Genomic DNA, 57,671 nt, shown 5'->3' on the forward strand with positions numbered 1-57,671 from the left:
GGGATAGAGTTTGCCCTTACAGAAGAGAGCTATACATCAAAGGCTGATTTTCTTGCAATGGATGAATTGCCTGTATATTGTAAAGGAGATGACAAACCATACTCTTTTTCCGGAAAGAGGATAAAGAGAGGCTTATACAGGCATTACGATGGTACTGTAACAAATGCAGATATAAACGGGGCTGCAAATATCTTAAGAAAAGTATTCCCAAAGGTAACCCAATGGGATAGGGGCATAGTGGACATGCCCTGTTCTGCATGCTGCGTAGAGCAGCCTGCAGGTTCATGCCGCGAAGCGGCGTAACAGAAACCCTTTCCGACGCAGAGTCGGTGAGGGTAGTTCATAGCCACGAAGATGAGAAGCGAATCATCTATTCTTTTGACGGATACGATGACAAAAGAATAATACATACCCCCGGAACGACTCCAAGGCTTCTCGTATACAGCGAGCAGGATGCAGTAATTAAAAGAATCATCCTTGGTCCAAAGTTCAAGAAGGTGGAAGATAATCTCCCCTATTTGCAGTATCGTTGTGAAGCCTTGGCCAAAAAACTGCATTTAAACCCTATTGAGATAATCAAATCACATATCGCATACATCTAAAATTTTAATACAGAGGAGCAATAAAAATGTGGGAAATGGACTACGAATCAGCAGCAAATCACTGGCTTGAGAAGGACAAAGACTCAGTTCATATGGAAGAGGCTGCGTTAAAGATACGAATTGAGAGCTTCATCGCCGGGCACAACACCTGTGCTCTGGCCACAGCTTCTGCAGATATGGTGAGGAATACACCAATTGAGTATAACTACGTTGACGGCAATTTCTACTTCTTTTCCGAAGGCGGTCTTAAGTTCAAGGGGCTTAAGGAGAACAAGAATGTTGGCCTTGCAATCTATGAGCCCTACGGCGGGTTCGTAAGTCTCAAGAGCCTTCAGGTACAGGGCGTCGCTGAGATAATTGAGCCTTTTTCCGAAGAGTATCTTAAGATCATGGAGCACAAGAAGATTCCTGTGGAGGCAATGAAGAAGCTTCCGCAGCCAATGAACCTTATCAAGGTTGTGGCCGTGAGCATGGACTATCTGGATTCGGATCTTAAGAAGGAAGGCTTTGCAAGTAGGCAGCATATAGAATTTCATTGAATACAATCAAACCTGTAAATAGTTGTATTCAAATTCAAAAGGTGTAAATAGTTGTATAGAGGTGTAAAGAGTTGTTCTTTATTAGATTGACGTTGCTAATAGTTCATAGTGATATGATAATTGATATAAAAGAATTACGGTAAATGCGAAAATATTTACGCATTAGAAGGAAAGTGGTGTCGTCAAATGGCAGAGATAGACAGATTAAAAGAAATAGTAGAAACCCTTAGAAGCGAGCACGGCTGCCCCTGGGACAGGGCCCAGACTCATGAGAGCCTCAAGGCTTCGGTCATTGAGGAAGCTGCGGAGGTGGTATGCGGGATAAATATCCTGGATGAGACGAGGGACTCGGAGAATCTCAAGGAGGAGCTGGGGGACCTTCTGCTGCAGATAATGTTTCATGCGGTGATGGCGGAGGAGGAAGGTCTTTTTACCTTTGATGACGTGGTTCGGGGCATATCGGATAAAATGGTTCGAAGGCACCCACATGTGTTCAGCGGTGTGACCTATGCTAACGAGGAAGAGATGCACGAAGCCTGGGCCAAGATCAAGAAGGAGGAAAAGGCCGGCAAGGAGTGGCATGGTGACTACCTTCCGGGGGCATTCGATGAGGCGCTTAAGCTGATAAAAAGGGCGAAAGAGAGGAAGGGCATAAGATGAAAAAATTCAAGATCACATTCAATTCTCCGGTTGTGCTGGGATTCATGTTCATAAGTTTCATAGTGCTGGTGGTTGGATTCATCACAGGAGGATTCACCAACAAGCTATTGTTCATGACGTATCATTCGGCGCTGACAGATCCGCTTACCTACCTAAGGTTCCTGACACATGTGCTGGGCCACAACGGATGGGCACATTATATCGGGAATGCAGCGTATATACTGCTGCTGGGGCCTATGCTGGAAGAAAAATATGGCTCTAAGAGGATAGTAGAGGTGATCCTTATCACGGCGGTGGTTACTGGACTTGTGAACTACCTATTGTTCAGGAATGTGGCGCTGTGCGGAGCAAGTGGTGTGGTGTTCGCGTTCATTCTTTTGACCTCCTTTACCAGTTTCAAGAATGGGGAAATCCCGCTGACCTTCATTCTGGTGGCAATCATCTTCATCGGGCAGCAGATCTACGACGGACTGTTCGTGCAGGACGATATATCCAATCTGTCCCATATCCTGGGCGGCATTGTGGGATCTGTTGTGGGGTACAGGCTTAACAAGAAATGATGTGATTAAATGCGTATGGGGTGCGTATGAGGGGACAGAAGCAGAGAAAAGCCAATATCAAACGTATTGTTCTGGGCAAAACAGATGGAGTGTGCGCCCGCTGCGGCAGAGGGATCACCTTGGAAAAAGCGACGATAGAACACTACGTACCAAAATACAGAGGCGGAGCAGACGATGAGAGGAATCTGCTTCCGCTGTGCAAAAACTGCAACAAGCAGAAGGGCTCTCGGATAGTGGCGGCTAAGGAGTACTATCCTTATCTTAAGGGCATGTTCTGCGCAAATGCTGATGAATACAGAGCAGAATGGGAGAGGGAAAAAGATGGAACTGTATAACGGAAGATCTGAGAATGCTGAGGGGAGGCTCCCCAGAGAAGTGAGGTTTTATGCCATTTCAAATTATCAGGAATGATATTACAAAGGTTAAAGCAGATGCCATAGTAAATACTGCGAATCCGAATGTAGCGATTGGTGCGGGTGTTGATACGGCTATTTACAAGGCAGCAGGCGAGGAGAAGCTTCTTGCGGAGAGGGCTAAGATCGGGCAACTTGAGCCGGGGAAAGTGGGGATAACACCTGCTTTTAATTTAAAGGCGAAGTATATTATCCATGCCAGCGGGCCCTGGTGGGAAGGCGGAGATTATGGCGAGGCGGATCTTTTGAGAGCCTGCTATGACAAGTCTTTGGCTCTGGCCTATGAGCATGGGTGTAAGTCGATTGCTTTTCCTCTATTGGCAACGGGGACCTATGGATTTCCGAAGCGGCTTGGAATCGAGATAGCCGTAAATTCTTTTACCGAATTTCTCACTGAACATGAGATGGAGATATTTCTGGTGGTGTTCGGGCAGAAGTCTGTCAGGATCTCCGGGGAACTGGGAGAAGAGGTTCGTAGCTTCATTGACGATGAGTATGTTGCTGCGACTCTTGATGAAGAGTACAGAGCAGAACGTCCATGGAATCGAGAATATGTTGAAGCCTCAATTGACGCCGCAGAATTTGAGGATGAAGAAACTGAAGATGAAGAAATCTATGATGAAGAAGCCTATGATGAGCCGGATAACAGACCTAAGGGTAGTATAATCCATGGCTCCAATATGCTGGCTTCTCTATGTTCGCCCGGTGCCAAGGAGGCTAATGAAGCTAAGGAACCTAAGCTCTTTGCTGCCGGCAAAGCGATGTCTCTCGATGATGCCTTAAAGAGCATGTACACTGATTCCTTCGAGAAGCACCTTCAGCAGCTGATCAACAAGAAAGGCCTCAAGAATTCTGAAGTCTATGCTGCGGCAAATATTTCCAAGCAGTATTTTTCCAAGCTGCTAAAAGGCCAGGTCAAGCCGTCCAAGGAAAAGGTTCTCGCCCTTGCGGTGGGGCTACAGCTCAACATGGATGAGGCGGTGGATTTCCTCAGGCTTGCGGGATATGCGCTGTCGCCGGTATCTCAGACGGATGTGATAGTTGAGTATTTCATAAGGCACAGGGAATATAGCGTTATGAAAATAGATATCGTGCTGTTCGATTACGGGCTGAGTCCATTATCCAACGGCTGATGTGATAGGTCGCCTTCGGGTTGACCTATTTCTTTTGCCCAAAATGTATTATTACCTTACAAACAAGGACAGCTCACTGTAGGGAGCTGATGATGAGATGATGGAGGTAATTAAGATGAGTAAAGGATATACAGAAATCGTTTATATTTTGGACAGGTCAGGTTCTATGGGCGGCCTTGAGTCAGACACCATCGGAGGCTTCAACTCCATGATGGAGAAGCAGAAGAAGACCGGGGAAAAAGCAGTTGTGTCAACAGTTCTTTTTGACGATGAGTGCGAAGTCATTCACGACAGAGTGCCGATTGAAAAGATCGAGAAGATGACCGACAAGCAGTACTACGTAAGAGGCTGCACAGCGCTTCTGGACGCAGTGGGCGGCGCTATCCATCACATTGGCAACGTTCACAAGTACGCCCGCAAGGAGGACAGACCTGAGAAGACCATCGTTGTCATTACCACAGATGGAATGGAGAATGCCAGCAGGAAGTACTCCCGCGAGAAGATCGAGAAGATGGTTAAGAAGCAGCAAAAGAAGTACGGCTGGGAGTTCATCTTTATCGGCGCCAATATCGATGCCTATGCTGAGGCGCAGAAGTACGGAATCCGCAAGGACAGGGCCGTTAATTATGTCAGCGATACGATCGGCACCGCCGGTGTGTATGCAGGAGTATCCAAGGCGGTTTGCTCGGTAATGATGGCGGAGAGCGCGGATGAAGCAGATGAGTGCCTCACAGGTAGTGGCTGGAACGAGGAGATCAATGAGGACTATATGAGAAGAGGCAAGAAGGTAAGGAGATGATTAAGTACCCATGTCGGTAAAAAATGAAAAATATGCCGATATGGGTATTCTTATGTCGGCGTATTTCCTGTAAGATGGATATGGACGTTTGCGAAGACTTAAGCGGAGATGCTATAAAATATGTGCGGAAGATACTTTTTTGACGGGGCAACTGCATATGAAATCGAGGAAGAGCTGCATCTTCCTAAGGGGATGCTTAGTACCCGCGCGGGCGATATCACTCCCGGAATGGTAACGCCGGGGATTATCCGCAGCAAGAGCGGGGACGCCAACATCGCCTTGTCAGAGCTGTTCTGGGGGATTGCATCCAAGGATAAAAAGCTCATAATTAATGCCAGAGCTGAGTCGGCGGCAGATAAATCAATGTTCGCTGACAGTATCCGAAACAGGAGATGTATTCTGCCTGCGGCGGGATTCTACGAGTGGGATCCCGGCAAGACGAAGTTCACGTTCAGAAGGTCTGACAAGAAGCCTATGTATCTTGCAGGTTTCTATGACCTTAGCGATAACAAGGACTCTTTTGTGATACTGACAACTGCGGCCAATGCGTCGATGCGGCCCGTTCACGACAGAATGCCTGTCATGATAGATAAGAGGAATGTCAGGGAGTATCTTAATGACTCTTTCGCAGCAATGGATATGATAAAAGAGCCGATGCCGGAGCTGGCACGGAGCAGTGACTACGAGCAGCTAAGCCTGTTCTGAGGAATGTTTCCATAACTACATGGGAAAATACAGTTGTGGAAAAATGCGGGGAGATTCATACGAAGCATAAGAAACTGAGGTAAATCTGATGAAAACAGTAAATGTAGTCGCAGCAGTTATTTGCGACAACTATGAACATAAGACAAAGGTATTCGCCACCCAGCGCGGCTACGGCGATTTCAAGGACGGCTGGGAGTTTCCCGGCGGTAAGATCGAAGAAGGAGAGACGCCGCAGCAGGCGCTTGTAAGGGAGATCAAAGAGGAGCTTGCCACGGACATCGAAGTCCATGACCTGATAGATGTCATCGATTATGATTATGAGGCTTTTCACCTTCACATGCACTGCTTCTGGGCAACAGTACAAAAGGGCCATCTGTCACTCTTGGAACATGAGGCAGCGAAGTGGGTGACGTGGGACGACATCGGTGATGTCAACTGGCTCCCCGCAGATGAAGGACTGATAAGTAAGATCACAGAATATCTTAAATAGATCCGGCACATACTAAGGAGGAAGATCATGCCATTTATTTCAACCAAAACCAACGTAACAGTATCCAAAGAAAAAGAGACACAGCTCAAGGAACGCCTTGGTAAGGCCATCTCAATCATTCCCGGTAAGAGCGAGAACTGGCTCATGCTGGCCATCGAGGGAGACATCCCCATGTACTTCAGAGGCGACGACTCTCAGCCCACAGCATTCATAGAAGTTAAGATCTACGGCGACGCATCTTCCGACGTATACGGCAAGATGACCAAAGAGCTGACAGGTATCTACGGGGACATCCTCGGAGTTGCTCCCGACCACATGTACATCCGCTACTTCGGCTCCGATGACTGGGGATGGAATGGAAATAATTTCTAAAATTTTGTTGTGTTTTATATGAACAATTTACAATTGACGCGACTATTTCGAAAGAATAGAATGTAGAAGGAAATAACAGGACAATAATCATGTGTGGAGATTGTTGTCAGATATATTGCTATTATTGCAGCAGATTAGGAAGAAAATGGAAACAATAGTTATAGGTTCAACTGAATTATGTGATGTTCATATGAATGCGACATAGCGGTGCGCAGCATAGAAATATGCAATATTTATTGGGCTATTAGGAGCGCGACTGAATGTTCGGCATTTAGTTTGCGCTCTTTTTATGCAAAAAAATAGAATCAGGAGGGAATGGTATGAGTAATGTGATCAGGGTTAACGGGCAGGCAAAAGGCGGAAGTAAGTTTCACAAAATCATAGTAGCTATCCTGAGTGCAATACTGATCGATTTTGTCGGAACTTTCGGGCTTCTGAGCCTTAGCACCAAGCTGAGGATGTTTAACTATGCATTCTTTGTGACAGTATTTTTCGAGATTTTTGTAGCTGTTATGGCGTATGCGTACTATTTCAAAATCCGTGAGGGAGGTTTTGACGGGAAGAAGGCTTCAGCAGGGTTTAATTTTAAAGACTTTGCTATGAACATTTTGGTCGGTGTAGTAGGAATTTTCTTTCTGTATGCTTCGCTCCATCAATTCGATAGGATGAATTCGATTAAGGCAAAAGAAGCGCACCTGGCATATAAGGCTCTCTCATACTTTAAGAGCTACGAAGAGAGGGCTCTTGATGCTCTTAATGAGACAATTTCCTATGACAGGGATAACACCAAGCTGATAAGAGAGCGCGCCGGATTCCAGGTTATTTATGGAGAGAAGCTTAAGGATGAAGATAATGAGGCGGCAAGCAGACTCTTTGATTTTGCCATTGAGGATTATCGCAGAGTGGCTTCTGCATATGCGGATGATCCGGAGTATTACTATGAGCGAGGCACTGCTTACAGACTGGCCGGAGCATCACGTACAGATGAGGCACTGGCGGATTTTCTTACCGCTATCGAGAAGTATAATGGCGAGGATGAGGAAATCGAGAATAAATATAGGTTTGGATATATCAGGACTTGCAAGGAACATGCTGTTGATGACAAAGATGTTTTGTACGCAAGCTATTGCATGTTCCATGAAATGGTTGACGGTGATGATAAGGAGGATATAAAGAAGGATATTACCAACTATGCCTGCGCTGAATGGTATAGTGATATGGCGGAAATTTGCCAGAAAATAGATAGTAGTGAAGCAGAGATACTGGATTTGTATGATAAGGCAATAATTGAAAATCCTTATGATGCAACACTTTATGTAGGACGTGCCGGATTCAGAGAACCAACTGACGACAATCTTCAGGCTATCGTTGATGACTATACCAAGGCTATTGAATGTACGCCCGACAATCTCGAATATTATTACCTTCGCGGATGGGCATACTATGAGGTCGGCGGTGATGCGAATTACGAAAAAGCTCTGGCAGATTTTAACGAGGTAATAAAACGAGATAGTAAGCACTATAGTTCACTGGCAGGAATGGCTTATGTTCATGCTAATATGAAAGACTATGATGAGGCAATAAGCTATATCAATAGGGCGATTAGTGTAAAAGGATACGCATCTTATTATGAAGCCAGGGGAAGAATGTATTACTATAAAGGAGACTATGATCAGGCAATAGCAGATTATGAAAAGTCTATTAGTTTGGATGGTAGAGCTGATTTATGCCGCAAACTGATCATTTCTGCTTATTACAGACGAGATGATAATTATGACAAAGTAAGAGAACTGGCCGAGAAAGAAATCGCTGAACGTCCTGATAATCCTTATCTTAGTAGTTTCTACTGTATTTATGGCCACACTTATTATGATGAAGGCCAGTATGATAAGGCATTGGAAAAGTACCGAGCTGCCTACAATGTGGGAAAAAGTAAAGATATCGGCGATGAATCATTAGCTTTTTATTTGGGTAATTGCGGTGATGTATATAGTGCTATAGAAAATTATGAACTAGCAGAAAAAGAATATACTTCTGCTCAGAATAAGCTTGATAAAACTAGCCTTGATTGGGGAAAATACGGCTATCAAAGAGCATGCGCTATGTTCTATCAGAAAAAATATGATAGTGTGATGTCATGTCTTGAAGAAATCACAAATAATACATCGGATTCAGCATTGCTGCAAGACTGCTATAAGCTTATCGGACATTCTTATTACAGCAAGGCTGAATACAATGACGCAATCAGGGAATATGAACTGTCTGAGAAGCAGACAACTGATCCGGTAGAGAAAGCAGATTGCTTCTACTGGATGGCTTACGCTTATCACAACATGGGAGAAAAGGATGCAGCTGCAGATTGCGCTTACAAAGCTGTTACCTTGGATCCCACAAATGAAGAGTACAAGAAATTTCTGGATGAAGTGAATCAGGCATGACGATATAATTACTCCTGCCTTTAATCTGACTAATGCCAAGGCGATAATTCATGCGGTAGGTCCTAATTTTGCTGTAACACCTACTGCGTTCAAGGCACTGCTTGATGTCTATTACAACTCGCTTGTTGTGCTGAAGGATAATGGCTATCACAGTATTTCTTTTCCCCTTATAAGTTCAGGGATATTTGGCGGCCGTCTTGATAACCCAACAGCTGAGTCCACCAAGCAGTGCTTTGAGGCCTACAGGCAGTTCGTCAGTGTTCATCCTGACTATGAGATCGATGTGAAACTCTGTGCCTATGGCCATGAACAGATGATGCTTGCAGAGGCAGTTTTTGACAATATCTGAAAATGAGAAACAAGAAACGTCAACTACCACGCACCTAAAGGTACGTGGCTTGCGACTCCCCTGTAGTTCGTTGCAATAACTCCTACATTTTGTCGGTGTAACTTCCGTGGGGTCGCATCATGGGACGGTTGACACCGCCCCTTACGACGAAGATTTACTCTGTCGTAACTGTATCAGGTACTTGACTATCTTCGAGATAGTTGATTCCCATGCGGTACAGATTCATAGCTCCAATGCGGTCATCGTTTGATTTATAGCCACAGTTCTTACAAGTAAACAGATGCAATTTCTTATCACGATTGGCTTTTTCAATGTGTCCACATACAGGACAGCACTGACTCGTATAACGAGGGTCAACCTTAATAACAGTAGACTGATTCTGTTTAGCTTTGTAGACAAGTTTCTGTTCAAGGTCATAGAAAGACCACGATACGGAAACGTAGCGGTCTTTGGTTCTGACACGCTCTGTAGCATTACGAACGCCTGACAAATCTTCAAGAACAAAGAGCGTATGCTTCGGGTTGGATTCAACGAGTGCCTTTGATACCTGGTGGTTAACATCCTGCATCCAACGGTTTTCTCGCTGACCGATAGCTTTTAATCTACGTCTTGAAGATGGTGTCTGACACATTTGGAGTTCTTTACGAAGCTTAGAATAGTGAGCTCGTTTCTGCTTGATGGCTTTACCGCTTACAAATCCAGACTTGTGCTTACTGTTATAAGTGGCAACAACAAAGTTAATACCTCTATCAATGCCTACAACATTGCAGATATCAGAGATATTACTTTCCTCGATATCATAAGAAACAGGGATATGCAAAAAATATTTTCCGTGCTTATTTACGAGCTTGGCAGTGCCAAACTTATATATATCGTGGTCGAAGTATTTAGACATCCCTTCAGCGAAATAAGGCAACTTAACACGACCATTCAGCGTGTTTACTGAAAAGCAGTTTTGCATAAGAGAATAATCTCTGTTCCATACAAGGTCATACTGTGGCTTCTTAAAAGATGGCTGAATCCACTCTTTCTGATTTTCGAGAATGGTTTTATATCTTGCGATAACAGTCTTAAATACAGACTGAGCCATTTGAGATTTAAGTCCAAACTCTTCTCGGAGTGTAGAATACAAAACCTTGTTAAGTGAGAACTGTTTTAGGTCGTGAGTACGGAACACATAGTCAGACACAAAATTACAGGCATCAGAATAAACAGACATGGTTTTATCAAGTAGAACCTTATTGTCTGCACTAACGGATATCTGAATTTTAGCCGTGACTGTCATCTGTTCCATAGTGTACCTCATTGTAACTTCACTAAACAAATGATATAACATATATTAGTGAAAGTCAATTATTTGTAGGAGATTTTATCATGGAAAACAAAGTTAAAGACATAATAATCCAAGCCCTGAAAGACGCAGGTTATGAAATCGAACTTGATAATGGAATACTCATAGTGGATGATTACGATACCAATAATGGAGTTTCCGTAAAAATCGAGACATTATCGTAAAACAGCCTATGGATAGCAGATATAATCGCCATAACAGACGCAAGTACAGTCTAAAAGTGCATATAGTTCTCGTCACTAAGTACCGCAAACAGATACTTAAAGGCTCTATTGCTGACGATGCTAAACAGCAAATATATGATATCTGTAATTCTAAAGATTACGACATTATAGCTATGGAAGCCGACAAAGACCATATACACTTCCTGATAAGCTACGATACTACAGATAGAGTATGCGACATAGTAAAGCTTATTAAGCAACAGACCACACACTATCTATGGCAGAAATATCCAAACTTTTTATCTAAGTGTTACTGGAAGCATAAGATATTTTGGTCAGATGGTTATTTTGCTTGCAGTATAGGCGAAGTATCCTCAGCAACTATACAAAAATATATCGAGAACCAAGGTTGATGGCTACGAATTTACAAGGCTCCTCCCACCGCCCAAGGGCAGTGGGTTTCCGCCTACGACAAGCGAAAGGATTTTATTTATGAAAGGAGACCGACAATATGGAAACCTGGTATTACGTAGTTGAGAGCATCGATGGCGACTATGCGAACCTTCGAAGAACCGATATTGAATCTGATGATCTTAAGCTTGTGGCGCGTGCTCTTTTGCCCGAAGACATCTCTGAGGGCACTCAGCTTAAGTATGAACTGATGCAACACACTCGTTTATAAACCTTTAATTTGTTAACGTAATAGCGTTTATATTAAAATAGAATAGGAATAGTTTGGGGAAGCAAGTTTCTTTGAGGGTATAGGAACATGAAACATTCGATAAGAAAAAAATTTGCTCTTCTTATATTTTTGACTACAGCGCTTCTTGGCGCATTCCTTATTGTTGTCAGCACAGTTGTTGTCAGAAGCCTTGCTGATGTTATGTTTAAGGAGAGTGCTGACAGTGCATCCTATGTTGCGGCCGCAAATGTCGACCCCGATGAGGTGAAGATCTTAAGGGATAAGGTGCTTGAGATCTACAGAGGCAGTACTAAGATCACAAGCTCTGAATGGGGATCTGAGGCATTTGAGGAGTATCAGGCCCTATATAAATCGCTATATGATACCAAAGAGTACAAGGATGTCCTGCACGATCTGAAGGTAGTGCAGGATGGCAGCAATGTGAGCTGCATCTATATCCTATATCCGGAACTCTCCGAAGACAGGAATGACTTCATTTATCTTGTGGATGCAGACAATGCGGATCCATGTCCAATAGGATGCATTGACAGCTATGAATGGGCTGATGAATGGGCAGCTATGCTGGCTGAGAATCCGGAAAACGGAATGGACCCGACTATTACCAAAACCGAGGAATATGGTTGGTTGGTCAGCAACATGCGGCCGATAAAAGATGAAAATAATGAGACAATAGCTTATACTGCGACGGACATCTCCATGAATGAAGTAAGGAGGATGCAGAACAGCCTTACGGTTGCGCTTATATTGGTGGCGATCGTAATCCATGTACTTAGCTATCTTATAAGTACGCTGATCCTAAACAGTACCATAGTAAAGCCGATAAAAGTGCTGTCTGAAACTGCTCAAAATTACTGGGCTGACGGCAAATCAGGCGTGCGTGATGACTTTGCCAAACTTACCATTAAGTCTTCAGATGAGATCGGTGTACTCACAGAATCGATGAAGAAGATGGAATCGGATATAAACAAATACTTTAGCGGCCTTGAGGCTACCAGGCAGGAGCTTGGAGCCGTCCGTGAAGAGTCGCGAGTAATCCGCGAAATGGCCAATAGTGATGCTCTTACCGGCGTAAGAAACAAGTATTCCTACAATAAAGAGATCGAAGGGGTTACAAGGGCTTACGCTAAAGGCAAGCTCAAATCCTATGGTATCGCCATGATAGATCTTAATTATCTCAAGGAAATCAACGATACCTATGGACATGATAAAGGAGATCTCGCCATTAAGACAGTATGCAATATAGCCTGTGAAGTATTTGAGCATTCACCGGTGTTCAGGATTGGCGGAGATGAATTTGTTATAGTCCTGGTTAATGGGGACCTTAAAAATATTGATGCACTTGTGGCGAAATTTAATAAGCTTTTGTCAGAGCACGAGGAGAATACAGCTCTTGAGCCCTGGCAGAGAGTTTCCGCAGCAATTGGCTACGCCGTATATGATCTGGGTATAGACAGAACTGCCCAAGACGTATTCGAGAGGGCGGATTCAAATATGTATGCGGATAAGGCATCCAAAAAAAGGAATCATAAGAATTAAATCGTCTACCATATATTGGCGGAGGTACAGTCTTATGTTGGAAATGATCGAGTACGGAAATGCTGCAGCGCAGACAGTTCTGGTGCAGATGGCCGATGAGCACAGTATGGACCTCATAGAGAGGGAAGTAGCAGGCATTAAGGAGCGGACAGATGCGGATTTCCTGATGCGTGTATTTAAGATTAAACGCTGGAATGATGAGCTGTCTCCCTGGAAGGCTCCCGCAGTTTTTGGCAAGGAGAACTTCGGAGAGGGGGCAAAAGATACCCTTGAAGAAGTTTTGGCAAATTGCCAGGAAGACGGCAGAGCCTACTATATAGGCGGTTATTCACTGGCGGGACTTTTTGCTCTGTGGAGCGCATATCAGACCGATGTTTTTAGTGCAGTGGCAGCAGCTTCTCCTTCCATGTGGTTTCCGGGATTTGTGGAATACATGGCGGAACATGAGATTAAGGCCGGGGCTGTGTACTTAAGTCTTGGAGATAAAGAGGCCAAGGCACGGAATCCTGTGATGGCAACCGTTGCCGACAGGATTAATGAGGCCCACGAACTACTACAGAGCCGTGGTATAAAGTGTACCCTTGAGTGGAATGAGGGCAATCATTTCAGGGACGTGGATTCAAGGATGATCAAGGCCTATTCCCAGCTTTTAAGATAACGTTTAAGTCAAAAAAATGTTATAGCTTTTCATCATTTTTTCCGATGTATTTATTTGTAATTTAATGAAATATCTATAGATTTTAGGCGCAGTTGCAAGTTTGTTAACTTTTACAGAATATAATATCCCTATCCCAAGTCGAGAGTGAAAAATTATTTTTTGAAACAGGAGACCGGAGATATGGGAAGAAGTACTTATCACGGCCGATACAATTTTATCCGGTATCTTAGGATATCAATTGGCATTCTTACAGCTGTCCTTATCGCCAATGCGCTGATTGTCAGCACCAATATCCAAACAGCGGATGCGGAAGCCGGCAAGATCCTGCCGGTGCGGATTAATGAGCAGCTTGAGGGACTGACGGGAAGGTGTCTGCTCTACGAGACTGCTGACGACGTTATTTCAAGGGAAGATATCTGGGTTATGTACAATGCGCTGTCGGATGAGGACAAGGCTGTCTACAATCTTTTCCTGGATCTGGCAGGGAGGCAGGACTCTACTTACGTCAGCGCCGTTGTTATCCCTGAGTACAAGCTGAAGATGCTGGGAGAGAAGCACCTATGGTATGTTTATTCCGCCATGAGACACGATCACCCGGAATATTTCTACCTTTCAGCTTCGCCGGATATTATCAATTGCATGAAAATAAGTCTTGATGACTATTGCATATTTTTCTTCAACATGGTGGAAAATGATTTCTCTGAGGAGATACAGGCCTTTGAAGATGCCACGGCAGCTTTCATGGAAGATATAGACCTTGGTCTTTCGGATCTTGAGATAGAGCAGCAGATCCATGACAAGCTCATAGACCTTGCCTGCTACGATGAATACAATGATATAGCCCCGGACGAGGACTGCTCAGATCTCAAATATACAGCCTACGGCGCTCTGGTTGCCAATTCCGAAGGAACTCCCAACTGTGCTCTGTGCAGAGGATATGCCCTTGCCTTCGAGCATCTGCTGCATCTGGCCGGCATTCCCTGCGGATATGTGTCGGGAGAGGTATTCAGAAATGATTCGGAGCAGGATGAGTCAAGGGTGCCCCACGCCTGGAACCTTGTCAGAATAGAGGATAAGTGGTACGAAGTCGACGCCACCTGGGATGACATCACCTACAATCCCGATAACGGTGAAGAGTATAATGAGCTGATGGAGCAGGAGACGATACCCTACTATAACTGGAGGCACCACTATTTCAACAGATCCACCTTCGAGATGAGAAATCTCAAGGTCTCAGACGATACACTTTTTGTGATCGAAGGATATTATCCTTACAATCCGGTTAAGGATACTTCCCACAGAAGGAGCAAAAAAGGCTCGGAAAATGCCACAGAAACCGATGTTTTCCTGAATTCCCTGCTCCCCTATGCAAGATAGAAGGATATAAAGCTACAGACTAATTTGGAAGAGTCGCTGTTAAGACCATGACGGCGACTCTTTTTGTAGCACAAGACCGGCAAGCGAATGGATGCTTTCAGCCTACTCGATCGTGCAAAATAAATAAAAATTTCAAGAATAAATTTACGAAATAATGCATTATTCTTTATCTTTATTTAAGACATTTTTTCCCGGTCTCATTGTAAGATAGATGTATAAGAGTGGCAGTATACCCGCTAGATAAAAAACTTATGCAATGGAGACCGTCATGAACCGTATATTTTGGAAGAGGACGTTGGTCTGCTTATTTACCATATCCGTTTTTACTGCAGCCTGCTATGGCTGTGATTCGCAGATCCCTGAGAATCCTATTCTGCAGCAGGAGACGTCTGCAGAGCCGGATGTATCGCATTTTCTGGTGGCCGTTGAGGATGAACCCGATACGGTTGATTTCCAGTGCACTTCAATTCACTACACTGTGGCTCAGAACGTGTTCAACCGCCTGGTGGAGATGGAGAATGATGCAAACGGTGAGATGGAAGTTTTGCCATCATTGGCAGAGTCCTGGGATATTTCCGAGGATGGACGTGATTATACCTTCCACTTAAGGAAGAATATCACCTTCAGTAACGGATCTCCCCTTACAGCCTCAGATGTTCAGTATACTTTTACAAGGCTTCTTACTCACCCTGATTCCTGCAATCAGGATATTGTTGATATAATTGCCGGCGCATCGGCACTGGAAAATGGTGAGACCGATACCCTTGAAGGCTTCAAGGTCATTGATGATCTGAATTTCGTTGTGACTTTGGAAGAGCCCTTCGAGGCATTCCTTGCCTGCCTGTCCATGCCTGCAGCTTCTATCCTTGATGAGGAGACGACGACAGAGGCAGGAGAGCGCTTTGGAACAGATCCGGAGTGGACCATAGGAACAGGCTCTTTTATCCTGTGGAAATGGGTGCCCGGAGACGGAATGCTCCTTATCGCCAACAAAAACTGCTGGTTGGGAGAACCCAAATGCGAAGGATTGGATCTTCGTTTTATGACTGATGCCGGCTATATCATCAAGCTCTTTGACGCCGGAGATATCGACGTTCTTGACCTGGACGAAGTCGGCAATACTGCTGAGTACTATCTCCACGGAGAAATATATAAGGACAGACTCTTCAAGGTACAGCGCATAGGAATAACCTATATTGCACTTAATGAGAGCATAGAGCCTCTGAACGATGTGAGGGTCCGCAAGGCAATGCAGCTGGCCCTTGATCGAGGCGCCCTTCTGGCGGCGGTCTACGGAGATAACGGCTATGTGGAAAACGGTATTTTCCCCCATGGTCTCTACGGCTATAATCCGGATCTTCCGGAGATCCCCTATGACCCTGAGGCTGCGGCAAAGCTTCTTAAGGAGGCAGGCTACGAGGATGGATTTGACTTAACTGTCAGCGTCAACTCTGCATCCACCAGGTGGGAGCTGGCTGTGCTCAGACTTGCGGCATCCATGTGGGAACAGATCGGAATCAGAGCAGGCATCGATGTCATGGATGAGAGCGAGTTCATGAAGCTGAGAAAAAGCGGGCAGATGGCCTGCTATACAGCTCAGTGGATGGCGGATTTCAATGACCCCGACAACTTCATCTATACTTTCTACGGAAATGAGAGCAACACCACCTTCAGGAGCCTCTGCTATCCAAGGGAAGATATCATGGAGCGCATACAGAAGGCCAGGACAATATCCGACAGGAATGAGCGTATTCACGAATACAATGAGCTTGAGCGTATCATTGTTCAGGAGGACGCCGCCTGGATTCCACTGTTTTCAAGACAGAGATATTACGTAACCTCCCAGAGACTTGAAGGAATTCAGGCCTCCTGGAATGGTTCCGTTAAGAATAAGTACCGCGAGATGACAATTTTGTATGAGAACCCGTAAACTTATACAGCGCAGGCTGTAAGAAGGAGATAACGGCAGATGCGTTCCATCCGCTCGACGATTACGCTTATCACTGTACTCGTAATTCTGGTAAGTATAGTGTCCGTCTCCGGCGCCAGTCATGTCATCATCTGGAATGAAACAATTAACAATTCAGTTGAGACCATGAACCTGATCAACACCGGAACGGAGAGACTTCTTGAGAACTATTTTGAGAGTGTCAAGGAGTCTGTTGACATTGTCTCGAACATTGCAATCGATGATCTGGACAGTGTTCTTTTGGTGGAAAAGGGAGTCGTAGGCCAAAAAGCAGCCAGGACCCCCAGGCAGATCAAGGAGCTGGATGATTATATTGTACGTTATTGCAACACAGTCCAGACTCTTTTTTCCGGTGTCGCAGACAATACCGAGGGCGTAATCTCATACTATTATTGCATTGATCCCGGGCTAAGCAATAGCGAGCACGGCTTTTTCTATATGAAGAAGGGTAAAACGGGACTTATCCGCCAGAATCCTCTTGATGCTTCCGCGTTGGAGGTTAATGAGGGGCTGGAGGCTTCCTGGTATGACACCGCAGTGGCCAAGGGAAGCCCCGGATGGATCGGACCCTACATCTATCAGGGAGAGTGGGTCTGTTCCTATATGGTTCCCATCTATAAGGCAGGCGTGCTGATCGGAGTTATGGGTGTTGACATATCCTGTGAAGCGCTGGCAGCCCAGGTCAAGGATTTCAGGTTGTACAAGACGGGATTTGTATGCCTTTTTGATAAGACCGGACGTATTATCTATCATCCCGAGGCAACTATGGGAAGTAGCTTTGACTGGCTACCTAAAGAGGTTCAGCTCCAGATCATACAGACCAACAACAATAATGATGATCTGATACGCTATACCAAAAACGGTCAAAAGAGGCAGCTCTCTTTTTCCACTCTTTCCAACGGCATGAAGCTGTGCTGTATCGTACCCGTTGAGGAGATAAATGCCAGCTGGAGAGCGCTTCTGTGGGGCACCTCGCTGATAACCATAATCATAATTATTATCTTTGTTATGCTGATCTTCTTTGTCATGGGAGCCATAACAAAGCCTCTCCAGCAGCTCACCGACGCTTCTAAGAAGCTGGCGGATTCCAACTACAACGTTGACCTGACCTATCAGAGTAAAAATGAGATCGGAGCCCTGACCGAGGCTTTCAGGAAGATGAGAGATCGCATCAGGCACAATATCGAAGATCTTAATCATCAGATTTACTATGACAGACTTACTGACCTGCCCAATATGAGAAAGTTCTTTAGTCTTGCGGCGCAGGAGAGAGACCGCCTAAAGGCTGAGGGCAAAGAAGCTGTCATGGTATATATCAATATGATCGGCATCAGGAACTATAACCGCCGCTACGGCTTCAAAAAGGGCGACATGCTGATAATCGATTTTGCAAGGATTCTGTCTAAGAATTTTGGAGAGAACAGAGTCTGCAGGTTCAGCGGAGACCGTTTTACGGCAGTCGCCGATGCAGCTGAGGTAGAAGGTATTCTGAGCGATATCCTTAAGGAATGCGAGACGATTATGAGCGGCTCAAGGCTCCCTATTCGTGTGGGAATCTACCCTGACAAGCTTGAAGATGTTGATACAGACGTTGCCTGTGACCGCGCCAAGTACGCCTGTGACAGGAAAAAAGGTGGGCTGGCCTCCACCATTACCTACTACGACGAGGATATGCTCAAAAGAAGTGAGATCGATCAGCATATCATCAACAGCCTTGACCGTGCGCTCAAAGAGGGGTGGGTTAAGGTATACTATCAGCCAATTGTAAGGGCAAGCACAGGCAAAGTCTGCGATGAAGAAGCCCTGGCTCGCTGGGTGGATCCTGAGCTTGGTTTCCTGTCACCGGAATATTTTATCCATGCCCTTGAACAGTCCAAGCTGATATACAAGCTGGATCTCTATGTGTTGGAAGAAGTTCTAAGGAAAATGAAGAGGCAGGTAGCAGACGGTTTTTACCCTGTTCCCCAGTCCGTCAATCTGTCACGAATGGACTTTGAGAGCTGCGACCTGGTTGAGGAGATCCGCCGCAGGGTCGATGATGCCGGCATCAAGCGTTCGATGATAACCATTGAGATCACAGAGAGCGTTATCGGCAGTAACTTTGAGTTTATGAAGCAGCAGATCGATAGGTTCAGAAGTCTTGGCTTCCCTGTATGGATGGACGACTTCGGAAGCGGATACTCATCCCTTGACGTTCTGCATCAGATTCACTTTGATCTGTTCAAATTTGATATGCGTTTCATGGAACGTTTCAATGAAGGTGATGCCAGCAGGATCATCCTGACTCAGATGGTAAATATGGCCAAGGGGCTTGGCATAGATACCCTCTGTGAAGGCGTTGAGGAGAAGGAGCAGGCGGAGTTCCTCAAGGAGATAGGCTGCACCAGAATTCAGGGATTCTACTACGGCAAGGCACGTCCTTATGAGGAGATTGTTGATATCTTTGAAAAAGGATCGTCCCTTCACTTCGAATCTCCCGAAGAAGCTTCTCGATGAAGGAGTCTTTTGAAGAAGGAGCCTGTTGATGACAAAAAATGAGAACAGGATAACGGTGGGCTGATGGCTCATCGTTATTTTTGCGGTTATAATACTATTTATGGAAAAGAAAACTAATGAGCTAATAAAAGAAACAGTAAATATGGCCTGGCCTGCGGTAATAGAGTCCTTTTTTACCGCCTTCGTGGGTCTTGTGGACTCCTACATGGTCAGCGGCCTTGGGAGCGACGCCGTGGCAGCGGTGGGTCTTACAACTCAGCCAAAGTTCATGGGGCTGTCCCTGTTTTTTGCCGTTAACGTGTCTCTGTCGGCGCTGGTGGCCAGAAGAAGGGGAGAGGGCAAAAGAGAGGACGCCAACAGGATACTGGTATCGGGCTTAATGTTTATCATACTGGCAGCAGTTATCATCGGCACAGTGCTGGTGGGCGCTGCGGACCCTATCATCAGATTCTGCGGCTCAGGCTCCGACACACATGACCTGGCGGTTTCATATTTCAGGATCGTCATGGGCTGGATGATCTTCAACTGCATTCAGATGGGCATCAATTCCGCCCAGAGAGGCGCAGGCAACACCAGGATCACGATGCGTACCAACTTAGCTTCCAATACCGTGAATGTGATCTTCAACTATTTGCTGATCGGCGGTCACCTTGGTTTTCCCGCCCTGGGGGTAAGGGGAGCTGCCCTTGCAACTGTCCTTGGAACTATAGTTGCCAGCATCATGAGTATCAGGTCATTATTCAAAAAAGACTGCTTCGTCAGCATTCCGTATATTGTCAAAAACAGGATTCTGCCCGGAATTACCGCTCTCAAGCAGCTCTCCAAAGTTGGTTATTCCATATTCTTTGAGCAGATCCTTATGAGAGTTGGATTCATGGCGACTTCAATTATGGCCGCCAAGATGGGAACTGCGGCTATGGCTGCCCATCAGGTGGGAATGAACATCATGGGCCTGTCCTTCTCCTTCGGAGACGGCTTGCAGGCAACTGCGGTGGCTCTGATCGGACGTAGCCTTGGAGAGGGAAATGAGAAGCTTGCCAAAGACTACGGCCGCACCTGCAGAATATTGGGACTTGGCATATCCATGGTTCTTGCCTGTCTCTATTTCTTCGGAGGTCATGCACTGATGTCTGCATTCTTCAAGGAGCCTGAGATTGTGAAGATCGGCGTTGATATCACCAGGATCATAATCGTTGTCGTAATCTTCCAGGTATCCCAGGTTATCTATATGGGATGTCTTAGAGGCGCCGGAGATACGGGCTACACAGCCATGGCATCCATCATCAGCGTTACGGTCATCAGAACAGCTTTTTCCTATATGTTCGGATATATGCTGGGCTTTGGAATTAACGGAGTGTGGATGGGAATCCTGGCGGATCAGGTGTCCAGGTTCATATTTGGCTCGGTGAGATTCAGGCAGGGGAAGTGGACGAAAATCAAGATATAAGGATTATAGGTAATGATTATTAGATAGAAAGAGGCCGCCCGGGTTAAACCCGAGCGGCCTTGGTTGTTATTTAGGATTATTCTGTTACCTGGATGGTAATAGTTCTCGATAAGCCTTCGCAGCTAAGAGTATAGGATACTGTTCCCTTCTTGTTAGCTGTGAATGAGAAGCTGTTGTTGCCTGACTGAATATTTGTAAGTACTTCATTTCCGTCAGGTGTTGCGCTTCTTGATACAGAGCCCTTGGTAGGAGTTCCTCCGCTGCTCATGATGGCCTTGTAGGATATCGTAGCTTCCTGGCCCTTCTTGAGAGTGAAGGTATTGTTGTTGAACTCACCGGAGCCTGCTGTTCTTGTTACCTCGATGGAGGATGGCAGGCTGTACTTCAGTTCTACAGCATCACTGACAGCTGAGTCTGTTCCATCGTCGTATCTTACTCTCAGCATGTACTTAAGCTCAGTGCCTCTCTTAGGATTCTTGTGAATGTAAGAACCATTCGGTACTAGATAGTAGTGCTTTCCATCGTCTAAACTAAGTTCAACATGCAGGTTGCTCCTGTCGGTCTCCCTTGAGTTATAAGCATACGTTAATTTGATTCCTGAGTTTTCGTATGCAATTCTTGCATTGTCAACAGCCAGAGGTCTGTTCATTATTCTTGAAGAATAAGTGAAGTAGATACTTGAGGAAGCTGTTTTGTCCTGACTGGTCTTCGGTGCTGTAGCAGGCTGAACGAGGTAGAAGTAGTACTTGCCTACTTTTACGCTGGTGTCAGTCCAGGTAAGTGCCTTGGTGCTGGTTCCGCTGGTGCCTATTGTATCGATGTAAGTCCAGCGATAGGATCCAACTCCGAACTTTTGGATAAACTCTTTCCATCTGTCTGCAGAGAGCTGTGAGATGTAGTCTTCAATATCTGCCAGCTCTGTCTTGCCTGCGGCTTCAGCTTCTGCATACAGTTCATCAATCTTAGGCTTCATATCTTCAGTGAGCTTCTTGATATCACTGTCAACTTCAAGTCTGAATACTCTGTACTGGTCAATGTTCTTAAGCTGAGTGAAGCTAAGTTTAACTTTCTTGGTGGCTGCATTGGTTACCTTGAAGTTCTTAACCTGTGCGTAGAGGGCAGATGCCTTACCCATTATCTCATCAGAGATCTTGGTGATGTACGCTGAGCTGTCTTTGGTTGCAGCTGTGGTATTGTAAACAGGACGTACATAGTAGTAATAAGGTGTATTGATCTTGATATTTTTCTTATCCGTATAGGTAATGTATTTAATAGACTTGGGATTATCTTCTTCTTCTGTCGGGAATGTGTCAAGTTTCTTTGCTTTACTTATTCCTATCTTTGCTACAAGTACTTCGCCGTTCTGGGTAACAGATTCTCTTGTTTCGCCTTTGAAGGGCTTGTCGCTTCTGTAGAGCCAGTACTGTTTTACACAGTCATCTGCAAGCCACATGAGAACAATTCTGTCGGAACCGCCATCTGAGGTAATAAGGCCCTGAACTTCATCCATCTCGGGAACGATGAGTTCTCCTATGCCCCATCCGCCGGGGGTGTTCTTAGTGGTAGAGATTGCACGAACGGAATAGTAAGCTTCCTTCTCAGGAGTGAACTTATTGTAGTACATTGCGAAGATCTTATAATCTGAGAGGTAATTTCCCTCAATGGTACATTCCATAAGTGCAGTATTCTTGAAGGTATAATTCTTTACTTTCTTATATACACCGTTCTCATGATCGCACTTTAACAGGTCAAAGGACTTGATATCACCGATGTGTTCTTTTTTGACTAAGAAATAAATAAGTCCGCTCTTGGCACAAACAGAATAGTTTGTACCATGTACATACATCTGCGAAGCAAGGGGTACGTCGTATCCGTCAACATAGGAATTGATATGCTCATTAGCTCTTGCAAGATTGTACTTGTTGCCTTTCTTGGCATCTCTGGTGTCATAATAAACGCCTGCGCTTGTAAGTACATAACACCTATCTGGGCCGGCCTTGCAGGACAGAACGTTGGATGGAGCTGATACAACCTTCAGAGTGTTGACATAGGTTACAGTCCTTACGCGGCCATAGTAGGTGGTGCCTATAGTAACTTCAGGGGCATCGGCCTCGTAGTTTAACATGATTGCATCCGGAGTGGTCTTTTTGTTAACGAAGAACTGGCCGATGCTATTGCCCTGGTTGAAACCGGGATCTAAATTATAGGTGGTTCTCCAGGCTTCCTGGAATCCTGTCGGAGTCTTGACGTCGGCTTCTTTGTTCTTGGCAGCAAGCTCCACATAATAAGCCTGAGCGATGTCAGGTCTCTGGGTCATGGTGTAGCTAAACTCGCCTGTTTCGTTGCCACTCTGCATCTGGAGCATGTAAGGTGCTGCTGCGGTTACATACTGAGCAAGTACGTTGCCATCTGCGTCCATACATTTAAGAAGATAGAGAAGTGAATCTGCCTCAGTGTCAACGTTCTTAATAGTAATGGATTTGGACTTAAGTTCTTTGATAAGGTCTTCCTTATAACCTGTCTCCTGGGTAGTATCTTCTTCAAGGTGATACAGTGCATATTTCTTGTAGCTCTTCTGCTCAGGCTTGTTCTTGGTGTCAGGAGCCCAGCTGATCTTAACAGATGTAAGATTCTTCTGGATAAGAGCCTTCATCTTGATGCCTTCGTAGCCATCAGCCCATGTTGTATCGGATGCGGGATTAACAACGTTAGTTGCAGGAAGTGATACTTCATCCATGACAGCTCTGTCATATACAGGGTTTCCATCGACGAGTACTTCATTTCCGGCATTATCATATCTTGGTATGTATCCAAGTATCTTGAAGGAGTAGGGAGTACCCTCATCATCGGTATCGGCATAGCCAATCCATAATGTATAGTCAGATTTTTCATTAACAGCATCTTTGTCTGTCTGCGGAGTATATACTGAGGATAACTTAATGGATTTGCCGGGAGCGATCTCGAATCCAAGCAAAGCTGTTTCCTTATATTGGTCAGGAGTGGCATATATAAGAGCTGCGTACAGCTTGGGAGCATCATTGCCGGTAAATTTGTTTTCTACTCTGACATAGTTGGTGTAACGGGTTACAGCGAACTTATCAGTAGGGATATTGGCATCCCCTGCCTTAAGATTAGGTAAGGAACCACTGGATTTGAGGAGGCTTAAGGCTGTCTGGATATTGCTGTCCTCTACGCCGGGTACTGCCTCATCTGTCGCATCTTCAAGAAGAACCTCTTCGGCATCCTCCTGAATCTCTTCAGACACAGGCTCTTCTTCTAAGGTGCTCTCTTCCAAGGCGCTCTCTTCTAAGGCATCCTCTTCTGTGAAGACCTCATCATAGGTTCCTTCTTCTGTTGTGTTACCAAGGAGTTTATCGATGTCTTCGGGAGTAGCTATATAATCATCCCCATCATCTTCATACTCCTCTGCATATTCCTCGTCGAGAGCAAATTCCTCGGCTTCGGTATACGCCTCCTCTGTGAACTCATTCGCGGCAAATGCGCGGGTGTTCATGCTTAGCATCATTACCAGTGTCAGTAATAACGAAAGCATACGCATAGATCTTTGTGTGTGTTTACATCTTTTCATGAACTATCTCCCTCCTAGAGTTGCAATGAAATAAAAATTCATTTTTGTGATGCTTGGCAACATTAATTTTATAATAGTACGCACATAAAAAATCAGCTTTTGGTAAAGTTTAGAAAGATTTAATGATTTGGGGAGACAAAAAAGGCCGGGCCTGTTACGGCCCGGCAGGAGACTATTTATTATGGGGGTATATTACAGTACGGCATCCAGCTTCTTAGCCAGTGTATCCATGGGCATTGCACCCATTGCGCTGTCTACAACTTCGCCGTTCTTGATAATAAGGAAGCTGGGAATTGACATTATGCCGTACTTGGCAGCCAGCTGATTGTTCTCATCAGAGTTGACCTTGCCTACCTTGACCTTGCCGTCGTAAGCTTCAGCCAGCTTCTCAACAACAGGCATCATCATCTTGCAGGGACCGCACCAGTCTGCATAGAAGTCAACCAGTACAGGGATGTCGCTCTGTAATACTTCGTTCTCAAAATTCTCTTCTGTAAATTTATATTCCATGATTTATATCCTCCGATCTGAAAGGTGTTTGATTTGTGTTTCTAAAAATATAATTGCACACAATCTAATAATTGTCAACTATTAAATTGTGAGACATTTAATAATTTAGAAAAAGGCGCTGACGTTGACACGAAAAATTCCACATGTTACGATGATAAAAACTCTTTGCACTGCATAAACACATATGTGTCATCTACAGTACAAACTGAGCAGGCAATGCTTTTCCCGTACAAGAAATGCATGTGGCCGGGTCGTTGATAGCGACAGCAGATCAGACATTTGAGCGCATCTGCGGGACAGTAGTAGGTTCCGGGGTGGGCTTTTTTATTTACCTCGAGAAGATGACGAAAGTAATGGAGGTAATGTAATGGATGAAAAAACTATAGTAAAGAAGGTCTCTAAGGTTGGTATCTTCGGAAACGTTCTGCTCTCAGCCTTCAAGCTGATCGCAGGATTACTTGGTAATTCCGGAGCCATGGTCAGTGACGCGGTTCATTCCCTGTCTGACGTCTTCGCAACCTTCATCGCATATCTGGGAGTTCGCATGTCGATGCAGCCCGAAGATGAGGAGCACCCCTACGGTCATGAGAGACTGGAATCTGCTGCGTCTCTTATACTGGGAGTTATCCTTGCTGTGACAGGTCTTAGCATAGCCTCCACCGGAGTTCATAAGCTCATGGCAGGTGAGGAGATTCCCATTCCCACTATTCTTCCGATTATCGCAGCGGTTGTTTCCATCGTGACCAAGGAAGCCATGTTCTGGTATACCATGTACTACGCCAAGAAACTTGATTCCTCAGCCTTCAAGGCAGACGCCTGGCACCACAGGTCTGATGCCATTTCTTCAGTTGGTTCCTTTATCGGTATCGGTCTGGCAAGACTTGGTTTTCCCATTATGGATCCAATCGCCAGTCTCTTTATCTGTATTTTCATATTGAAAGTAGCTTACGACATTTCCAAGGACGCTTTTGTCAAAATGCTTGATACCTCCTGCGGCAAGGAGTTCGAGGATAATCTTCGTGAATTTATAGAGAAGCAGCCGGGAGTTCAGCAGGTGGACCTTCTCCATACCAGGCAGTTCGGTAACAAGATCTATATCGATCTGGAGATCGCAGCCAAAAGAGACAGTACCCTGGTGGAAGCACACGACATCGCAGAGAGCGTCCACAACAGCGTGGAACAGCAGTATCCAAACGTCAAGCACGTGATGGTTCATGTTAACCCCGGCAATTCATGAGGTTTTCACATAGGTGCATAGTGTGATAAGATAGATAGTGAAGGTATTTTAACTTATTTTTTCTTGTTTATGAGTGGGGGATAACTATGTTAGACAAGATCGAAGTATTCACGCACAGCAGTGTCAGGATCAGATGTGCGGAAGGCACCATCTATGTGGATCCCTTCAAGATGAAGGAAGAGCCACATGATGCTGATTACGTCCTGATTACTCATCCGCACTATGACCATTTTTCCATCGAAGACATCAGAAAAGTTATTTGTCCGGACACCATCATGATCGTGCCGGAGCGCATGGAGGACGACGCCAGGGAACTTGAGCGGGAAGTCAGATCCATCGAGACCGTAAGGCCGGGAGTATATCGTGAGATCGACGGCCTTGAGCTGGAGGCGGTACCGGCTTACAACACCGTCAAGCCCTTCCATCCAAGGAGAGCCGAGTGGGTTGGCTATATCCTTCGTATTGAGGGCAAAAGAGTCTACATCGCAGGCGATACCGGCGCCACCAAGGAAGCCAGGAAGATCAAGTGCGATATCGCACTGGTGCCCGTTGGCGGAACCTACACCATGGACACCAAGAGGGCAGCAGAGCTCATCAACGGCATGAGACCGGACTATGCGATTCCCACACACTACGGCGGGATTGTGGGCAGGAAGAGTGATGGGCAGACCTTTGCAGGACTTGTCAGCAGCCCTGTCAAGGTGGTTGAGAAGATACAATATTTTGATTGATAATTTAAGAAGAAATCAGCAGAGACAGGATTCATTCCTGCCTCTGTTTTTTTAATATAAAATTTCATGTTTTTTAACCAAAAAATAGTCGATTTTTTATAAAATTCCAGTCAATATAACGTAATATTATAAGAAGGAGAATCTTTTTTTCAAATATAAAAGGAGACATGCCTCATGAAAATGTTCTACGGTAAAAACCCACAATGTAACGTTAGTGACGCAGTAAGAGGCCTTTCATCCCCCAGGCTCATAGTCTTTACCTGCAGCGAGGATGGTTTTGACAAGGCTGTTGCTGACATCGAAAAAGCCTATCCCGGCGTACCCAGTATCGGCTGTATCGGCATGGGCTATGATTCTGCGATTCAGGAAAAAGGTGTTTCTGTCATGGCCTTTTCAGAGGGCGTGACCGTTGCTACCGGTGTTCTGGAGGGCGTATCCACCATGCCTGCAAGGCATATCGCAAGGTTGGAAAAGGATCTGGAGAAAGTTAGACCCGGCAAGGATAATACTGCCATCATTGATTTCTGTACCGGCAACGATGCAGCTGTTCTCACCACCTTAAGAGGATTGGTGGACAAATATAATCTCCAGGTTATGGGGGCCACCGGCGATGCGGGCAAGGTTTCCTGCAATGGCAAGATCTATAACGATGGAATGGTATATGCAGTTGTTCGCAATGAAGGCGGCAAGGTTAAGACCTACAAGGAGAACATCTATGTTCCCAAGGACAACACCCAGCTCATCGCCTCCAAGACCGACAAGAGCAAATATTATCTGGGCGAGCTCAACGGCCGCTCAGCCAAGCAGGTATATATGGAGCTTACCCACACAAGCAGCGACAAAGAGATCATCGCTCAGACCTTCAAGAATCCGCTCGGCAAGATGATCGGTAATGACGTGTGCATCATGTCCATCAAGGACGTTGCCGGCTCAGGACTTATCCTGTACCGTCAGGCCAATGACTCTGACATCCTGACGCTACTTGAGATGAGAGATCCCATGGAGGTTGCTCAGACTACCGTAGATAAGATAAAAGCTGATTTTCACCATATATCAGGCATTTACTCCGTTAACTGTATTTTCCGCTATCTGGTTCTGAAGGAGAGGGGCGAGCTCAACGGTTATCTGTCCAAGATCGCATCCCTTGGAACTTCCTGCGGACTTATTGGTTTTGGAGAGCACTACAATGCCCAGTTTGTTAACCAGACAATGACCTGTGTTGTTTTTGAATAAAAAAGGAGAACCATTATGCTTACAGATATGTTTAAGAAAAAAGACGAAGCAGAGGTCAATCAGCAGACACAGGTAGTAAAGTCTTCCGTTGACGCTGAGAAGATGGAGTCTCTGGTTTATATCGCAGATTCTATCAAGACCTTCCAGAAGGAGCTTGTTCAGAACGAGCTTAACTCCCTTACCGAGATCCATGATATGGGAGTTGCCGTTAATACTGTAATGGAGAGTAATGCTAACCTCCGGGAGCAGATGGATGCTTTTAACGAGATGTTCGAAGCCGTTAATACCAGCGCTTCCAAGTTCGAGGATGTTAAAGTTAATATTCTTAACAGCGTTGAGAATGCCCAGAACAAAGTGGAGGAGCTAAAGACCAGTTCCAACGAGGTTCGCGCCAGCTTCGATGAGATGACTCAGGGGTTCGAGAACTTCAAGAGCGCCGTTGACCAGATCTCCGATTACATGAAGAAGATCATCGGAATTGCAACCCAGACCAACCTCCTGGCCCTCAACGCCTCCATCGAGGCCGCAAGAGCAGGTAACGCAGGTAAAGGCTTCGCCGTAGTTGCTACTGAGGTTCGTGAGCTTGCCGATGAGATCAAAGTAATGATCAGCCAGGTTAACGCCAGCATCGACGCTGCCGGACAGGAGAGCGAGAAGCTCACCGAGAGCATGGCCAACTCCATCGCAGCCATGGACAGGAGCCTACGCGAAGTTGACGAGACCAAGGAGACCTTCGTTGAGATCATTGAGAGCGCCAACGGAGCCAACGCCGTTCAGCAGGAGATCTCAGATACTGCTGATACAGCCTCCGACGAACTTATCAAGATCGGCAACAGCTTCAGCGACATCAATAACAAATACGATGCACTGGTTGATCAGCTTGAGAGAGTCAACCGCCTTGGCACTACCAAGTCCAGTGTGTTCGAGCATATTGACAATCTGGTATCGCAGATACCGCCGATTGTGAAAGAGAGATAATATAGTCGAATATTTTAGTCGAAGGGGACGGTTTTTATACCAATGGGGACGGTTCTGTTTGGTAAAGTTTTGTTCGCAAAACTTTACCAAACAGAACCGTCCCCATTGGTATAAAAACTGTCCCCAGTGATGACTCTTAGTTCCCGCAGACTTCTTTACATAGCCTGCTGATCGTTGCTGCCCTGAGGGAACTGAACGCTCTGATCATTCTGAGCATCCTTAGGCTTTCTCAGAATCAGGAACATGAACAGACCACACAGAGGTGCTCCAAGTAAGATTCCAAGTACGAAAGCACCTACAAGGCAAGCGAAGAAACCGCCAACACCAAGTCCTACCTTCTGCTTCTTGATACCTGTAATGAGCGGAACAAGTCCGAGTACTATACCCATAACCAATGATCCCACAACTGCGCCAATTGCGTATGCACTACTGTAATCCATACAAAACCTCCTCTAAAAAAGTTAACAATATCTCTACCATTATACACGATGAAATGAGGGAATGTATGAAGTATCTGTGATTTTTCATTTCACTATGCTATATTCTTAAATGGAATAGGATATGTATATTATAGTAAACCGCTAATGGTATCATGAGGCTTCATATGAATATTGAACACATAGCAATGTACGTAAACGATCTTGAATCCGCCAGAGATTTCTTCGTCAAGTATCTCGATGGTACATCCAACGATGGTTATCACAATGTTAAAACAGATTTCCGCTCCTACTTCATCTCTTTTGATACCGGAGCGAGACTTGAACTGATGAATAAGCCGGGGCTGGTAGATGCGGAGAAGGCGCTGAATAGGACCGGATATATCCATATAACTTTTTCTGTTGGAAGCAAAGAGAAGGTGGATGAATTGACAGAGCGGCTTAAGGGTGACGGCTACGAAGTGGTGAGCGGTCCAAGGTACACCGGGGACGGATATTACGAGAGCTGTATTGTGGCCATCGAAGGAAATCAGATTGAGATAACTGAGTGATCAAGAAAAGTAAATTATGTGAAAAAAGTTGGGAGGGACGACAGCTGTGGAGAGTCAGAAAGAAGAAACAACGTTAGGCGTGTACTTAAACTATTTAAAGAGCGAAGCGGAAGTAGGAAAAAGAATAATAATATATTTTGGTATATATATAGTGTTAGTAGCAGTGTTTTATGCATTGTACTGGATGGCTGCGCCACAGGGGGAAAATACTGAAGTGTCTGCTAGCCAGATTGTAAACCAGATTGTGATTCAGTTTAAGGAAATGGTTGATAATCAGACGCATACAGAGCACGGATTTAACATTTTTATGTTTATGCTTTTTGTTATTTCTATATTTGGAATTCCTAAAGGAATTATGCATTTTTTCCCAAATAGCTATAGAAGTGATATTGACTATGCGTTTTCGAGTACTAAGGGAATTGGAATAAAGGATATCAAAAGAATCATATCCTGTGGACTGGCTTTAAGCTTTGCGTATTTAATTATTATAGGGACAAATATCATTAATTTTATTTCAACAGAGGAAGGTGGCAAAATCCCCAGATGGTCAGTAATGGTTCTTGCGCTTGTAATATTGGCAGTAGCAATTGTGACTAACTGGTTACGAGCCAAAGCTGAAGGAAGAGACAATTTGTTGGCATATATTCAGACTATACCTGTTATGATCTCAATAATTGCCTATCCGGTAAAGGAATATAATTTGAGATACATCGCTATCTATATCGGTGTTTTCACATGTCTTACAGTAAAAATGATGTGGGACATTGGCAAATTATCATTCGATAAAGTCGTATGCTGTATTAAGAATTATGACTCCAATGGAGATCTATATATCCACTATCGATTAGACGATGAACGAGTTGTATGCTCACGTAATCAGGAACTGACCAAAGATTCAAAACCATCTCTTTACAATATAAACGCTTTATGTAGAAAAGAAATTGAAAGCGAGCTCACAGACGGCAATAAAATCTGGCATGATTCTGTCCGGAAAATTACTACATTGAGAAAAGAAAAAAGAGAAAATAAGAAGATTGAAAAAACCAATAGGAAGGCAGAAAAAGCCAAAAAGAAAGCAGAAACCAAAGCTCTGAAGGCTGAAAAAAAGGCAAAGAAGGAAGCGGCAAAATTAGAAAATACAAAGCTTAAGGAAGAAATGAAAGAACTGCAAAACCAAATTGTTGAGCTTAAATCTATCAATGAAAAGCAAGGTCAAGAGATAATAAATCTTAAAACAGAGAATGAGAGACTAAAGACTCCCGGAAAGGGAGCGTAAGGAGGTCATTATGCTCGAAGTAGGAACCAAAGCCCCTGATTTCAAACTGCCGGATCAAAACGGCGAGATCCACTCCCTGTCCGAATACAAAGGGCAGAAGGTGGTCCTATATTTTTACCCCAAGGACAACACCGCGGGCTGCACCAAGCAGGCCTGCAGCTTCGGCGAGCTCTATCCCCAGTTCAGGGAAAATGGAGCGGTGGTGCTGGGAGTAAGCAAGGATTCCGTGGCATCCCATAAGAAGTTCGAGGAGAAGTACGGGCTGCCCTTTACTCTTTTATCCGACACGGAGCTCACAGTGATCAAGGCCTACGATGTCTGGAAGGAGAAAAAGAACTACGGCAAAGTCTCCATGGGAGTTGTCAGAACCACCTATCTCATCGATGAAAAAGGCGTGATCGTAAAGGCCATGGATAAGGTGAAGGCAGCAGAGAATCCTACGGACATGCTGAATATCCTTACAGAATAATCGTATATATATACAAAAAGTTTCATGCAAAAATACGCATAAATATACGCAATAATTGTATAAAATATGATATGTAAACCGCATTTGACCGTTTTTATGCAGTGCACATGCATAGCGGCTTTGCGGTTTATTTTTTGCTCATAAAGGTTATGGAAATTTAATTAGGCATACCGGGCGGATGCGATATAATGAATATACATACACTTTATAATGAATAATGGTGTGCTGGAAATGCAGACCATTATTGGGTTATTGCATTCCTATGAGGTGAATAATTATGAGCAAAAATGGTGCAAAGCAAACTGGCGGATTTGTTCATTCCGTGAAGGGTAAGATCCTGATCATGGGTATTCTGGGGATCGCAGCTGCTGTGGTTATCGGAATTGTGGGAGTGTTCTCCATCAACAAGAATGCCCAGAGCAGTGAGATCGTTTCAACAGTTAATGAGATCAACGTGCTCCAATCCCAGAATCTGGCCAATGATGCTCTCTATCAGTACTATGTTGAGGAGAGCTATCTTAAGGCTGCTCTGGATAATCTGGCAAACATGGAGCAGCAGGCGGTACAGCTGGAATCCATCGCTGACGAGAGCTACCGCGCATCCGTTGATTCCATTATTGAGAACATTGAGAAAAACAAGACCAATTACAACGAGATACTTAGCATCCATTCCACCAGAGGTTACACACCGGACATGGGTAAGTATCAGGAATACATGACTGCCAGCGCAGATCTCTCCGACAGCTTTGGCAGCCTTGTTAACAACAATGACTGGGTGGAGATCGAGTGGCAGAGCTATTTCCACGGCACCGATACACCTAAGACCGAGAAGGTCGATGGTAAGGACTACATCGTTCTTCACTACGATTACAAGCTTCCTGATGTAGGCAAGAGAAACAGTCTTATCTTCCGTCTTGGCGGAACCTTCACCTACAAAGGGGACTATTTTATCAAAGGCGTAGCCCTGTCCAACGGCTCCGAGGTGATCCCTCTTGATCTTGGAACCATTGAGCTGGCGGAGAAGTCAGGCGCAGCCCTGGTGGATGCCGAGATCTCAACCTTTGGCGACGAGCCTGCTCTCAAGGTGTCTGCTAATTACAACGAGGCCAACGGTAAGTGGGAAGAGATCTCCACAACCCTCAACATGGTGGAATATTCACCGGAAACCTATCCGGTTCTTAAATATGACCTCTACCTTCTTCCTTCCGCAATTGGTTCAGAAACCGAGTACAAGTACGGCGGTGCCGTTTCGGGAGTGTACGGCTTTGCTTCTAATCTGGGAAGCCTCAATGACATGGTCAGCGCCTACAGTAAGCTGGTGGTTGAGGGCAAAGACGTTACAGCAAGCCTCGCTGAGATTGAAGCCCTGATGGCAGAGATTCAGGAGAACATCCCCAAGTACACAACGGATCCTTCGTTGGCAGATATATCAACGGAAAAAATTGAAACTCTGAAATCCATTTTTGAATCCATAAAATCAACAGATTCCACCACCCTTAAGATCAAAGCCGACAACGCCGAGATCAACTCCGTCCTCAGCAACATGTGCGCCACAGTTCAAAACGATGCAGTTGCCAACATGAACGGAGTAAGGAGCACGGTTACAATACTTATCGTCATCATCCTTATTGCCAGCATCGTTGTGCTGACTCTTTTCCTGGCAAGGATCTTCATCGGCATCAACAGGAGCGTTAATTCCTTCAGCTCAGCCATCGAGGAAATCGAGGCGGGCAAGATATCCACCAGAGCCAACGCTTCCGGCAGGGATGAATTCGCTCTTTTTGCAGAGAGTCTCAATAACTTTATGGATACCCTTGAGGGGACAATTATCAAGGTAAAAAAGGTTACGGATGTCCTGGCTGAGTCGGGAGTTGCCCTTGAAAACAGCGCCACCAAGACCAAGACCGTTGCAAGCGAGATCAATTCCACCATTGATGAGATCTCCAAGGGCGCCGGTGAACAGGCCAAGGATATTGAGTCCTCCTCCCAGCAGGTTATGGACATCAAGAGCAACATCATGAAGATCGTGGGCAGCGTAAATACTCTGTCAGAGAGGTCTTCAGAGATGAATGACAATGGCAAAAAAGCTACCGACAACATGGATCAGCTGACCAGATCCAGCGACTTTACCACCGAGGCCTTCGGTAAGATCGTTGATCAGGTTAAAAAGACAGATGAGTCTGTAGGTAAGATCCAGGAGGCTGTAAGCCTTATCGCTTCCGTTGCTGACCAGATCAACCTTCTGTCCCTGAATGCCAGCATTGAGGCCGCAAGAGCGGGAGATGCGGGCAAAGGCTTCGCAGTTGTTGCCAGTGAGATCTCCAATCTGGCGGATCAGACCAACCAGTCCACAGCTGTTATCGAGGAGATCATTCGCGGATTGTCCGAGGAGTCCAATCGCACTGTGGCTACCATCAATGAGGTTACGGGACTTATCGAGGATCAGAAAAACAGCATAGATTCCACGGGAAGCGCATTCGAGAACGTAAGTCTTGGAATCGATTTTACAAGAAGTTCCGTATCGGAGGTACTGGATCAGGCACAGGCCTGCGAAAATGCCAGCGAGACGGTGGCGGATCTCATGACAAACCTGTCAGCTATCTCAGAGGAAAATGCAGCTTCGGCGGAGACTACCTCTGTTGCCATGACGCAGCTCAATGAGGAGACCACAAGGCTTGCGGAGACTTCCGCAGAGCTCAAGAGATATGCGGATGAGCTGCAGGAGGATCTTGAGTTCTTCGAGATCGCCGGAGAGGCAAAGCGATGAATTTAGAGGCGATTTACCGCAAATAAAGGATGTCAGGTCTTAGCGCGACATATTACATACATAGAATTACGGCCGGAGATGCCGGAATCTGCAGGATCAGGTTCCGGTGTTTCTGCGTTTATGGGGCGGGCCGTGCTATAATGGTGAAAGTATCTGTTTTGTGACGACTAAATATGAGTTTTGGGGTGAAAAAAATGAAATTATTCTACGACAGACCTGCGAATAAATGGGAGGAGGCGCTTCCTGTAGGAAACGGGCGACTTGGCGCCATGGCCCTTATGGCTCCGGAGAGGGAAGTTGTCTTTTTGAACGAAGACAGCATCTGGAGCGGAAGGCCCATAAACAGGATCAATCCCGATGCAAAAGAGAACCTGCCTGAGGTCAGAAGGCTCCTTAGGGAAGGCAAGATCAGAGAGGCGGAGAAGTTATCGCTCCTTGCCCTGTCGGGTACGCCCAATTCGGAGAGAAACTATGAGCCTGCAGGAGAGCTGCAGATTAGCTTCGAAGGGCAGAAGAACGCAGGTGCCGGGATATTCGGCGGCTTCAAACCCTCGAATTACAGAAGAGAGCTGGATCTTACGACGGGAATCACCTCTGCGGAATATGTTATCGGGGGAAAAAAGTATTGCCGCAAGCTGTTTGCTTCTTTTCCTGAGCAGGTAATTGTGATGCGCCTTGAGACCGAGGCTTCACAGGGAATCAGCTGCAGTATGAGGTTTGAGAGAAGCCACAACAAGCTGGATGAGGTCTATGGCAAGGGAAGCGAGATCGGATTTCGCGTGGTTAATGAAGGCGGGATCTCTTTTGCAGTGAAAATGCGTGTTAAGGCTGAAGGAGGAACTGTCAGGACTATCGGAGAGCATCTGCTGATAGAGGGGGCTAAGAGGGCGGATATGTTCCTGGCAATAGAGACGAGCTTTCGCCATGAGGACTATGAGAAGGCGGCTGCGGATAGGCTGGACAGGGCAGCAGCGCTTGGATATGAGACTATTGCTAAGGAGCAGCTTAAGGACTATGCGGAGCACCTGAACACCATGGAGCTGGAGCTGTCGGACGGGAAAGATGACAAGGCAGCAGAACTCCCTGTGGACAAGAGGCTGGAGAGGCTTCGCAGGGGCAAAAAAGATCCGTCGCTGTTTGCGCTGTATTTTATGTACGGCAGGTACCTTCTTTTTTCCTCCAGCAGGGGAGATTCGCTTCCAGCCAATCTTCAGGGAATCTGGAATAACAGCATGACGCCGCCCTGGGACAGCAAGTTTACGATCAATATCAATACGGAGATGAATTACTGGCCTGCGGAAAAGAGCGGGCTCTCTGAGTGCCATTTGCCGCTGTTTGCCTTTCTTGACAGGGTGTGCGAAAACGGCAAGCGAACCGCCCGGGAGATGTATGGCTGCAGAGGGTCGGTGGCTCACCACAACAGCGATGTGTTCGCAGATACGGCGCCGCAGGATCACTATATTCCTGCCAGCTTCTGGCCTATGGGAGAGGCTTTTCTGGCGACACATATCTGGGAACATTACAGTTATACGGGAGATAAGGAGTTCCTTAGGCGTAGTCTCTATGTGCTGGAGGAGTGCGTGGACTTTTTTGCGGACTTTCTGATAGAGGATGAGGAGGGACATCTGGTGACGTCTCCTTCTGTTTCTCCTGAGAATACGTATATCATGGAGGATGGAAGCCGGGGATGCATGTGCGAGGGACCTGCCATTGATACGCAGATCCTGACGGAGCTGCTGACAGGGTATTTGAGGAGCCTTGAGGCGCTGGGAAAAGAGGAGTCTGAGAGCGCAGATTCGGAAGGAGAGACAGGCGCGGAAGGAAAAGTAGCCGCAGAAGGCGAACCTGCTTCAAGGAAAGCTGTTGCAGAGGATATCTTGCGTAGGCTCCCCAAAATGGGAATCGGAAGACACGGACAGCTCCTCGAATGGCGCAAGGACTACGACGAACCGGAGCCCGGACACCGCCATATTTCCCATCTCTACGGTGTGTACCCGGGAACGTCAATTAGTTACGAGAAGGACAGGCAGCTTATGGAGGCCGCCAAGACTTCACTTAAGAGGCGCCTTGCAAACGGCGGTGGACACACCGGCTGGTCAAGGGCCTGGATCATCGGCCTCTGGGCCAGATTCCTTGAAAAGGACAAGGTATATGAGAATCTCGAGGCGCTGCTTACCCAGAGCACCTTCGATAACCTGATGGATAATCACCCCTACGGACCGGGGCATTGTTTCCAGATAGACGGTAACTTCGGCGCTATTGCAGCCATGCTGGAGATGTTGGTGCAGGAGGATGAAGAAGGCAATGTGAAGCTCCTTCCTGCGCTGCCATCAGAATTTAAAAACGGCAGTGTGTCAGGAATCCGGCTGAAAGGCGGCCGGAGCCTGTCAATGAAATGGGTAAACGGCGAAGTGGTAGAGAGCAGTATCAGCGGTAGAGCTTTCTGAACTCCCTTGGGGTCTGCCCCCAATTTATTTGATTTATCATGAATTCTTATATCTGCCTATAAGCTTTATCTTTTTTACAGGTACGTGTTTTCTGAATTATGATAATTATAGAAAACTACGGAAACTAATGAAAACTAAGGTGACTTAGGACCTGCGGAAAAGAGGCGCTTATGAGGCAGATTTTAGCTTATGGAGATTCAAATACATGGGGACTTATCCCGGGATCATCCCCCTATGAGAGATATCCCTGGGAAGTAAGGTGGACCGGCCTTCTTCAGGAGAAGCTTGCTGAGGACAGAATCATAGAGGAAGGGCTCTGCGGTCGTACCACAGTGTTCGAGGATGAGCTTAGACCCGGAAGAAAGGGCGTGGGATCCCTTCCGATGATACTGGAGAGCCATTATCCCGTGGACTACGTCATTCTGATGCTTGGCACCAACGACTGCAAGAGCTACTACAATGTGTCCGCCGGAACCATCGGTAAGGGCATTGAGAGATGCCTTGATGTGATCATGGATCATGTAGAACCCGAGAATATACTTCTCATTTCGCCCATAACCCTCGGAGATGATGTGTGGAGAGACGACAAGGACCCGGAGTTCAGTACCCGGTCTGTGGCTGTAAGTAAGCAGTTAAAAGAGGTCTACAGGGCGATTGCTGATAGGAGAGGGGTGAACTTCCTGGCGGCTTCGGATTATGTGAAGGCCAGCGGTGTGGACTGCGAGCATATGGATGAGAAGGGGCATAGGGTGTTCGCAGATGTGGTGTATAGGAGGATAAGGGCTGTCGAGGAAGGGCAGATAGCATGAAAAGAATGAAATTTATCAAATAATATAGGTTGAGATAATGAAAATCAGCTTAGCTGAATTTCATTATCTTATCATTTACTCAATCTTATTTCTCTCAAACAGCTAAATATTTTCCCTCCATCCTATATTATGCTATATTCATCCCTGACATTTATCAGTTACATAAAGGAGAAACGCTATGAAAAAAGCAAAACTTTTATCTATAGGACTTTCCCTGTCACTTCTCATGACGGGTTGTGGGTTGAATATCGGCGACTGGCAGGAGACATTGCCACCGACATCCGGTGAGAGCAGCGAGAATACAAATATTCAGCTGCCGATTCCGAATCAAAGTAATGAACAGAATCAGGCATCTGCACAAGAGACCAATAAATTCAATGGCCCCGAAATTAAAGCATATAAGAAATTTCTGAAGGAGAGGATGGAGGCCAAAACCCAGGTTTGCTACGTCTCTCTTCTCCATCTTGATGAAGATGATGTCTATGAACTTGCAGCCCTTGAATATGAGGGACTTAATTATAACATTTATCTTTATTCTTACGATAACGGCGAGGTCGTATCCCTTGAAACTTCCGGATTTCCGTTCTATGGCGGCTCAGGAGATTTTTATTACGTCGACAAAGGAAACTGCTTTTACTATGAATATGTAAATGGCGGCGGAGATACGGCCGATATTACAGAATTTGTATTTGCCATGGAAGATGGCAAACCGGTTCTTAAGAATACGCTGACTAAGAGCACTCTGTATGAAACTGAAGAAACTACTTATTTCATTGATAAGGAGAAAGTAACAGAAGAGGAGTATGATACCTTCAACAAACAGTTCCAGCAGGAACACGGCTATTCAGATTCATTTACCTGCGTTATGGTAGATGCCTGTACTCCGATCATAAATGATGATGATCTTGAGGACGCTATGAAAATAGACTATGTAAGCGCCTATGAGTGAGGCGGCTGTGAAGTGAAATAAAATAGGGGCCGGAGGCCCCATAGCTGTTATTCATATGCAAATGTCTTCAGGAATCGCCTGGCCCTTTCTGTTGACGGATTTTCGAAGAAACCTCTGACATCAGAGGTTTCTTCTACTATTTCTCCTTCATCAAAAAACACTATTCTATCGGCCACTGCTTTTGCAAAAGCCATCTCATGAGTCACGATGATCATCGTGGAGCCGCTCCTTGCCAGATCCAGCATGGTCTGTAGAACTTCGTGCACCATTTCAGGATCAAGAGCTGCTGTAACTTCATCAAACAACAGAACTTCAGGATGCATCAAAAGAGCACGAACGATTGCCACACGCTGTTTCTGTCCGCCTGAGAGCTGCCTTGGGTAGTAGTCTTTTTTATCCGCAAGACCGACCTTATCAAGGAGAACCAGAGCTTCTCTTATGGCGTCGTCCTTGTATCTCTTCTGGACCTTAACTGGCGAGAGTATCACGTTCTCAAGAACTGTCTTGTGAGGGAACAGCTCGTAGGACTGAAATACCATTCCGATCTTCTGACGGATCTTGGTGATATCCTTTTTGTCAGGTTCGACGGGAAGACCGTCTACGGTTATGACGCCGCCCTGAATCTCCTCAAGGCCGTTGAGACATCTAAGGAAGGTGCTCTTTCCGCAGCCGGAGGGGCCGATGACCACTACGACTTCGCCTCTTTTCACCGACAGATCGATGCTCTTTAGGACCACATTTCTTCCGTATTCCTTGTGCAGGTGCTTAACTCTTACCAGATCACCCATTTTTTTACGCCCACCTTTTCTCTAATTTATTGGCAAGTCTGCTGACGGGCCAGCAAACGATGAAGTATAGCAGAAATACCACGGCGAAGACGCCAAAAGCCGCATTGGGAGAGGATTTCCTGTTGGCCTCAATTATCTGCTGGGAGACCTTAAGGACCTCCACGATTCCGATCATCATTACCAGAGACGTGGTCTTGATCATACGCGTCACCAGGTTGATTGACAGCGGCAGGAGCCTTCTTATGGTCTGTGGAAAAATAATGTAAAAATGCACCTGAAACTTGTTCATCCCAAGTGCATAAGCCGAGTCATATTGAATTCTTGGTATGCTTTTGATGGAGCCTCTTACCAGATCGCCCATTTCCGCAGTGCCCCAGAATACAAATACGATTATGGCTGACAGCTCCGCGGAGATGTTGATACCGAAGACTCTTGTGGTGCCGAAGTAAACGATAAACAGAAGTACCATCTGCGGCATTATCCTGACGATTTCCAGGTAAATGCGAAGTATCAGGCGAATGAGCCTTGCTTTCGAGGTCATCAGGACTCCAATGATAAGTCCCAGGACAATGCTGATGGCAACTGAGATAAGGCTTATTTCCACGGAGACCCACAGTCCCTTGAGGAGCCTTAGCATATTTGTTCCTTTGAAAAGAACATCAATCCCCAAACTCTGCATAACGAACTCTCCTCTCAACTACCGATCCCAGCAGTGATACGGGGAGCAGCATTATCAGATAATAAACTACAAGTAGGAAGAGACACTCAATTGTCTTGGCATACATTCCGATCAGGTCCTTGGCTGTAAACATCAGGTCCATAAGACTTATTGTGGAAAAAACCGAGGTCTCTTTTAACATAAAGATCACATTGGCCATGATTCCGGGAACACTTCTTGAGATTCCCTGGGGTAAGATGATACTCCCGAAAACCTGTGACTTTGTCATTCCCAGTGAAAGAGCGCTTTCGCTCTGGATCTTGTCAATGGATTCAAGGCCGCTTCTTAGGGTCTCTATCATGTAGGCTCCGCCGATAAGGCTAAGGCCCAGGGTTCCGCAGGCTTCTGCAGAGATTCTTATTCCGAGCTTTGGGAGAGCGAAGTAGATAAAAAAGAGCTGAACCAGGAGCGGTGTGTTTCTGAACAGTTCTATGTAGACTGTAAGTACTTTTTTGACAACGGGCACTTTGAAATAGAGGGCTGCCGCTCCCGACAGCCCTATGGCAAAAGCTGTCAGGATGCCCAGCAGGCCTATTTTAAAAGTTAATAGGAGTGCATCGTTATATAGTGGGATGTAGGATCTGATTATTTCAATATCCATTGCCGGTCCTTTTACTGAACCTTGCCGCCTTCAACTACAAGAGTGTTCTCGTAGTCAGCGCCGTAGGTATCAAGAAGAGTTGCTTCATAGTCAGCGTGGAAGAAGTTCTCTTCGCCGATGGCTACGATCTCGTCGTTGAGCCAGTTCAGCAGGGATTCGTTGCCTTTGGTTACGGCAGGTGCGATGGTGTCCGCATCTCCCAGGGAAGGAATGCCTACGGTGAAGCCTTCGTTCTCGATTGCGAAAGCGATAACTTCGGTGTTGTCATTGGCCCAGGCGATGGCATTGCCGTTTTCAAAGGCTGTCTTGGCCTCTGCGTAGGCATCGTACTTCTGGAGCTTGATGTCAGGGTAGTTCTTCTCAAGGTAGGTTTCGGCTGTTGTGCCGGAGATAACTATGATCTGGTCCTGTGCCTGAACGTCCTCAAGGCTTGTAAGTACTGCGTCGGAAGGAGATACAACGCCGAGAGCAACGTTCATGTAAGGAAGTGCGAAGTCAATCTCCTGGGCACGCTCCTCAGTAACGGTGAAGTTGGCAAGAATTATATCCACCTTACCTGTCTGGAGGTACTCAATTCTGTTGGCTGCTTCTGTGGAAACATAGTTGATCTTAACCCCGAGGTCTGCTCCGATCCTTTCTGCAAAGTATACGTCGTAGCCTGCGTAGTTGCCGTTTTCATCCACATATCCGAAGGGACTCTTGTCGGAGAAAACACCGATATTGATGGTGCCGCTCTCCTTGATCTCGTCAACGGTTCTGTAAACAACGGAGGATCCGGGAGAGGCTGCCTTGGCAACCTCTGCTTCATCGATAGATGCTGTATTTGTACTTCCGCAGCCGGTGAGAGCTGCGGCGCCGAGTACTGTTGATAATGCGATTGTTAATAGATTTTTTTTCATATTCTTTCTCCTCTCATTAAGGGGGCAGTCCCCATCAACAAACTGTGACCAACACAGTCCGTCGATAGTTATTGAGGCTCACAATTTGTTAATTGGGACAGCCCCCTGCTTATCTCGCCTCTACTATTCTTACTTGGCGGCAGCAAAGCCTTTCTCAAGGTCTGCAATGATGTCATCGATGTGCTCTGTGCCGATGGAAAGTCTGATGGTGCTCTGTGTGATGCCCTGAGCTGCCAGCTCCTCATCGTTAAGCTGTGAGTGAGTTGTTGTTGCAGGGTGGATAACAAGGCTCTTAACATCAGCTACATTTGCAAGGAGAGAGAAGATCTCCAGGTTATCGATGAACTTCCAGGCTGCTTCTTTGCCGCCCTTGATCTCAAAGGTGAAGATGGAAGCGCCGCCATTCGGGAAGTACTTCTCATAAAGCGCGTGATCAGGGTGATCCTTAAGTGAAGGATGGTTAACCTTCTCAACCTGAGGGTGACTTGCCAGGAACTCAACTACCTTCCTGGTGTTCTCAGCGTGTCTGTCGAGACGAAGTGAAAGTGTCTCAACGCCCTGAAGAAGAAGGAATGCGTTGAAAGGTGAGATTGTAGCGCCTGTGTCACGAAGAAGGATGGCTCTGATGTAGGTTACGAAGGCAGCAGGTCCAACAACGTCGTAGAAGGATACACCGTGGTAGCTGGGGTTGGGAGCAGCGATCTGAGGATAGTTGCCGCTTTCCTTCCAGTTGAACTTACCTGACTCAACGATGATTCCGCCGAGGGTTGTTCCGTGTCCGCCGATGAACTTGGTTGCTGAGTGAACAACGATGTCAGCGCCGTGCTCGATAGGTCTGATAAGATAAGGTGTTCCGAAGGTGTTATCGATTACAAGAGGAAGACCGTGCTTGTGAGCGATCTCTGCGATTGCGTCGATGTCCGGGATGTCACTGTTGGGATTGCCAAGAGTCTCAAGGTAGATGGCTCTTGTATTTTCCTTGATGGCTCCCTCAACTTCTGCGAGGTTATGTGCATCTACAAAAGTAGTTGTTATACCGTACTGAGGAAGTGTGTGGGCCAGAAGGTTGTAGCTGCCGCCGTAGATGGTCTTCTGAGCTACAATGTGGCCACCGTTTGCAGCAAGTGCCTGGATGGTATAGGTGATGGCTGCTGCTCCGGATGCAACTGCAAGAGCTGCGCTGCCGACTTCAAGAGCTGCGATTCTCTTCTCGAGAACGTCCTGTGTTGAATTGGTAAGTCTTCCGTAGATATTTCCTGCATCTGCCAGGCCGAATCTGTCGGCTGCGTGCTGTGAGTTTCTGAATACATATGAAGTTGTCTGGTAGATCGGAACCGCTCTTGCATCTGTTGCGGGATCCGGCTGTTCCTGTCCTACGTGTAACTGAAGTGTCTCAAATCTGTAATTGCTCATACCTTTAATCTCCTCTTAACTTTTAATATTTTTGTTTGTGTTGTTATTGTTTGTGATTTCGTTTTTGCTTCAAATGGTAATAATAAAGCCCGGAGGCTTAACATTCTCCCGGGCAATGGCTTTTGATCAAGGATGCATCACATCAATGCAAACCTATCATTTATATTGGTGTGCACATCGACAAAGTACCACACCAGCCATCTTACATGCCCGGGAGTCCTGCATTCGACAACACATCATGTTTTCTTTTACAAATGATAAGTTAAACATTTTTTTTCCTCCTTGTTTTTATCTTGGATTGATATTACAATACATTTACCTAGTATGTCAATATGTTTTACGATAACCAAATTTTTATTCCTGCGATAAATTTTGGTTAAGGATTCTTAAAGACTTCATATGTTATATTTAAGAAGAGATATGTTTAAGATGATGCATTCTAATTAAGAGATGAACTTATAAAGAGATGTACTGAGAAATAGAGATATTAAGGAGGAAGCAACTATGTTTTCCACAAAAGGACGTTACGCCTTAAGAGTAATGATAGATCTGGCGGAGCAAAAGAGCGATGACTTCATTCCTCTTAAAGATATAGCGGAGAGGCAGGAGATATCCAAGAAGTATCTCGAGATCATAGCAAAGGAGATGGTGGCCGGAGGCCTTATCACCGGCGCCAGCGGCAAGCACGGCGGCTACAAGCTCTGCAAGGAGCCTTCGGAGTACAGCGTCGGCGAGATAATAGAGCTCATGGAAGGCACCTTTGCCCCTGTAGCCTGCCTCGAGGCAGGCGCCCCGGAGTGCGCCAAGGCCTCCTACTGCCGTACCCTCCCCATGTGGACCGAGTTCTACGAACTCGAGAAGAACTTCTTCTACGGGAAGAAACTTAGTGAATTAATCGACTAAGGGGCCGAAATTGGGGTCAGACCCCATTCACAGAATGTTCACAATTGCTTAAGTGAAGATTTAGGTTGCGGGAATATCATAAGATTATCAGGAAGCGAACAATACTACCTGATAACCCCACACAACGTTTTCATTTCATTACAAAAACGCTACCGGTCCCACATCCGGTAGCCCTCCCCGCAATCCCGATCCTGAGTTAAATGGGAATTTACCATAGATTTACCTCCTTGCTCATATAGCGAGGAGGTATTTTTTTGCCTTATCACAGCGGCAAAACAAAATAAACGAAATAATACATTTCTGTGTTCAATATATTATTCCTATGGTTTATAATTAAACCATGCAACCTAATGAATACGCAGTTTTATATTTGGAGATAAACATTTTTTCTCTGATCCTCATTGGAATAATCCTGCACAAAACAACCGGATTATCCAAGATGGTGGCCCAGAGAAATTTTGCGCTGTCCATAATTAGTGAGATGGCCTTTTTCATTTCCGACACGCTGACGGTCCTTATTGCCAACGGTCTGATTCCGGGAAACGGTGTGGCGATCATTGTTTTCAAGACCATCTACTTTTTTTCCACAGCCACCATGTGCTTCTTCTGGTTTCTGTATTTTGAGTACCTCAGGGAGACTTCCATTGTTAAGAAAAAGAGGCGTATCAGCTTCGTCTCCTCAGTGATATGGCTCATGACTCTGCTCCTTATCGGCAACCTCTTCGGCAAATATCTGTTTTATATCGACGAAGCGGGAGTATATCACAGAGGCCCGTACTTCATACTGACCTACGTACTTTCTTACCTATATATAATCGTGGCATGCACCAGAATCATCATCGACATTGTCAGGAAGAACAGCAAAATAGACAGAGACTACCTGATACTGCTGGCTCTTTTTCCCATAGCACCGGGACTTGCCGGCATCATTCAGTTTATTTATCCCAAACTACCCGTGGTCTGCGTCGCCATGTCGCTGACCACACTTATACTGTACCTTAACTGGATCGACCAGCTGATTTCCGTGGATCCTCTTACGGGCCTTAGCAACAGAAAGCAACTGATCCACACCTTTGATCAATGGAAAAGGAATAAAGGCAGCACCGACAGGCTGTTCCTGCTCCTGGTGGATGCCAACAGATTCAAGTATATAAACGACACCTACGGCCACCTGGAGGGAGACAACGCCCTCAAAGTCATCGCCAAAGCCCTGCGACTTAGCTGCAAGAGCCTCTCCCGAAGGGCCATCATCGCCAGATACGGCGGCGACGAGTTCGTTATCCTTGCCACCATGGACAGCCCGCAGGATATAGAGCGGCTGAAGACCCGCACAAACAACATTCTCGCAAGACTTGTCAAGGAGGAAGAGCTTGCCTTTGACCTCACCGTCAGCATCGGAACCGCAGGACTTGCCGAGAACGACACCCTTAAAGACCTGATTTCCAAAGCAGACAGAGCCATGTACGAAGACAAAAAAGCAAACTAAAGAACGGAGCATACTCAAATGGTTGTATATCTTACCAGCAATTTCATAGCCCCCGGCGACAACCGCAGCCTTTTTGCCGATCTGAGAAAAGAATGGAAGGAACCTGCCAAGGTTCTTTATGTGCCCTGCAATCCCAAGGAGAAAAAGGAGAATGAGCAGCAAAAGGACACTGTTCTTGATGTCTTCAAAAATGCAGGACTTGAGGTAAAAGAGCTGACCATGCTGGGTGAGACAGGCTCCGGCCCGGTAAAAGACCTGGTGGAGGAAGCCAACGTCATATATCTTGCCGGTGGACATGCGCCCTCTCAGCTTGCTTTTATGAAAAATGTGGGTCTGGACAAGGTGATATCTACCTTTAACGGAGTGGTCATATGCTCCGGAGCAGGCTCCATGAATGCTGCCTACAACGTATATCTCATGCCTGATAAGGCGGGAGAAGCCGCAGATCCCAATTTCGTGCGCTTCCTCGACGGCCTCGATCTTACAAATATTCAGATGATCCCCCACAGGGAGGATACGCTGAAAAGGACACTGGACGGCAAGAATATTATAGAGGACGTCGTAATGCCCGACAGCTACGGAAGGCGGTTCTATCTGGTTTCCGACGGCAGCTTTTTTAAGGTAAAAAACGGAAAGACCACCTTCAAAGGTAAAGGTGAGATCATAGAAGACGGAACCATCAGGCCTTTGAAGCAGGGGACCATTGTGCCCTTCATGGGCTACTTTGAGCAGACTGTGGTCAAGACCATGCTTGCTGACGGCTACGATATGGTTTTTTCCGTAAATAAGAAAACCGAAGTCTGTGAGGTTTATTACCTCCATGAGCATCTCAAGGAACTCTTTGAGAGCAGCAAGCTCAAATATCCCGATATCTGCTTCAGACTCTCTCAATTGGTGGTGGAAGAGGAGCAGGAGTCTTTTCTTGACCAGCTAAGAGCATCGGTGATCCTTAAAGAACTCAAGGAAAAAGGAGACTATGTAAGGACCGTTCATGTTGATACACAGAACGGGCGCCGCGCCAAGAATATCAGAGTTTGGGAGGTCCCGGGATACCCCGACTGGTTCCTTGTGGTTTACATTGATATAACCACATTCCTTGACCACGACTGGATGACGGATGAGTATGCAAGAACGGGATTTCTGGAGAGGGCTGCGCTGTTTATTTCCGAGCTTCCCGAGGATGAGAACTATTCCCTTGTTTATACCAATGTTAAGGGCTTCAAGGCAGTAAACGAGCTCTTTGGCAACTGGAACGGCGACATGGTTATCTTCCAGACCAGGGACGTTCTGCGCAAGTACTTAAAGCCCGTGCTGCTGGGAAGGCTTGAGAGTGATCACTTCGTTCTGATAACCTCGGACGATAATCTGACGGACCGAAATCTCAGGGAGATGTGCAGCCAGGTCTACAGGAATCAGTCCAAGGAGTACAGCTACGAGATCCGCTGCGGTATCTATTCCATTAAAAACAGAAATGCCGACGCAAGGCAGCTCCTGGCGGGAGCCAAGCTGGTGGAGAAGACCATCGGCGATGGCACAGCCAAGGGGAATCGTCTCTATGCCTATTATGACGACACCATGAAGGAGAGCTACGTAAGACAAAGGTTTCTTTTGTCCGACTTTGAGAGAGCTCTTAACGAGAACGAGTTCCTGCCCTACTACCAGCCGATAGTTGATGCCAGAACCGGCGACGTTGTCAGCGCCGAGCTCCTTATCAGATGGCGCCACAAGGACCTTGGAATGGTATCTCCCGGCCAGTTCATTCCGGTGATCGAGTCCGAGGGCATGATCTCACATCTTGACAGTTTCATGCTGGACAAGGTGATTGATTTTCTGGAAAAAAGAGCTGCGATGGGCAAGAGGAGCGTCCCCTGCGCCATCAACCTGTCAAGAGTTGACTTCTACGATCTGTCCTTCATCGAGGGTATCTACGAAAGGGTCAAAAAGAAGGGTATCGATCTGTCCATGATCAGGTTCGAAGTAACAGAGTCTGCCTATGCGGACCTTGAAAGCAGAGCCATGGAATTTCTTAATAAACTCAAAGAAGAAGGCGTCATGATACTTCTGGACGATTTCGGAAGCGGCATGAGCTCACTTTCCATGTTGGAGAGCTTCGATTTTGACATAATCAAACTGGATCTTGGCTTCATCAGAAAAATCGGCATCAACGACAAGGCGGAAGCCATAATTGCTTCCACCATCAGACTTGCGCACCTCATCGGAGCCAAGGTAACCGCCGAGGGCGTGGAGACTGAGGAGCAGCTTAAGTTCCTTAAGTATGCGGACTGCGACTATATACAGGGGTATCTGTTCCATAAGCCTATGCCGGAGGAGGAATTTATCGCAATACTGGACGGAGAGTGAATTTCATTCTTCCCTTTATCCCTTTACTGTGCTACTATGAAAAAGTATTAACGAAAAAAAGTGTTGTTGAAGGGAGAAGAGAGTATGACTACAGCGCAGATCGGTATTGTTATTTCAATTCTTGTGTATCTTGCAATGATGCTCCTTGTGGGTTTTGTTAGCTCCAGGGAGACCAACGATGTTAAGGATTTCTATCTGGGTGGACGAAAGCTTGGGCCTTTCGTAACCGCCATGAGTGCAGAGGCTTCGGATATGAGTTCCTACCTTCTTATGGGACTTCCGGGCGTCGCCTATTTTTCCGGTATCGCAGATGCGGGCTGGACAGCGGTAGGTCTTATCGTCGGAACTTATCTTAACTGGCTATTTACGGCAAAAAGGCTTCGTAACTACACGGAGAAGCTCGATGCCATCACAATTCCCGACTATTTCAAAAAGCGTTTTCGCGATACAAACAATGTGATTCTTGCCATCGGAGCGATTTTCATCATTGTTTTCTTTGTTCCTTATACCGCATCGGGATTCTCAGCCTGCGGTAAACTTTTCTCATCTTTATTTGGTGTAAATTATCAGCTGGCTATGATCGTTTCAGCCATCATCATCGTGGGTTATACCACAACCGGCGGATTCCTGGCAGCTTCCAAGACTGACTTTATCCAGTCAATTGTAATGACTGCTGCATTGTTTTTTGTCATCGGATACGGAATCGTGACTGCAGGAGGTCTTGATCAGGTTATCGCCAATGCGGGTCAGCTTGAAGGGTTCCTGAGCCTCAATGCAACTTATGACAATGTTTCACTAAGCGGCGCACCCTACGGCCTTTTTAATAAGATAACAATGTTCGCATGGGGCCTTGGATATTTCGGAATGCCTCATATTCTCCTTAGATTTATGGCTATCAGAAAGCCCGGAGAGCTCAAGCTCTCAAGAAGAATTGCCTCCGTATGGGTTGTCTTCTCCCTTGCGATTGCAGTATTCCTGGGCGTTGTGGGAAGAGCAATGACACAGGGCGATGTTCTTGAGAGTCTTATTGATGATCCCACCAGTTCCTCCAAGGCAGAGACACTTATCGTTGTAATCGCTCAGAAGATAAGTGAGAACGGTTTCTTCTTCGCTCTTTTGGCAGGAGTTGTTCTTGCAGGCATTCTGGCTTCCACAATGTCAACCGCGGATTCACAGCTTATCGCTGCTTCTTCATCGGTTTCTGAGAACCTTATTCAGGAGACCTTTGGAATCAAGCTGTCTGAGACGGCTGCAATGCTCACAGCAAGAGCTACTCTTATCGCAGTTGCGGTATTCGGTGTTATCATCGCATGGAACCCCAACAGCTCGGTATTCGGAATCGTATCCTTTGCCTGGGCCGGATTTGGTGCGGTATTCGGACCTGTTATGATACTGTCTCTGTACTGGAAGAGAGTTAACAGATACGGTGCGATCGCAGGAATGATCTCCGGCGGCGCTACAGTATTTATCTGGAAGTACCTGGTAAGGCCCATGGGCGGCAACTGGAATCTGTATGAGCTGGCGCCTGCCTTCCTTGTGGCAATCGTCTTTATTGTGGTTGTGAGCCTTGCTACTCCCGCTCCCGATAAGGAGATCGAGAACGAATTTGAACAGGTTTCCAAGATGTCTTAAAAGGCGTATAAATGCCATAGGTCCTCTTGCCATACTTCCCCTCGCTGTTGTAAGATAAAGAGACTTGAGAGGGGAAGTATGTTGGAGGATTAGAATATGTTCTGTATTCATTGCGGCACCGATGTCGGTGATACCGCCAAGTTTTGTCGTAAATGCGGCAAGCCCGTTTCCAGACCGGGAGCTGCAGGTAATACTTCAAATGGGGCTTCCGTGCCCGGTTCCGCCGCAGGTGCTTCTGCTGCGATCAATCAGCAAAAATACCAGCAGCTACGAATGATGGCTCAGTCATCAGCTCAGAGACTGGCAGTATGTCCGGGCTACTACTGCTTTAAATGCGGCTGCTATGTTGAGCGCGCAAGAGCTGCTCATTACGGTGACATCAAGTGCCACCAGTGCGGCGCACCCATCATCAACCCCAATATGCTGTCTCATGCCGGCACAACCCTTCTTAAATACGGGTTTATCGGCTCTTTGGTAGTGGCTGCTTCAGAGGCTGCCGATTATACCAATCCCGAGAATTATATCTTAAATTATTACAAATCCATTTATTACGAGCAGAATAAGTATCCCTTTGAGACTGTTGCCACAGACAAGGGCAAAATGGGAGAGTATCTTGTAGATGTTGGCTATCAGCAGTTCAAGCGCATTTACCCGCAGTTCAAGACCTATATCTTCTACAATCTGCTGGTACCTGAGCCGAACGGTTCTTTCCAGGAAATAGACGCCGTCATCGTTTTCGGAGCCTTCGTATTCGTTATCGAGGCCAAGAACAGAGGCGGATATTTTGCCAAATGCAACCTTTCCGATAAATACTGGTCTTTCCGCCCCTTCGGTGGTCAGACGCAGAATATCTACAATCCGTTCCTTCAGAACAACGAGCATATAGCGGCTCTCCAGCATTATCTGGATCAGCAGGAGGGCATGGATTTTTCACCTGTATTTGCCAACTACGTCACGCTGGCAGGTAATGCCAATCTTGACTGGAATCAGGAGGGAGATACCATTGATCAGCTCCTTATAGGGGACTGGAGAATCACCAATGTTGGTGGTCTTGGAGCAGCCCTTACCATGGAGTTTGCAGGCTTTGCAGAGGATATGCGTACCCAGAGTGACGATGAGCCCAATTGCTATGACGATAAATATGCTCAGCAAACAATCAAGGCTCTTATGCCTCTTATCAACATGAGCGAAGACGTCAAGAAAGCCAAGATGAGGGACCGAATGGACTCTGACGGTGATTTTGGTAAGAGAGCCTATCAGTATTTCTATATAGAAGTGGAGGAGTGTATGCCCTACCTGTTCAGGACCAACTGGATTCATGAGCAGATAATCGGCCCCGGTTCAATCAGATGGAAACCCGGCTACGATCAGGTTGAGATCGTAGATAACAGGACTCTTCGTTGGAGGGAGCATAAGACTCAGAAGGTCAGATGGTACAAAATAGAATCCTACACTGAGCTGCTCGAAGCATATGAATGCGTTAAACAGTGCGAGACCTATGATTATCACGGCAAATATGACGATAACAGCGGCAGTAACAATCGTGGCAGTCAGGGCGGTAGTAGCCGGCGCGGCAGTGGTAACAGTGGCAGCGGGGGCGCCTCCACAGGGGATCCTATCAAGGAAGCTGTGAATATGTTCTTTAGCGGCTGCGATGATATCACATCCCTCAACAGCAGGTACAGGAGCCTTTGCAAGGTATTCCATCCCGACGGAGGAAACGGTGATGAGGAGACCTTCAAGAAAATGCAGGCCGCATACGAGAGTTTGAAAGAAAAAATGAGCGCATAAATTATGAAACTGATTTTTCGATCCATGGGGAAGTACAAGTGGGCCATATTCCTGGCTATCTTCATCAAGCTGATAGGCACCATGACAGAGCTCACTCTTCCCTACATTCTTGAATATATGATTGACCACGTGGTTCCCGCAGGAAACATGAGAGATGTTCTCCTGTGGGGACTTTTGATGTTTGTGGCCGCAATTGCCTGCCGCCAGTTCAACGTTATGGCCAACAGGCGTGCCATCAACAACGCCCACAAGGTCAGCTTCGATGTGAGGCAGGCTCTTTTCAAAAAGACTGCGAATCTGTCCGGAGACAAATTTGACTCCTTCGGCCTTCCCAGCCTTATCAGCCGTATGACCAGCGACAGTTACAACGTACAGGCCGCGGTGGCTCAGCTTCAGAGTCTCTGTGTCAGAGCGCCTATGATGCTCTTTGGCGGTGTGGTGATGACCCTGCTTATGGACTGGGCACTGGCCATGATCCTTATTGTCATGTTGCCTTTTCTCATCTGCGTAGTATTCTTCGTATCTTCCAAGGGTATTCCGCTGTACACAGGCGTTCAGAAGAAACTTGACAGCGTCGTTCGTATAATGCGTGAGAATATCACCGGCATTCGTGTGGTCAAGGCCTTAAGTAAGGGAGAGTTTGAAAAAAGACGTTTCGCCGCCGCCAACGAGGATATGGCGAGAACAGACATGAGAGCCGGAACCATTATGGCTATACCCGGGCCTTTCATGCAGCTGTGCCTTAACATAGGTCTTACAATGGTTGTCATCTTTGGCGCCATCCGCGTAAATAGGGGGCAGATGCAGCCCGGCGTGATCCTTGCTTTTTTGACCTATTTCAACATGATCAACATGGGTGTCATGGGGCTTAACCGTATCTTCATGAGCATGAGTAAGGCCAGCGCCAGTGCCGACCGTATAGATGAGGTGATAAGCACCGATGATGGCTGGGAGATCTACCTTGGAGGTGAGAACGGTGGAGGACATATCAGGTTCAATAATGTCAGCTTCTCCTACGGCAGCGAGAGCAGAACTGACGCGGACTTTGCGGGAGGCAAAAGAGAACTGGCCCTTGAGAATATCAGTTTTTCCCTAAATAAAGGTGAGAGCCTCGGAATCATAGGCCCCACGGGCTGCGGCAAAACCACCATAGTGAATCTTCTGATGCGTTTTTACAACCCTGATTCCGGCTCCATAACCATCGATGACAGGGATATCAGAAGCTATGAAAAGGATGAGCTGAGGCGTAAGTTCGGTGTGGTTTTCCAGAACGACATGGTCTTCAACGATTCCATCAAAAACAACATTGATTTCGGAAGAGGTATCTCTCAGGCGGATCTCGACAGCGCTGCGGAAGATGCCGTAGCTTCAGAATACATCGACAGCCTGGACGGCAAAATGGAGTACATGGCAGCCATCAAGGGCGCCAACCTCTCAGGAGGACAGAAGCAGAGACTTCTGGTGGCAAGAGCTCTTGCGGCAGACCCTGAGATCCTTATTCTGGATGACAGCTCCTCAGCTCTTGATTACAAGACGGATTCTCAGATGAGGAGCGCCATCAGAAAGAACCATTCTGACAGTACACTGATCATGATCGCCCAGAGAGTCAGCAGTATCATGGGCATGGATCATATCATGGTGATGGACAACGGAACCTGTATCGGCTACGGAACCCATGAGGAGCTGATGGAGAATTGCCCGGCCTACAGAGAAACCTTTGAAATGCAGACTACATGATGAGTTATGGCGGTTGTGAGTCAGCGAGAACCGTCCCCACCAACTCACAACCGCCCATACACAAGGAGGAACAACATGCCCGGTCCGGGAGATAGAGGAAAAGCCAAAGAAAAACCCAAGCACGCCAAAAAGACCATGCTGCGTCTTCTCAAATATCTGATGGAGTACGCATGGGTAGTACTACTCATGCTCCTGTGCGCCTTCGCCAGCAATATCGGTAACCTTCTCGGCCCGGATTTTGCCGGCAAGGCCATTAATGCAGCAAGTCAGGGCGCTGGAAAAGTTGATATAAACGAAGTTATCCGCTACGGAATCTTCATGCTGATCGCCTATGTCAGCGGCAACATCCTTAGCTTTTTTGTAAATATAGGAATGATGAGGGTTGGCAGAAAAGTTGCAAGGAACATGAGACGCGACGTCTTTAACAAGCTTATGGAAATGCCGGTGGGTTATTTCGACAGGCACCTTGCGGGAGACATCATCAGCCGTGTATCCTACGACATAGACGTTGTATCCACCAGCCTTTCTTCGGATGTGGTACAGATTCTGACCAGTTTCGTTACGGTTGTGGGAAGCTTTGTGATGATGTGTATCATATCGCCGCCGCTGGTTCTGTGCATGGTGTTCACGATTCCTGTGTCGATTCTTTTCACCAGATACATGAGTAAGCGCACGAGACCACTGTACAGGCTCAGGAGCCTTGCTTACGGCGAGATGAACGGCTTTGCGGAGGAGATGTTCACGGGGCAAAAGACTATTCTTGCCTACGCCCACGAGGATTATGTCTGTGACAGATTCGAGGAGATCAACCGAAACGCAGCAGAGGCCTACAGAGATGCCGACAGCCTTGGAATGACCATGGGACCCACCATCGGAATGATAAGTAACATCGGACTTGCAGCCATCGGTCTTGGCGGCGCTATGCTGTACATGAACGGAGTTGTTGGAATCGGCCAGATATCCAGCTTCATACTCTACAGCAGAAAGTTCTCGGGCCCCATCAATGAGATCTCCAATATCGTCAACGAGATCTTCAGCGCCCTGGCTGCTGCGGAGCGTGTGTTCCAGCTCCTGGATGAAGCTGAGGAAGTCAAGGATATCGAAGGCGCCGGAGAATTGGCAAGAGCCCTTGGCACAGTGGAAGCAAGGGACGTTGACTTTGGATATCTCAAGAACAAGATCGTACTAAGGAACTTCAATATGAAGGCAGAGCCCGGGCAGACCATAGCGATCGTAGGTCACACCGGAGCCGGCAAGACCACTATCATCAACCTTCTCATGCGTTTCTACGATGTCAACGAAGGTGCGATCTTTGTGGATGAAAAAGAGGTCAAGGCCTACACGCTGCAGAGCCTTAGAAAGAATTATTCCATGGTTCTCCAGGATACCTGGGTGTTCAACGGAACTATTTTTGACAATATTGCCTATGGCAAAGAAAACGCCACCATGGAGGAGGTTGTGGAAGCAGCCAAGTCTGCCCACATCCACAACTATATCATGCGCCTTCCAAAGGGCTACAACACCGTTATCAGCGAGGATGGCGGCAACATCAGTAAGGGCCAGAAGCAGCTCATTACCATTGCCAGGGCCATGCTCTATGACACCAGCATGCTGATCCTTGATGAAGCCACCAGCAATGTCGACACCGCCACAGAGCGCAAGGTCCAGAAGGCCATGAGGAGCCTGATGGCTGGCAAGACCAGCTTTATCATTGCTCACAGACTCTCTACAATAAGAAACGCCGACAACATACTTGTTGTCGACGCCGGAAATGTGGTTGAACAGGGTGACCACGATTATTTGATGAACAAGAAGGGCGCGTATTATGCGCTGTATCGTAGCCAGTTTGAGTGATGGGGATGACTCGCAACCGTCCCCATTGACTCACAACCGTCCCCTTGACTCCTTAGAACTTCGCCAACATCACCGCAGAGAACGAAATTGCCCCCAGCAGCAGTCCGATCTGTGCTGCCGGAATCTTCTTGTACAGTCTTACGATCATCAGAACGCACCACACAATGATGTTTCCTTCAACCCAGGTTGACAGCACTCTCTTGGCTGTGAAGCCGTAGCTTCCCATATAAACCACGCAGAGGTTGTATAGTCCAAGAAGGGCGAAACCAAGTGCGAATACGAACAGAACAGTAGCGATGATCCTTGTTCCCTTTTTCTCCCAAAGAGCATCTCTTGAGAAAATGCAGGAGCCGAACATGATCGCAAAGTTAAGAAGTATAACTCTGATAAGACTCCAGAAGCTTGCCACAGCTCTTGTTGAAGCTTCGTGGGCGGTTGCTGCGAAGAGCCCCTGATTGTTTATGAAGTCATACAGCGCTGTTCCGAAGAACACCAGGTACAAAAAGCTGATGCTGCCGATGATGATGTATGCTGAATAGTCGGGCAGCTGATGAAGTCCCTTGGTGCAGCTGTTGAAGGATGCCTCAGGAATCTCGGGCTTTTTACTCTTAAGTGCGCCTGCCACAAGGCCGAAGAGGAAGCATCCAAAGGGCAGTGAAATAATCAGGGTGAAAAGGTTGTCGCCAAACCGGTTCCAGAAACCCTCTCCGAATATTTTGGAGAATGTATCGGAGATGCTATCGCTCAATCCCTCAAAGGTTTCGGATACCTCAGCCAGCTGTGTAAAAGCAAATATACATACAATAAGTGCGATAAAGAGGCTGAGAAGAACGGTAATGACGCCTCTTGCGGTAATCTTGAATTTCGGAGCCTTGATCTCTTTTTCTTCGGGATCTTCCTTCATGTCCCCTCTTCTGAAGATGGTCTCAAGTCTTAATGCGAAGTTGCCGAAGGGAACAACAATAAAGCCCTGAAGACAATCAATAGGAAACAAGATACCGCTCCTGCCGGCAGACAGTACGCCGCAGCGGGCAAGTACATAGTAAATGATGGTCGCATGCCACATGAATACCTGGAAAGTACATGCCACCCAGTCCTCACGAAATCCCCAGAGACAGAGGGCAATGCTCTGAACAAGAACGCAGACCATAAAAATGACCGCCTCCATGACTGAACGGTTCTTTTCCCTCAGGTACTCATAGGTGGTGCCTGTAAAGTGGGCAAAGGCTTCGCAGCCGATCACAAAAACTATACCGAAGATCAGATAGGGAAGTCCCCTATTGTTTGTAAATACTGTGGGATCCCAGCCAATGGTACCAAAAACATATTTGAAATAAAAGAAACCGATGATATAGCTGATTACTGCAGCGATTCTGAAAATATTTTTATTCGGAACGTACACCTTGGGTGCTGTCTGCGCGTAGTATGCTGCAAATGCGTTAGTATTCTGCTTGTTTTCATTTCCCGCATCAGCCTCATATGTTGTCTGCTGTGGCTGATTATTCTCGTAATTATCCATACTTTTTTCCTCACTCCTCATCCGGAACGTATTCCAGAATATCTCCCGGCTGGCAGCCCAGTTCCTTGCAGATCGCGTTCAGCGTCGAGAAACGGATTGCCTTAGCCTTATTTGTTTTTAATATAGAAAGATTGGCGGGGGTGATATCCACCTTCTCTGCCAGGTCGCCGGAGCCGATCTTCCTCATTGCCATTACCACGTCTAAGTTAACTCTGATCATTGCCCCCTCCTTATACCGTATAATCCAGTTCGTCCTTCATCTCCACGGCCTTGCCGAAGGCGTTCTTCACAACGCAGATGATAGGGATGATAAAAGAGGCTGTGGCTGTAACGATAAGCAGCATAAGGGTGCAGCAGATGCCGATGATACCTGTGATGACGGTGGCTGCAAATACGATCCTTGCCAGATTGCTGAGGGCCTTGACATTCTCAGGAACAAATACATTCCCCATCTCGATTCTGGAGATCAGCCCATAAAGCAGAAAAAGGAAGGCAAAAAGAATCGCCGCACATATATACCCGCCTATAAGCAGCATCAGGTATCTGGGTGTGCCCGTGATAAACGGAGAAGCCTTGGCCATAATGACCTTCACCAGAAACGGCCCCGTAACACACATGGCTACAGCAATTGCAGCCACCAGAAAAATAGCTAACTTACTCAGTTTAATGCTAAATGCTTCTGAACTACTGTTATTCATTTTTTTCATCTCTTTCTTTAGTTTTCCGGAAAAATTTGATCCGATAGTGGATCATAAGAGAAGTTTAGAACAGTGAATTTCGTTTGTCAACAAAAATATATCGAAAAACGATATTTAATTATTGAATACCAAGATTAAGCATTATGTCTTGCCCTGATTTTCATAGCTGACTTATTGGCATACATTCTTTGGTCGGCCAAAAGATAAACGTCATGATAATCAGCGCCGGCGGCTTCATGTCTGTAGGCATATCCCAGAGCGGCGCTTCTTTTTATTCTTTTATCCGCAGCATTATAAAGCTCAAGTTCTCTGCTGAGCTTGGTTGCCACATCTTCTGCTTTGTTGAGACTGTTACCCGTAAGTATCATTACGAATTCATCGCCGCCGATCCTTGCAATGAAGCTGTCTTCGGGGGCACTTTTTCTAAGGGCCTTGCTAAACTCCAGAAGATACCTGTCTCCTATAAGGTGACCGGATCTGTCGTTGACGGATTTAAGGCCGTTTAAGTCTATGCTGAGAATGCAGTA

Annotated in this window: 52 protein-coding genes, 1 pseudogene and 1 riboswitch (1 of these 54 running past the window's edge); of the genes and pseudogenes, 40 read left to right on the plus strand and 13 right to left on the minus strand. The window is 46.3% G+C overall.

The features are described 5' to 3' along the window. From G588_RS22685 to G588_RS21975, 13 genes and pseudogenes are all read left to right on the plus strand, one after another. Window positions 1-303 (plus strand): annotated as a pseudogene (locus G588_RS22685) (RNA-guided endonuclease InsQ/TnpB family protein); the annotation flags it as partial. After that, window positions 285-602 (plus strand): hypothetical protein, encoded by a 318-nt coding sequence (locus tag G588_RS0103945; RefSeq protein ID WP_022777459.1) that lies wholly within the window; start codon window positions 285-287, stop codon window positions 600-602. The pseudogene G588_RS22685 and the gene G588_RS0103945, both read left to right, overlap by 19 nt. A gap of 35 nt (window positions 603-637) precedes the next feature. Further along, window positions 638-1,141 carry a pyridoxamine 5'-phosphate oxidase family protein gene (locus G588_RS0103950; protein WP_242830334.1) on the plus strand — a complete coding sequence of 168 codons (504 nt, stop codon included), beginning with the start codon at window positions 638-640 and terminating at the stop codon, window positions 1,139-1,141. A 186-nt stretch (window positions 1,142-1,327) separates the two neighbouring features. After that, window positions 1,328-1,801, plus strand: a complete 474-nt coding sequence (locus G588_RS0103955) for a MazG nucleotide pyrophosphohydrolase domain-containing protein (RefSeq protein WP_022777461.1) — start codon at window positions 1,328-1,330, stop codon at window positions 1,799-1,801. Beyond that, window positions 1,798-2,361, plus strand: a complete 564-nt coding sequence (locus G588_RS0103960) for a rhomboid family intramembrane serine protease (RefSeq protein ID WP_022777462.1) — start codon at window positions 1,798-1,800, stop codon at window positions 2,359-2,361. The genes G588_RS0103955 and G588_RS0103960 overlap by 4 nt, the downstream gene beginning before the upstream one ends. A gap of 26 nt (window positions 2,362-2,387) precedes the next feature. Next, a complete protein-coding gene (locus G588_RS19075) occupies window positions 2,388-2,696 on the plus strand; it encodes an HNH endonuclease (protein WP_022777463.1) in 309 nt (102 codons plus the stop codon). Between the two features lie 50 nt (window positions 2,697-2,746). After that, window positions 2,747-3,907 carry a macro domain-containing protein gene (locus G588_RS0103970; protein WP_022777464.1) on the plus strand — a complete coding sequence of 387 codons (1,161 nt, stop codon included), beginning with the start codon at window positions 2,747-2,749 and terminating at the stop codon, window positions 3,905-3,907. Window positions 3,908-4,022: 115 nt separating this feature from the next. Continuing rightward, on the plus strand, window positions 4,023-4,706 hold the full coding sequence (locus tag G588_RS0103975; RefSeq protein WP_022777465.1) for a vWA domain-containing protein: 684 nt from the start codon (window positions 4,023-4,025) through the stop codon (window positions 4,704-4,706). Window positions 4,707-4,826: 120 nt separating this feature from the next. Continuing rightward, window positions 4,827-5,411 carry an SOS response-associated peptidase gene (locus G588_RS0103980; RefSeq protein ID WP_026668571.1) on the plus strand — a complete coding sequence of 195 codons (585 nt, stop codon included), beginning with the start codon at window positions 4,827-4,829 and terminating at the stop codon, window positions 5,409-5,411. 88 nt (window positions 5,412-5,499) lie between these two features. Beyond that, on the plus strand, window positions 5,500-5,901 hold the full coding sequence (locus G588_RS0103985; RefSeq protein WP_022777466.1) for a (deoxy)nucleoside triphosphate pyrophosphohydrolase: 402 nt from the start codon (window positions 5,500-5,502) through the stop codon (window positions 5,899-5,901). A gap of 27 nt (window positions 5,902-5,928) precedes the next feature. After that, window positions 5,929-6,273, plus strand: coding sequence for a phenylpyruvate tautomerase MIF-related protein (locus G588_RS0103990; protein ID WP_022777467.1), 345 nt, complete (start codon window positions 5,929-5,931; stop codon window positions 6,271-6,273). A 320-nt stretch (window positions 6,274-6,593) separates the two neighbouring features. After that, window positions 6,594-8,711 carry a tetratricopeptide repeat protein gene (locus tag G588_RS0103995; protein ID WP_022777468.1) on the plus strand — a complete coding sequence of 706 codons (2,118 nt, stop codon included), beginning with the start codon at window positions 6,594-6,596 and terminating at the stop codon, window positions 8,709-8,711. Between the two features lie 7 nt (window positions 8,712-8,718). After that, window positions 8,719-9,060 carry a macro domain-containing protein gene (locus tag G588_RS21975; protein ID WP_278246666.1) on the plus strand — a complete coding sequence of 114 codons (342 nt, stop codon included), beginning with the start codon at window positions 8,719-8,721 and terminating at the stop codon, window positions 9,058-9,060. Between the two features lie 154 nt (window positions 9,061-9,214). Here G588_RS21975 and G588_RS0104005 read toward each other — a convergent pair whose 3' ends face one another. Further along, window positions 9,215-10,354: an RNA-guided endonuclease TnpB family protein gene (locus tag G588_RS0104005; protein ID WP_022777470.1), complete on the minus strand. Its 1,140-nt coding sequence runs from the start codon at window positions 10,352-10,354 to the stop codon at window positions 9,215-9,217. Window positions 10,355-10,434: 80 nt separating this feature from the next. Between G588_RS0104005 and G588_RS22370 the strand changes: the two genes are divergently transcribed. The 9 genes from G588_RS22370 to G588_RS0104050 all read left to right on the plus strand — a co-directional run bounded on the left by G588_RS22370 (window position 10,435) and on the right by G588_RS0104050 (window position 20,761). After that, window positions 10,435-10,575, plus strand: a complete 141-nt coding sequence (locus tag G588_RS22370) for a hypothetical protein (protein WP_022777471.1) — start codon at window positions 10,435-10,437, stop codon at window positions 10,573-10,575. Window positions 10,576-10,583: 8 nt separating this feature from the next. Further along, window positions 10,584-10,988, plus strand: a complete 405-nt coding sequence (tnpA, locus tag G588_RS23435) for an IS200/IS605 family transposase (RefSeq protein WP_022777472.1) — start codon at window positions 10,584-10,586, stop codon at window positions 10,986-10,988. A 98-nt stretch (window positions 10,989-11,086) separates the two neighbouring features. After that, window positions 11,087-11,257, plus strand: a complete 171-nt coding sequence (locus G588_RS0104020) for a hypothetical protein (protein ID WP_022777473.1) — start codon at window positions 11,087-11,089, stop codon at window positions 11,255-11,257. Window positions 11,258-11,344: 87 nt separating this feature from the next. Then, the gene (locus tag G588_RS0104025; RefSeq protein WP_022777474.1) at window positions 11,345-12,814 is read left to right on the plus strand and encodes a sensor domain-containing diguanylate cyclase; all 1,470 of its coding nucleotides are present in this window, start codon (window positions 11,345-11,347) and stop codon (window positions 12,812-12,814) included. Between the two features lie 34 nt (window positions 12,815-12,848). Beyond that, window positions 12,849-13,472, plus strand: a complete 624-nt coding sequence (locus tag G588_RS0104030; RefSeq protein WP_022777475.1) for an alpha/beta hydrolase-fold protein — start codon at window positions 12,849-12,851, stop codon at window positions 13,470-13,472. Between the two features lie 180 nt (window positions 13,473-13,652). After that, the gene (locus G588_RS0104035) at window positions 13,653-14,849 is read left to right on the plus strand and encodes a transglutaminase domain-containing protein (protein WP_022777476.1); all 1,197 of its coding nucleotides are present in this window, start codon (window positions 13,653-13,655) and stop codon (window positions 14,847-14,849) included. A 268-nt stretch (window positions 14,850-15,117) separates the two neighbouring features. Beyond that, the gene (locus G588_RS19090; RefSeq protein WP_022777477.1) at window positions 15,118-16,779 is read left to right on the plus strand and encodes an ABC transporter substrate-binding protein; all 1,662 of its coding nucleotides are present in this window, start codon (window positions 15,118-15,120) and stop codon (window positions 16,777-16,779) included. A 39-nt stretch (window positions 16,780-16,818) separates the two neighbouring features. Then, a complete protein-coding gene (locus G588_RS21230; protein WP_022777478.1) occupies window positions 16,819-19,314 on the plus strand; it encodes an EAL domain-containing protein in 2,496 nt (831 codons plus the stop codon). Between the two features lie 100 nt (window positions 19,315-19,414). After that, window positions 19,415-20,761, plus strand: a complete 1,347-nt coding sequence (locus G588_RS0104050) for an MATE family efflux transporter (RefSeq protein WP_022777479.1) — start codon at window positions 19,415-19,417, stop codon at window positions 20,759-20,761. A gap of 76 nt (window positions 20,762-20,837) precedes the next feature. Here G588_RS0104050 and G588_RS0104055 read toward each other — a convergent pair whose 3' ends face one another. Continuing rightward, complete coding sequence (locus tag G588_RS0104055) at window positions 20,838-24,350, minus strand: hypothetical protein (protein WP_155830735.1); 3,513 nt, start codon at window positions 24,348-24,350, stop codon at window positions 20,838-20,840. Between the two features lie 192 nt (window positions 24,351-24,542). After that, on the minus strand, window positions 24,543-24,860 hold the full coding sequence (gene trxA / locus G588_RS0104060) for a thioredoxin (protein WP_022777481.1): 318 nt from the start codon (window positions 24,858-24,860) through the stop codon (window positions 24,543-24,545). A gap of 195 nt (window positions 24,861-25,055) precedes the next feature. Then, window positions 25,056-25,162: riboswitch (NiCo riboswitch) on the plus strand. A 65-nt stretch (window positions 25,163-25,227) separates the two neighbouring features. Between trxA and G588_RS0104065 the strand changes: the two genes are divergently transcribed. From G588_RS0104065 to G588_RS0104080, 4 genes are all read left to right on the plus strand, one after another. After that, window positions 25,228-26,097 (plus strand): cation diffusion facilitator family transporter, encoded by an 870-nt coding sequence (locus tag G588_RS0104065; RefSeq protein WP_022777482.1) that lies wholly within the window; start codon window positions 25,228-25,230, stop codon window positions 26,095-26,097. Between the two features lie 86 nt (window positions 26,098-26,183). Continuing rightward, the gene (locus G588_RS0104070; protein WP_022777483.1) at window positions 26,184-26,828 is read left to right on the plus strand and encodes an MBL fold metallo-hydrolase; all 645 of its coding nucleotides are present in this window, start codon (window positions 26,184-26,186) and stop codon (window positions 26,826-26,828) included. Between the two features lie 180 nt (window positions 26,829-27,008). Further along, window positions 27,009-28,061: an FIST signal transduction protein gene (locus tag G588_RS0104075; protein WP_330361400.1), complete on the plus strand. Its 1,053-nt coding sequence runs from the start codon at window positions 27,009-27,011 to the stop codon at window positions 28,059-28,061. 15 nt (window positions 28,062-28,076) lie between these two features. After that, window positions 28,077-29,039, plus strand: a complete 963-nt coding sequence (locus G588_RS0104080; RefSeq protein ID WP_022777485.1) for a methyl-accepting chemotaxis protein — start codon at window positions 28,077-28,079, stop codon at window positions 29,037-29,039. 155 nt (window positions 29,040-29,194) lie between these two features. Here the strand turns inward: G588_RS0104080 and G588_RS0104085 are convergent, their stop codons facing one another. Continuing rightward, window positions 29,195-29,479, minus strand: a complete 285-nt coding sequence (locus G588_RS0104085) for a hypothetical protein (RefSeq protein ID WP_022777486.1) — start codon at window positions 29,477-29,479, stop codon at window positions 29,195-29,197. A 164-nt stretch (window positions 29,480-29,643) separates the two neighbouring features. Here G588_RS0104085 and G588_RS0104090 point away from each other — a divergent pair, with 164 nt between their 5' ends. The 7 genes from G588_RS0104090 to G588_RS0104120 all read left to right on the plus strand — a co-directional run bounded on the left by G588_RS0104090 (window position 29,644) and on the right by G588_RS0104120 (window position 38,744). Further along, entirely contained in the window at window positions 29,644-30,027 is a 384-nt protein-coding gene (locus tag G588_RS0104090; protein WP_022777487.1) for a VOC family protein, read from the plus strand. Between the two features lie 46 nt (window positions 30,028-30,073). Continuing rightward, entirely contained in the window at window positions 30,074-31,303 is a 1,230-nt protein-coding gene (locus G588_RS0104095; protein ID WP_022777488.1) for a hypothetical protein, read from the plus strand. A 10-nt stretch (window positions 31,304-31,313) separates the two neighbouring features. Beyond that, the gene (bcp, locus tag G588_RS0104100; RefSeq protein ID WP_022777489.1) at window positions 31,314-31,772 is read left to right on the plus strand and encodes a thioredoxin-dependent thiol peroxidase; all 459 of its coding nucleotides are present in this window, start codon (window positions 31,314-31,316) and stop codon (window positions 31,770-31,772) included. A 277-nt stretch (window positions 31,773-32,049) separates the two neighbouring features. Next, window positions 32,050-34,539 (plus strand): methyl-accepting chemotaxis protein, encoded by a 2,490-nt coding sequence (locus G588_RS0104105; protein ID WP_022777490.1) that lies wholly within the window; start codon window positions 32,050-32,052, stop codon window positions 34,537-34,539. A 194-nt stretch (window positions 34,540-34,733) separates the two neighbouring features. Beyond that, window positions 34,734-36,986 (plus strand): glycoside hydrolase family 95 protein, encoded by a 2,253-nt coding sequence (locus G588_RS19100; protein ID WP_022777491.1) that lies wholly within the window; start codon window positions 34,734-34,736, stop codon window positions 36,984-36,986. Between the two features lie 170 nt (window positions 36,987-37,156). Continuing rightward, window positions 37,157-37,795 (plus strand): GDSL-type esterase/lipase family protein, encoded by a 639-nt coding sequence (locus G588_RS0104115; RefSeq protein ID WP_022777492.1) that lies wholly within the window; start codon window positions 37,157-37,159, stop codon window positions 37,793-37,795. A gap of 178 nt (window positions 37,796-37,973) precedes the next feature. After that, window positions 37,974-38,744 carry a hypothetical protein gene (locus tag G588_RS0104120; RefSeq protein WP_022777493.1) on the plus strand — a complete coding sequence of 257 codons (771 nt, stop codon included), beginning with the start codon at window positions 37,974-37,976 and terminating at the stop codon, window positions 38,742-38,744. Between the two features lie 47 nt (window positions 38,745-38,791). Here the strand turns inward: G588_RS0104120 and G588_RS0104125 are convergent, their stop codons facing one another. The 5 genes from G588_RS0104125 to G588_RS0104145 form a co-directional block, all read right to left on the minus strand. Beyond that, a complete protein-coding gene (locus G588_RS0104125) occupies window positions 38,792-39,532 on the minus strand; it encodes an amino acid ABC transporter ATP-binding protein (protein ID WP_022777494.1) in 741 nt (246 codons plus the stop codon). Between the two features lie 4 nt (window positions 39,533-39,536). Further along, window positions 39,537-40,211: an amino acid ABC transporter permease gene (locus tag G588_RS0104130; RefSeq protein ID WP_022777495.1), complete on the minus strand. Its 675-nt coding sequence runs from the start codon at window positions 40,209-40,211 to the stop codon at window positions 39,537-39,539. Next, a complete protein-coding gene (locus tag G588_RS0104135) occupies window positions 40,192-40,851 on the minus strand; it encodes an amino acid ABC transporter permease (protein ID WP_022777496.1) in 660 nt (219 codons plus the stop codon). The genes G588_RS0104130 and G588_RS0104135 overlap by 20 nt, the downstream gene beginning before the upstream one ends. Before the next feature lie 11 nt (window positions 40,852-40,862). Continuing rightward, complete coding sequence (locus tag G588_RS0104140; protein ID WP_022777497.1) at window positions 40,863-41,750, minus strand: transporter substrate-binding domain-containing protein; 888 nt, start codon at window positions 41,748-41,750, stop codon at window positions 40,863-40,865. 129 nt (window positions 41,751-41,879) lie between these two features. Beyond that, a complete protein-coding gene (locus tag G588_RS0104145) occupies window positions 41,880-43,163 on the minus strand; it encodes an O-acetylhomoserine aminocarboxypropyltransferase/cysteine synthase family protein (RefSeq protein ID WP_022777498.1) in 1,284 nt (427 codons plus the stop codon). Between the two features lie 504 nt (window positions 43,164-43,667). Between G588_RS0104145 and G588_RS0104150 the strand changes: the two genes are divergently transcribed. The 7 genes from G588_RS0104150 to G588_RS0104180 all read left to right on the plus strand — a co-directional run bounded on the left by G588_RS0104150 (window position 43,668) and on the right by G588_RS0104180 (window position 54,927). Continuing rightward, entirely contained in the window at window positions 43,668-44,066 is a 399-nt protein-coding gene (locus G588_RS0104150; protein WP_022777499.1) for an RrF2 family transcriptional regulator, read from the plus strand. A gap of 370 nt (window positions 44,067-44,436) precedes the next feature. Beyond that, complete coding sequence (locus tag G588_RS0104155) at window positions 44,437-45,552, plus strand: GGDEF domain-containing protein (RefSeq protein WP_022777500.1); 1,116 nt, start codon at window positions 44,437-44,439, stop codon at window positions 45,550-45,552. An 18-nt stretch (window positions 45,553-45,570) separates the two neighbouring features. After that, window positions 45,571-47,913: an EAL domain-containing protein gene (locus G588_RS0104160; protein WP_022777501.1), complete on the plus strand. Its 2,343-nt coding sequence runs from the start codon at window positions 45,571-45,573 to the stop codon at window positions 47,911-47,913. Window positions 47,914-47,997: 84 nt separating this feature from the next. Next, window positions 47,998-49,545 carry a sodium/proline symporter gene (locus G588_RS0104165; protein WP_022777502.1) on the plus strand — a complete coding sequence of 516 codons (1,548 nt, stop codon included), beginning with the start codon at window positions 47,998-48,000 and terminating at the stop codon, window positions 49,543-49,545. Between the two features lie 96 nt (window positions 49,546-49,641). Then, window positions 49,642-51,336 carry an NERD domain-containing protein gene (locus G588_RS0104170; protein WP_022777503.1) on the plus strand — a complete coding sequence of 565 codons (1,695 nt, stop codon included), beginning with the start codon at window positions 49,642-49,644 and terminating at the stop codon, window positions 51,334-51,336. Between the two features lie 24 nt (window positions 51,337-51,360). Continuing rightward, a complete protein-coding gene (locus G588_RS0104175) occupies window positions 51,361-53,073 on the plus strand; it encodes an ABC transporter ATP-binding protein (protein ID WP_242830335.1) in 1,713 nt (570 codons plus the stop codon). 75 nt (window positions 53,074-53,148) lie between these two features. Then, the gene (locus G588_RS0104180) at window positions 53,149-54,927 is read left to right on the plus strand and encodes an ABC transporter ATP-binding protein (protein WP_022777505.1); all 1,779 of its coding nucleotides are present in this window, start codon (window positions 53,149-53,151) and stop codon (window positions 54,925-54,927) included. A gap of 52 nt (window positions 54,928-54,979) precedes the next feature. Here G588_RS0104180 and G588_RS0104185 read toward each other — a convergent pair whose 3' ends face one another. The 4 genes from G588_RS0104185 to G588_RS0104200 form a co-directional block, all read right to left on the minus strand. Further along, on the minus strand, window positions 54,980-56,446 hold the full coding sequence (locus G588_RS0104185) for a DUF4153 domain-containing protein (protein WP_022777506.1): 1,467 nt from the start codon (window positions 56,444-56,446) through the stop codon (window positions 54,980-54,982). Window positions 56,447-56,456: 10 nt separating this feature from the next. After that, window positions 56,457-56,666 (minus strand): helix-turn-helix domain-containing protein, encoded by a 210-nt coding sequence (locus G588_RS0104190; RefSeq protein WP_022777507.1) that lies wholly within the window; start codon window positions 56,664-56,666, stop codon window positions 56,457-56,459. A 10-nt stretch (window positions 56,667-56,676) separates the two neighbouring features. Beyond that, entirely contained in the window at window positions 56,677-57,144 is a 468-nt protein-coding gene (locus G588_RS19105) for a DUF2975 domain-containing protein (protein WP_022777508.1), read from the minus strand. Window positions 57,145-57,278: 134 nt separating this feature from the next. After that, window positions 57,279-57,671 carry the end of a GGDEF domain-containing protein gene (locus tag G588_RS0104200; protein ID WP_022777509.1) on the minus strand. The gene runs 1,293 nt beyond the window's last position, so only the last 393 of its 1,686 coding nucleotides appear in the window; the start codon falls outside the window, past its right edge; the stop codon is at window positions 57,279-57,281.

Source organism: Butyrivibrio sp. AE3009 (assembly GCF_000420845.1).
In the GTDB taxonomy this organism is placed as follows: Bacteria; Bacillota; Clostridia; order Lachnospirales; family Lachnospiraceae; genus Butyrivibrio.

What these genes read in the sequence shown, in the direction of transcription:
- G588_RS0103945 (WP_022777459.1), top strand. Translation starts at nt 285, where the DNA reads ATGCCGCGAAGCGGCGTAACAGAAACCCTTTCCGACGCAGAGTCGGTG.
- G588_RS0103950 (WP_242830334.1), top strand. Translation starts at nt 638, where the DNA reads ATGGACTACGAATCAGCAGCAAATCACTGGCTTGAGAAGGACAAAGAC.
- G588_RS0103955 (WP_022777461.1), top strand. Translation starts at nt 1,328, where the DNA reads ATGGCAGAGATAGACAGATTAAAAGAAATAGTAGAAACCCTTAGAAGC.
- G588_RS0103960 (WP_022777462.1), top strand. Translation starts at nt 1,798, where the DNA reads ATGAAAAAATTCAAGATCACATTCAATTCTCCGGTTGTGCTGGGATTC.
- G588_RS19075 (WP_022777463.1), top strand. Translation starts at nt 2,388, where the DNA reads ATGAGGGGACAGAAGCAGAGAAAAGCCAATATCAAACGTATTGTTCTG.
- G588_RS0103970 (WP_022777464.1), top strand. Translation starts at nt 2,747, where the DNA reads ATGCCATTTCAAATTATCAGGAATGATATTACAAAGGTTAAAGCAGAT.
- G588_RS0103975 (WP_022777465.1), top strand. Translation starts at nt 4,023, where the DNA reads ATGAGTAAAGGATATACAGAAATCGTTTATATTTTGGACAGGTCAGGT.
- G588_RS0103980 (WP_026668571.1), top strand. Translation starts at nt 4,827, where the DNA reads ATGTGCGGAAGATACTTTTTTGACGGGGCAACTGCATATGAAATCGAG.
- G588_RS0103985 (WP_022777466.1), top strand. Translation starts at nt 5,500, where the DNA reads ATGAAAACAGTAAATGTAGTCGCAGCAGTTATTTGCGACAACTATGAA.
- G588_RS0103990 (WP_022777467.1), top strand. Translation starts at nt 5,929, where the DNA reads ATGCCATTTATTTCAACCAAAACCAACGTAACAGTATCCAAAGAAAAA.
- G588_RS0103995 (WP_022777468.1), top strand. Translation starts at nt 6,594, where the DNA reads ATGAGTAATGTGATCAGGGTTAACGGGCAGGCAAAAGGCGGAAGTAAG.
- G588_RS0104005 (WP_022777470.1), bottom strand. Translation starts at nt 10,354, where the DNA reads ATGGAACAGATGACAGTCACGGCTAAAATTCAGATATCCGTTAGTGCA.
- G588_RS22370 (WP_022777471.1), top strand. Translation starts at nt 10,435, where the DNA reads ATGGAAAACAAAGTTAAAGACATAATAATCCAAGCCCTGAAAGACGCA.
- tnpA (WP_022777472.1), top strand. Translation starts at nt 10,584, where the DNA reads ATGGATAGCAGATATAATCGCCATAACAGACGCAAGTACAGTCTAAAA.
- G588_RS0104020 (WP_022777473.1), top strand. Translation starts at nt 11,087, where the DNA reads ATGGAAACCTGGTATTACGTAGTTGAGAGCATCGATGGCGACTATGCG.
- G588_RS0104025 (WP_022777474.1), top strand. Translation starts at nt 11,345, where the DNA reads ATGAAACATTCGATAAGAAAAAAATTTGCTCTTCTTATATTTTTGACT.
- G588_RS0104030 (WP_022777475.1), top strand. Translation starts at nt 12,849, where the DNA reads ATGTTGGAAATGATCGAGTACGGAAATGCTGCAGCGCAGACAGTTCTG.
- G588_RS0104035 (WP_022777476.1), top strand. Translation starts at nt 13,653, where the DNA reads ATGGGAAGAAGTACTTATCACGGCCGATACAATTTTATCCGGTATCTT.
- G588_RS19090 (WP_022777477.1), top strand. Translation starts at nt 15,118, where the DNA reads ATGAACCGTATATTTTGGAAGAGGACGTTGGTCTGCTTATTTACCATA.
- G588_RS21230 (WP_022777478.1), top strand. Translation starts at nt 16,819, where the DNA reads ATGCGTTCCATCCGCTCGACGATTACGCTTATCACTGTACTCGTAATT.
- G588_RS0104050 (WP_022777479.1), top strand. Translation starts at nt 19,415, where the DNA reads ATGGAAAAGAAAACTAATGAGCTAATAAAAGAAACAGTAAATATGGCC.
- G588_RS0104055 (WP_155830735.1), bottom strand. Translation starts at nt 24,350, where the DNA reads ATGAAAAGATGTAAACACACACAAAGATCTATGCGTATGCTTTCGTTA.
- trxA (WP_022777481.1), bottom strand. Translation starts at nt 24,860, where the DNA reads ATGGAATATAAATTTACAGAAGAGAATTTTGAGAACGAAGTATTACAG.
- G588_RS0104065 (WP_022777482.1), top strand. Translation starts at nt 25,228, where the DNA reads ATGGATGAAAAAACTATAGTAAAGAAGGTCTCTAAGGTTGGTATCTTC.
- G588_RS0104070 (WP_022777483.1), top strand. Translation starts at nt 26,184, where the DNA reads ATGTTAGACAAGATCGAAGTATTCACGCACAGCAGTGTCAGGATCAGA.
- G588_RS0104075 (WP_330361400.1), top strand. Translation starts at nt 27,009, where the DNA reads ATGTTCTACGGTAAAAACCCACAATGTAACGTTAGTGACGCAGTAAGA.
- G588_RS0104080 (WP_022777485.1), top strand. Translation starts at nt 28,077, where the DNA reads ATGCTTACAGATATGTTTAAGAAAAAAGACGAAGCAGAGGTCAATCAG.
- G588_RS0104085 (WP_022777486.1), bottom strand. Translation starts at nt 29,479, where the DNA reads ATGGATTACAGTAGTGCATACGCAATTGGCGCAGTTGTGGGATCATTG.
- G588_RS0104090 (WP_022777487.1), top strand. Translation starts at nt 29,644, where the DNA reads ATGAATATTGAACACATAGCAATGTACGTAAACGATCTTGAATCCGCC.
- bcp (WP_022777489.1), top strand. Translation starts at nt 31,314, where the DNA reads ATGCTCGAAGTAGGAACCAAAGCCCCTGATTTCAAACTGCCGGATCAA.
- G588_RS0104105 (WP_022777490.1), top strand. Translation starts at nt 32,050, where the DNA reads ATGAGCAAAAATGGTGCAAAGCAAACTGGCGGATTTGTTCATTCCGTG.
- G588_RS19100 (WP_022777491.1), top strand. Translation starts at nt 34,734, where the DNA reads ATGAAATTATTCTACGACAGACCTGCGAATAAATGGGAGGAGGCGCTT.
- G588_RS0104115 (WP_022777492.1), top strand. Translation starts at nt 37,157, where the DNA reads ATGAGGCAGATTTTAGCTTATGGAGATTCAAATACATGGGGACTTATC.
- G588_RS0104120 (WP_022777493.1), top strand. Translation starts at nt 37,974, where the DNA reads ATGAAAAAAGCAAAACTTTTATCTATAGGACTTTCCCTGTCACTTCTC.
- G588_RS0104125 (WP_022777494.1), bottom strand. Translation starts at nt 39,532, where the DNA reads ATGGGTGATCTGGTAAGAGTTAAGCACCTGCACAAGGAATACGGAAGA.
- G588_RS0104130 (WP_022777495.1), bottom strand. Translation starts at nt 40,211, where the DNA reads ATGCAGAGTTTGGGGATTGATGTTCTTTTCAAAGGAACAAATATGCTA.
- G588_RS0104135 (WP_022777496.1), bottom strand. Translation starts at nt 40,851, where the DNA reads ATGGATATTGAAATAATCAGATCCTACATCCCACTATATAACGATGCA.
- G588_RS0104140 (WP_022777497.1), bottom strand. Translation starts at nt 41,750, where the DNA reads ATGAAAAAAAATCTATTAACAATCGCATTATCAACAGTACTCGGCGCC.
- G588_RS0104145 (WP_022777498.1), bottom strand. Translation starts at nt 43,163, where the DNA reads ATGAGCAATTACAGATTTGAGACACTTCAGTTACACGTAGGACAGGAA.
- G588_RS0104150 (WP_022777499.1), top strand. Translation starts at nt 43,668, where the DNA reads ATGTTTTCCACAAAAGGACGTTACGCCTTAAGAGTAATGATAGATCTG.
- G588_RS0104160 (WP_022777501.1), top strand. Translation starts at nt 45,571, where the DNA reads ATGGTTGTATATCTTACCAGCAATTTCATAGCCCCCGGCGACAACCGC.
- G588_RS0104165 (WP_022777502.1), top strand. Translation starts at nt 47,998, where the DNA reads ATGACTACAGCGCAGATCGGTATTGTTATTTCAATTCTTGTGTATCTT.
- G588_RS0104170 (WP_022777503.1), top strand. Translation starts at nt 49,642, where the DNA reads ATGTTCTGTATTCATTGCGGCACCGATGTCGGTGATACCGCCAAGTTT.
- G588_RS0104175 (WP_242830335.1), top strand. Translation starts at nt 51,361, where the DNA reads ATGGGGAAGTACAAGTGGGCCATATTCCTGGCTATCTTCATCAAGCTG.
- G588_RS0104180 (WP_022777505.1), top strand. Translation starts at nt 53,149, where the DNA reads ATGCCCGGTCCGGGAGATAGAGGAAAAGCCAAAGAAAAACCCAAGCAC.
- G588_RS0104185 (WP_022777506.1), bottom strand. Translation starts at nt 56,446, where the DNA reads ATGGATAATTACGAGAATAATCAGCCACAGCAGACAACATATGAGGCT.
- G588_RS0104190 (WP_022777507.1), bottom strand. Translation starts at nt 56,666, where the DNA reads ATGATCAGAGTTAACTTAGACGTGGTAATGGCAATGAGGAAGATCGGC.
- G588_RS19105 (WP_022777508.1), bottom strand. Translation starts at nt 57,144, where the DNA reads ATGAATAACAGTAGTTCAGAAGCATTTAGCATTAAACTGAGTAAGTTA.